The organism is Xanthomonas cannabis pv. cannabis (genome assembly GCF_000802365.1).
Classification (GTDB): Bacteria; Pseudomonadota; Gammaproteobacteria; order Xanthomonadales; family Xanthomonadaceae; genus Xanthomonas; species Xanthomonas cannabis.
On the sequence record NZ_JSZE01000015.1, the window covers coordinates 1 to 41,555 of the forward strand.

The window sequence follows — 41,555 nt, forward strand, 5'->3', positions numbered from 1 at the left end:
GGTCCATCTCGAAATAGCGCTCCTGAGCATGCACGTAGCCGAGTGCGCGCATCGCATCGATCTGGCTGGCCGCATCCAGCGTGACCACGCCGTTCCGGTCGCGCTGGACGCGCACTGGCGCGCGCAGCCCGGCCAGAGCGGTGCCGCCATCCAGCTGTGGCAGGCTGCCGCGCAGCAGCAGATACAGGACCACGCCGGCTGCCAGGGCCAGCACCACGATTGCCAGTGTCAGCCGGCCCAACCATTTGCGCATTTTCATGTCCCTGAGTGTGGATTGCTGACAGGCCGCGATGCGGTGGCGGCGGACTGCGCGGCGCGGGGATCACCGCTCCGCAGGCCGGCCGCACCCGCATCGCGGCATGCACCGTCCATCTGGTCGCCACTGTCGAGTGTGCCTGCGGCGCATGACCGCGATGGGTCTGGCCGCAAGCGCAACTGAAAGTGATTCCGATTAGATCATTGCCCGCCGGCTTAGGGCACCATGCGCGCATTGCGTCACTGGAGCACAGCATGAAAGGCCATCCCGAAGTCGTCGAATACCTCAAACAGCTGCTACGCGGCGAACTGGCGGCACGCGACCAGTATTTCCTGCACTCGCGCCGCTACGAGGATCAGGGCCTGATGGCGCTGTACGAGCGCATCAATCATGAAATGGAAGAGGAAACCGAGCACGCCGATGCGTTGCTGCGGCGCATCCTGTTCCTGGAAGGCGACCCGGACATGCGACCGGCCGAGTTTGCGCCGGGCAAGACGGTGGTGGAAATGCTCGAGCGCGATCTGGTCGTCGAATACGAAGTGCGCGCAGCATTGGCTGCCGGCATGAAGCTGTGCGAAGCGCACGGCGACTATGTCAGCCGCGACGTGCTGCTCAAGCAGCTGCAGGACACCGAAGAAGACCATGCCTGGTGGCTGGAGCAGCAGCTCGGCCTGATCAAGCGGATCGGCCTGGAGTTGTACCAGACCTCGAAGATCGACAAGGGCCCTGTGGCCGGTTGATGGCCACGGCTGCAGGAACGCGCGGTGCAAGGCCGCGCGCAGCAGCCAGCGTGTGATGCGGCCAGGCGTGTGCCTGGCCGGCCGCCATCAGCCGCGTTGCAGGCGATAGACGACGGTGGACAGTGCGGTGACGCTATCGGCGCGAAAGCGCGGCTCCTGATCGAGGATGTCGCGCCGTTCCAGCACTTCCACCTGCCAGTTGGTGTCCAGCAACGCGTGTACCTGCGCGGCGTCCACCGAAAACGGCGGGCCGGCTTTCTCGGCTTGCGGATACTCCAGCGTGATCAGCAGGCCGCGGCAGTCTGCCGGCAGGCGCGCGTACGTCGTATCCAGATAGCGTTGACGTAGGTCCTCCGGTAACGCGACCAGCGCTGCGCGGTCGTACACCGCCCCGCAGTCGGCGAGCAGGCTCGCCTCCAGGGCAAATGCATCGCCACAAATGATTTCGATGGGACCGGCGACGAAATGCTCGCCGGCAGCGCTGATGCGACGCTGCGGTTGCAGGCCGGCTTCGTCGAAAAACTGCATCACTGCCAGTGGCGACAACTCCACGCCCAGCACCCGATGGCCTTGTGCGGCCAGCCAGTGCATGTCCATCGTCTTGCCGCATAGCGGCACCAGCACGCGGGTGTCGGTGGGCACCTGCAGCGCGGGCCAGTGCTTGCGCAGCAAGGGCATGACTTCCTGCTGGTGGAAGCCGATCTGTCCGTGCTGCCAGCGTTGCAACCAGAAGTCTGTGTCCATGGAAACGTCGTGTCCTTGCGCGGCATGCGCAGCGCGCGCCGCTCGATTGATATGTCGATTACAGCGTTGGCACTACAGCTGACGCAGCTCGATCAGCCAACGCGGCGGCGCCGCTCGCACCGCCGCGCAGGCATATGGCGAAGCCGCGTTACTGCACGTCCAACCGCGCCTCGATCGCCTGAGGCGACCGCAGTCCCAGTCGCGCCGCTGCGCGCCGGATGGGTGAACAACCGTTACTGCACTTCCAGCCCATCCACTTTCTGCCACCCACGCGGCAACAACGACCCACGGCTCGCGCGCGCACCCACATACGTGTCCAGATCCCTGAACGACAGGCTCATGGTGCGGGCGCCGCTGCGCACCAGCAGGGTATTGCCCGGAGCGACCGCCACCACCGCCACCACACGCTCGGTGCCGAGCTTGGCCTTGGGGATCTCGATGATCTTGTTGCCCTTGCCCTTGTCCAGCTCGGGCACCTCGGTCGCCGGCACCGCCAGCAGGTTGCCGGCGCTGGTCACCGCGACAATCCGGTCGGTCTGCGGGTCGCTCACCTGCGCCGGCGTCAGCACGTGCGAGCCGGCGGTGAGGTTGAGCATCGCCTTGCCGGCCTTGTTGCGGCCGGTGAGGTTTTCGAAACGGGTGACGAAACCGTAGCCGTGCGAGGACGCCAGCACGAAGCGGGTGGCGTTGTCCGCACTGGCCATGACCTGGAACGCGGCGCCGGAGGCCGGCGAGAAGCGCCCGGTCAGCGGTTCGCCATTGCCACGCGCGGAGGGCAGGGTGTGCACGGCGGTGGAATAGGCGCGGCCGTCGGAATCCAGGAACGCCACCTGGTGGGTGCTGCGGCTGCGCACTGCCGCCCGCAGGCCATCGCCTTCGCGATACGACATGCCGGCCGGATCGACCTCGTGGCCCTTGGCGGCGCGCACCCAGCCCTTTTCCGACAGCACCACGGTCATCGGTTCGCTGGCGACCATCTCGGTTTCGTCGATGGCCTGCGCGGCGCCGCGCTGCACCAGCGGCGAACGGCGCGGATCGCCGAACTTCTTGGCGTCGGCGGTGAGCTCGTCCTTGATCAGCTTCTTCAGCTTGGGCTTGCTGTCCAGGATGGCCATGATCTGCGCGCGTTCCTTGGCGAGGGCTTCCTGCTCGCCGCGGATCTTCATTTCTTCCAGGCGCGCCAGCTGGCGCAGCTTGGTTTCCAGGATGTATTCGGCCTGTTCCTCGCTCAGCGCGAAGCGCGCGATCAGCACCGGCTTGGGTTCGTCTTCGCTGCGGACGATGCGGATCACTTCGTCCAGGTTGAGGAAGGCGATCAACAGGCCTTCCAACAGGTGCAGACGGCGCTCGACCTTTTGCAGGCGATGGTTGAGGCGGCGTGTGACCGTGTCGCTGCGGAAGGTCAGCCATTCGCTCAGCAGGTGCTTGAGGTTCTTGACCTGCGGACGGCCATCCAGGCCGATCACGTTGAGGTTGACGCGGTAGCTGCGTTCCAGGTCGGTGGTGACGAACAGGTGGCCCATCAGCTGCTCGGCATCCACGCGATTGGAGCGCGGCACCAGCACCACCCGCACCGGACTGGTGTGGTCGGATTCGTCGCGGATGTCCTCCAGCCATGGCAGCTTCTTGGCGCGCATCTGCTGGGCGATCTGCTCGATCACCTTGGACGGCGACACCTGGTACGGCAGCGCGTCGATGACGATGTTGGCGTGTTCTTTCTTGTAGGTGGCACGTGCGCGCACGCTGCCGTGGCCGGTCTCGTAGATGTTCCGCAGGTCCGCAGCCGGGGTGATGATCTCGGCGGTGGTCGGGTAGTCCGGGCCCAGCACGTGCTCGCACAAGTCGGCGACCGTGGCATCGGGGTCGTCGAGCAGGCGCAGCAGCGCGCTCACGATCTCGTTGAGGTTGTGCGGCGGCACATCGGTGGCCATGCCGACGGCGATGCCGGTGGTGCCATTGAGCAGCAGGTGCGGCAGGCGGGCCGGCAGCCAGGTGGGTTCTTCCAGGGTGCCGTCGAAGTTGGCTGCCCAATCGGTGGTGCCCTGGCTGATTTCGCCCAGCAGCACCTCGGCGATCGGGGTCAGCTTGGATTCGGTATAGCGCATCGCCGCGAACGACTTGGGGTCGTCGGTCGAGCCGAAGTTGCCCTGGCCTTCGATCAGCGGGTAACGGTACGAGAACGGCTGGGCCATCAGCACCAGTGCCTCATAGCAGGCACTGTCGCCATGCGGGTGGTACTTACCGATCACATCGCCCACGGTGCGCGCGGATTTCTTCGGCTTGGCGGCGGCGTTCAGGCCCAGCTCGCTCATGGCGAAGATGATGCGCCGCTGCACCGGCTTCAGGCCATCGCCGAGGAATGGCAGGGCGCGGTCGAGCACCACGTACATCGAATAGTCGAGATAGGCGCGTTCGGCGTACTCGCGCAGCGGCAGCTGTTCGAAGCCGTGGAAGGTAGGGCGGGTCAGATCGGTCATGTAAAGCCAGGTCCTGCGAAAGAGGAACCCGCACCAGGGCGCGGACTCGAAGAGCGCCGATTATCCGGATGCGGCGGGGGATGCCAAGCCGCGCGCATGGCCGGCGGCCAGATAACGGGTGGGCGGGGCGCCGAAATGGCGGTGGAACACACTGACGAAGGCGCTTGGACTGCTGTAGCCGAGCTGGTCGGCCACCTGCGCCACCGGGCTGCCCTGGCTGAGCCGGCGCAGGCCTTCGGCCAGCCGCGCCTGCTGCCGCCATTGCGCAAAACTCAGCCCGGTCTCGGCACGGAAATGCCGGCTCAAGCTGCGCGGCGATAGCCCGCCCCAGTCGGCCCAGGCTTCGAGCGGGCGCGGATCGGCCGGGGTGTCGAGCAGCTGGCGGGCGATGCGCAGCAGCCGACGGTCGGCCGGCATGGGCAGGTGCAGGTGGTCGATCTGCACCTGGCACAGTTCGTCCAGCAGCACCGCGGCCAGCCGTTGCTGGGCAGCGTCCAGCGGCTGATCCAGCGGCCAGCTGGCGGCACGCATGATCGCTTCGCGTGCCAGCCCGGTCAGGCGGATCACGCCGCCCTGCGCGGGCAGGGCATGGCAGGCATCGGGCCTCACCACCACGCCCCAGCCGCGCATCGGCCCGGCCAGCTCCACAGTGTGCTGCCGGCCGGGCGGCATCCAGCCGGCGCAGCCGGGTGGCAGCGACAGCGTGCCCTGTTCGGTGTGCACGGTGAGCACGCCCTGTTCGACAAACATCAGCTGGCCGCGCACGTGGGAATGCCAGGCGGTTTCCGGCGCCCACACCGCACGCAGGTCGGCCAGGAACGCGATCAGCACCGGCCCGTGTGCCCACTCGAAACTGGCCCGGATGCCGGGCGGCAATGCATCGATCGTGGTTGGCGGGTTTTCGATAGTCATTGGCGCAATTGTATTACCGGGCCAGCAATCGCGGCGCGTATCGTGGCGATCCTTGCGCGCAGTTTAATACCGCATAAGATATTTGCGTTGACAAATATATTTTTCGGAACAAAATATCTGGCATGGACCTACCTCCCACCGCCTCGCCGTCGTTCGGCCTGCTGTTGCGCCAGGTGCGCGACGCGCTGATGCGCCAACTTGACGCCGAGATGAAGGGCGAGCTGCCCGACTTCGGCTTCAGCCACTACGTGGGGCTGAAGGTCCTGGCAGTGCGTTCGCCCTGCACGGCCAACGAGTTGGCGCGGGCCCTGGACCAGACCCCGAGCGCGGTCACCCGCCTGCTCGACAAGCTCGAAGCGCTCGGCGCGGTGCGGCGCGAGCCGCATGCGCAGGACCGCCGCGCGCTGCAGATCGTCATGACCGACCAGGGCCTGGCGCTGTGGGAGCGGCTGCGCGCGCGTGGCGAGCGTGCCATCGAACACGGCCTGCGCGACCTGTCGGCGCCCGAGCGCGAGCAACTCACCTCTCTTCTCATCCGTGTCCGCGATGCACTCAACTCATGAACGCTGCTAGTTCCCTTCTCCAGACGCTGCGCCCGCGCTCGATGCGCCTGGCGCGGCCGCTCGTTCTCACCGCGCTGAGCCTGGCGCTGGCTGCCTGTGCCAGCAGCCGTGGCCTGGCGCCGCAAGGCACCGTGCTGCAGCCCGGCGACGTGCATGCCGAGCGCACCCTGACGCAGGCCGGGCTGAGTCCCGCTGCATGGCCGGCCAGCGACTGGTGGCGTGCGCTGGGCGATGCACAGCTGGATGCGCTGATTGCCGAAGGCCTGCAGCACAGCCCCAGCCTTGCCGCAGCCGATGCGCGGCTGCGGCAGGCGCAGGCGCGCATCGGCTCGGCCCAGGCCGACCGTGGCCCCAGCCTGTCGGTGTCCGGCGGCTATACCGGGTTGCAGCTGCCCGAATCGATGGTCGGCGAGGAACTGGGCGGCAGTTACGGCGGCAGCGCGCAGGTGGTGCTGGATTTCCGTTATGGCGTGGATCTGTGGGGCGGCAAGCGCAGCGCCTGGGAAGCAGCGGTGGACCAGGCACATGCGGCCGAGGTGGATGCGCAGGCGGCGCGGCTGAACCTGTCGGCGGCGATCGCCGAAGGCTATGCGCAACTGGCCTATGCGTGGAGCCTGCACGATGTGGCCAACGATGAGCTGGGCCGCGCGCAGAAGACCCTGGAGCTGACGCAGCAACGCCGCGGTGCCGGCATCGATAGCGAGCTGCAGGTGCGTCAGGCGCAGGCGCGCGTGCCGGCTGCGCAGCAGCAGGTGCAGGCCGCGCAGCAGCAGATCGACGAGGCGCGCACTGCGCTGGCCGCGTTGGTCGGGCAGGGCCCGGATCGCGGGCTGGACATCGCACGGCCTGCCATCGCCGCATCGATCGCCATGCAGCTGCCGAGCAACCTGCCGGCCGATCTGCTGGGCCGTCGCCCGGACGTGGTGGCCGCGCGCTGGCGTGTGGAGGCCGCCGACAAGGACATCGCGGTGGCCAAGACGCGCTTCTATCCCAGCCTCAACCTCACCGCGCTCGGTGGGGCGGTCAATCCGGATATCGGCAAGCTGCTGGAAAGCGGCTCGGTGTTCGGATTGGTGGCGCCGGCATTGAGCCTGCCGATCTTCGACGGCGGCAAGCTGCGCGCCAATCTGGCCGGCAGCGATGCGCAGTACGACCTGGCCGTGGCCGATTACAACCAGAAGGTGATTGCCGCGCTGCGCGAAGTGGCCGACCAGGTCACTGCGGTGCGCTCGCTGCAGCAACGCACGCAGGCGCAGGACGAGGCCGTGCAGACGGTCGACGCCGCGTTCGGGCTGGCGCAGCAGCGTTACCGCGCCGGCATCGGCAGCTATCTGGAAGTGCTCAGCGTGCAGGAGCAGTTGCTCGTCGCACGCCAGCGCATGGCCGGGCTGCAGTCGCAACAACTCCTGGCCTCGGTGAGGTTGCAGCGTGCGCTGGGCGGCGGATTCACGCCGGAGCCCGCACGCGACACCACACGCACCGCGACCACTTCCGCACAACCGAATTCCTGAGACAGCGACGATGAGCCAGAGCACTCCAACTTCTTCCCAACCCGCGCCGGCTGCGCCCAGCAAGCGCCGTGCGGCGCTGCGCATCGTGGCCATTCTGGTGATCGTGGCGATCATCGGTCTGGTGGCGTGGTACTTCCTGGTCGGCCGTTGGCACGAAGACACCGACGACGCCTACGTGCAGGGCAACCAGGTGCAGATCACCCCGATGGTGGGCGGCACCGTGGTCAGCATCGGCGCCGAAGACGGCATGCGCGTGGAGCGCGGCCAGTTGCTGGTGCAGCTGGACCCGGCCGACACCGCCGTGGCACTGCAGCAGGCCGAAGCCAACCTGGCCAAGACCGTGCGCCAGGTGCGCGGTCTGTACCGCAGCGTGGAAGGTGCGCAGGCCGAAGTGTCCGCGCGCGAAGTGACGCTGCGCAGTGCCCGTGCCGACTTTGCCCGCCGCAGGAATCTGGCCGCCAGCGGTGCCATCTCCAACGAAGAACTGGCGCATGCCCGCGAAGAACTGGCGGCTGCCGAGGCTGCGGTGAGCGGTTCGCGCGAGAGCTTCGAGCGTAATCGTGCGCTGGTGGACGACAGCGACCTGGCCAGCCAGCCGGACGTGCAGACCGCCGCCGCGCAGGTGCGCCAGGCCTATCTCAATCACGCACGTACCGGCGTGGTGGCACCGGTGTCCGGTTATGTCGCGCGGCGTTCGGCGCAGGTTGGCCAGCGCGTGCAGCCCGGCAGCGTGCTGATGGCGGTGGTGCCGCTGGAGCAGGTGTGGGTGGAAGCCAACTTCAAGGAAACCCAGCTCAAGCACATGCGCCTGGGCCAGGAAGTGGAGCTGCACTCGGATCTGTACGGCGGTGGCGTGGATTACACCGGCCGCATCGAAAGCCTGGGCCTGGGCACCGGCAGCGCGTTCTCGCTGTTGCCGGCGCAGAACGCTAGCGGCAACTGGATCAAGATCGTGCAGCGCGTGCCGGTGCGCATTGCGGTGGACAGCAAGCAGTTGGCGGGTAATCCATTGCGCATCGGCCTGTCGATGAAGGTCGAGGTCAATCTGCACGACCAGCAGGGCAGCGTGCTGCCGACCAAGCCTGCGACCGGCGCGGTGTTCTCCACCGACGTGTATGCCCAGCAGTTGCAGGCTGCCGACGCCGACATCCATCGCATCATCCAGGACAACCTGCCGTCGCAGGCTGCCACCAAGGCGGGCTGAGCCACCATGTCTTCGCAAGCTCCCACCGCGCCCGGCGGCCCGGCGGCGCCGGCCCCCGCCGCCGGCTTTCGCCCGGCCAGCGTGGCGCTGTGCACCGTGGGCTTGGCCATGGCCTCGTTCATGCAGGTGCTGGACACCACCATCGCCAACGTGTCGCTGCCGACCATCGCCGGCAATCTCGGCGCCAGTTCGCAGCAGGCCACCTGGGTCATCACCTCGTTCGCGGTCAGCACCGCGATCGCCTTGCCGCTCACCGGCTGGCTGAGCCGTCGGTTTGGCGAGACCAAATTGTTCGTGTGGTCCACGCTGGCCTTCACCATTGCCTCGCTGCTGTGCGGCCTGGCGCAGAGCATGGGCATGCTGGTGGTGTCGCGTGCGCTGCAGGGCTTCGTGGCCGGGCCGATGTACCCGATCACCCAGAGCCTGCTGGTGTCGATCTACCCACGCGAAAAACGCGGGCAGGCGCTCGCCTTGCTGGCCATGATCACCGTGGTGGCGCCGATCGCCGGCCCGATCCTGGGCGGCTGGATCACCGACAACTACAGCTGGGAATGGATCTTCCTGATCAACGTGCCGCTGGGCATCATCGCCAGCAGTATCGTGGGCTCGCAGTTGCGCAATCGCCCCGAGCAACTCGAAAAGCCGCGCATGGACTACATCGGCCTGATCCTGCTGGTGGTCGGCGTGGGCGCGCTGCAGCTGGTGCTGGATCTGGGCAATGACGAAGACTGGTTCTCGTCCGACAAGATCGTGGTGCTGGCCTGCGTCGCTGCGGTGGCGCTGGTGGTGTTCGTGATCTGGGAACTCACCGACAAGGACCCCATCGTCGACCTCAAGCTGTTCCGGCATCGCAACTTCCGCGCCGGCACGCTGGCCATGGTGGTGGCGTATGCGGCGTTCTTCAGTGTCAGCCTGCTGATCCCGCAATGGCTGCAACGCGACATGGGCTACACCGCGATCTGGGCCGGCCTGGCGACCGCGCCGATCGGCATCCTGCCGGTATTGATGACGCCGTTCGTGGGCAAGTACGCGCTGCGTTTCGACCTGCGCATGCTCGCCACCACCGCCTTCGTCTTCATGTCGTTCACCAGCTTCTTCCGCTCCAACTTCAACCTGCAGGTGGACTTCGGCCACGTCGCGACCATTCAGCTGGTGATGGGCGTGGGTGTCGCGTTGTTCTTCATGCCGGTGCTGCAGATCCTGCTGTCGGATCTAGATGGGCGCGAGATTGCTGCAGGCTCCGGCCTGGCGACCTTTCTGCGCACGCTGGGCGGCAGCTTTGCCGCATCGTTGACCACCTATCTGTGGGCACGCCGCACTCAGGTGCACCACGCGCACATCACCGAACACATCTCGGTCTACACGCCGGGCATGCAGGAGCAGGTCACCGCAATGGGGCAGGGCGACCTGCAGCGCGGCGCGGCCTCGCTCAACAACATGATCAACCACCAGGCCTCGCAGATGGGCTTCAACGACATCTTCTACCTGCTGGGCTGGACCTTCCTGGCGATCATCTTCTTCCTGTGGCTGGCCAAGCCGCCATTTGGTGCGGGCGCCGGTGGCGCGGCGGCGGCTGGCGGGCATTGAGCGCGGCTGACTAGGTCTGGTCATGCCAAGGACCGCGGTGCGCCTGTCGTACATGCGTAGGGGCAACGATTTGCCTGGGACTCGCATAGACTGACGCTCTCCAAGCGGGAGAAGTTCAATGGCAGCGACGCCTTGCACGACGGGTTTTTCTCAGTCTTCTGCTCCCATGGATGGGGCCAGGCGCGAAGGCCGGTTCGCGAGGTCTCACGGTGACGGGCGTCTGCATGACGTCCAGCGCCGGCGCCAGTTGCGATATCCAGTTCCAGCCATGTGGCGTCTCACGCAGATCGTGCTGTGTCTTGCGCTGTTGTTTCCATTCCTTGCTTCGGCCGATGCATTGGCCGACCGAGTGGCGCAGCAGATACAGCTCAATCGGCAACGCTATGGCATCGTGGGGCAGGCCGTCTATGTCGCCCACAACGGCAAGCTGCTGTTTCGCGGCGCCGATGGGCAGGCCGATCTTGACAGCCGGCAGCCGGTGACACCTGAGCAGATATTTCCTGCGTTTTCGGTGAGCAAGCTGTTGGTGAGTACCCTGATCATGCAGTTGGTCGAAGCCGGGCAGATCGACCTGGACCGACCCGCTCGCGTCTACCTGCCAGATCTGCCACGGCGCTGGAGCAAGATCACGGTGCGGCAGATACTTGATCACACCTCCGGCCTGCCTGAGTACTTCACCGAGGCGCAGGTGAGCGGCTCGCCTGGAGCCAATGCCTCGTTCCCGGAAAATCTGCAGGCGGTTCTCGCTGCGCTGGGCAACCAATCACTGCTGTTTTCGCCGGGCAGCAACACCCGCTATACCAACACCAACTATCTGCTGCTTTCGCAACTGCTGCAGATCCATTACCGCAAACCGTATCCGCAGATCGTGTCCGAGCGGATCACCGCGCCGTTGGCGTTATCGCACACTCTTCTCGGGCGCTCCCGATTGCCGGTAGATGGCGTCGTCAGGGCCTATGTTGGCAAAGAGGGAAAGCTGCAAGATGAGCCGGAAATTGCCTGGCCCGACTACGCGTTCGGGCATGCCGAGCTGTACTCCAGCATCGACGATCTGGCGACCTTCATCGAAGCGATGCGAGGTGGAAAGTTAGTCGGCAAGCCAACCCTGCAACAGATTTGGCAACCGCAGTTACTGCCCAATGGACAGCGCGGCTGGTTTGCCGGCGGCTGGGAGGTGGGCGCAAGTGGTGCCTATCGGTACGTCGGTCATGATGGCGGCGCACGGGTGAGGGTGCGGCTGCTGTACGCCGACGCCCTGGATGGCGATAGCTACACCATCGTTTACCTGACCAACGGCAGCGCGCGTGGTGTGTGGTCCCGGGTGTTGGTCGACAGCCTGATGGCCAGCATCGCGCCACAGACGTTTCCCGCCGAAGCCGTGTCGGAGAAACTCATCGCCTTTGCGCTGCAGTCGCCAGTCGATCACGACATGCAGGTGTTTGCCGCTGCCCTACGTGCCGACAACAGCATTCCCGTAGACCAGCTCGAGGCGGTGGTCAACACGACGGGCTACACCGTTCTGTCCAATCTCGGCGCAGATGCGGCGATTCGTATATTCGCGCTCAACGTGCTGCTATTCCCGGCGTCCAGCAATGCGCTGGACAGTCTTGCCGAGGCGTATGAAGCAAACGGAGATCTCGCCCGTTCACGCGCCATCAGGCAGCGCATCAAGAACATGTCCGCGCCCCCTGGGAAACAATGATCCGACTTGTGGGCGTGATAGCAGCTCGATTGCCCGGTTCGGCGGTGCGTCGCTGTTGTCGCATTCCTGCTTCGCTGCTGATCGGCACGCTCACCAATGTCGATAGGCTATTGTCCAAGACATTGCCCAAACGCAAAAAACCCCGCCGAAGCGAGGTTTTTTACGATCTACCGTGAGTCGTGGTGCCCAGGAGAGGACTCGAACCTCCACGAAGTTGCCCCCGCTAGCACCTGAAGCTAGTGCGTCTACCAATTCCGCCACCTGGGCGACTCAGGGGGCGAATTGTGCAAGCTACGCGCGTGGCTGTCAACGCATCTTTTGCAAAATTTTAGCGTCGCTTGCGATGCGCGTGACCAGGGCGGCGGCGGGCGGCGGATGCGCGCAGCACGCGTCCGCCGCGGGCCGCTCACGGCAACTGGGTGGCCTCCAGGGCGACCTCCACGCTCTGCACCGGTTCGCTCGCCGAGCGCGCCAGTTGCACGCGGTAGGTGCCCGCCGCAATCGTCCAGTGACGTGCCTTGGCATCGAAGTCGGCCAACGTCTTCGGCTCGGCCACCACCTGCACGCGGCGCTTGTGGCCTGGCTTGAGCGTGAGCTTCTGCCAGCCGATCAGCCGCAGCGGGGTGGCGTGGCCGTCGGGCAGAGTGACGTAGAGCTGCGGCACCGCGGCACCTTCACGCTGGCCGATGTTTTCCACCTCGAAGCTGGCGGTGAGCTGGCTGCCGTTGGCGTCCACGCGCAGCCCGCCCATGCGGAACTGGGTGTACGACAGCCCGTGGCCGAACGGGTAGCGCGGGGTGAGCTTGCGCGCGGCAAACCACTTGTAGCCAACATTGGCGCCTTCGATGGCGTAGTCGATGCTGTCTTCGCCCGGCTTGGCCGGCTTGAAGCCCAGGCCCGGAATCGAGGGGCGCGGCAGCTGCGACTCGACCACCGGCCAGGTCACCGGCAGGTGGCCGGACGGGTTCACCGCACCGGTCAGCAGGTTGGCGATCGCTTCGCCGCCACCGATGCCCGGGTACCACGCCTGCAGCACCGCCGGCACGCGCTCGGCCCACGGCATGCGCACCGGCCCGTTGGTTTCCAGCACCACGGTGGTCTTGGGGTTGGCCTTGGCCACCGCTTCGATCAAGGCGTCCTGGTTGTCGGGCAGGCGCATGTCCGGCAGATCCACCGATTCGGCGGCCCACTGGGTGGCGAACACGATCGCCACATCGGCGGCCTTGGCCGCACGTGCGGCCGCTGCACGGTCCTTGCCGTCCACGTAATCGATCTGCGCATTCGGCAATGCGGCGCGCAGCGCCTGCAACGGCGAAGACGGGTGGATGATCACCGGGCCGGGCCAGGTGGTCGGCGTAATGCCCGGTACCGCGTTGCCGCCGTTGATGGTGTAGTCCACGCGCGAGGAGCCGCCGCCGGACATCACGCCCTTGTCGGCGTAGCCGCCGATCACGGCAATGCGGCGCACGTCCCTGGACAGCGGCAAGGTGGCCTGCTCGTTACGCAGCAGTACGCTGCCTTCTTCGGCTACATGCTGCGCAGCCAAGAGACCGGCCTTGCCGTCGATCGGCTGGCGCTGGGTCGGGTGATCGAAGGCGCCATGCGCGAACAGGCTGCGCAACACGCGCTTGACCATGTCGTCGAAGCGCGCACGCGGCACCACGCCGGCCGACACCGCCATGCGCAACGGCGCGTCGAAGAACACCGCCGCGTCGAACACTTCGCCGGCCGATTGCTGATCCAGCCCGGCCAAGGCCGCCTTGGAGCCGCTGTGCACGCCGCCCCAGTCGGACATTACGTAACCGGGGTATTTCCATTCCTGCTTGAGCACCTGGTTGAGCAGGTAATCGTGCTCGCAGCCGTAGATGCCGTTGATCTTGTTGTACGAACACATCACCGAGGCCGGGTCGCCGACCTTCAATGCGATCTCGAAGGCCAGCAGATCCGATTCGTGCATCGCCTGCTCGCCGATGTCGGCGCTGTGGAAGTTGCGCCGCGTCTCCATGTCGTTGAGCGCGTAGTGCTTCATCGTCGACAACACATGTTCGCTCTGCACGCCGCGGATCGACTCGCCGACCATGGTGCCGGCCAGCAACGGATCTTCGCCGGCATATTCGAAATTGCGCCCGTTACGCGGGTCGCGCTGCAGATTGACGCTGCCGGCCAGCAACACGTTGAAGCCCTGCTGCCAGGATTCGCGGCCCATGGTCTTGCCGCCGGCGTACGCCAACTGCGGGTTCCAGCTCGATGCAGTGGACGGGCCCGATGGCATGGCGGTGGCGAAGTCGCCCTTGCGGATACCCCCCGGGTTGGTCACGCCCACGCCTGCATCGGCCAGCTGCTGCGCGGGGATGCCCAGGCGCGGAACGCCAGGCACGTAACCGGCCGAGCCCAGCGCACCTTCAGGCTTGGGGATCTTGTCGGTGCCCAGGCCGAAATAGCTGCGCAGCATCTGGAATTTTTCGTCGTCGGTCATCTGCGCCAGCAGGCGATCTGCGCGCTGGTCCGCCGTCAATGCGGTGTCCATCCACGGCTGCGACGACGGCGCGCCTTGTGCGACAACCAGCGGTGCAGCCAGGGCGATGCCCAGGCCCATGACTACCGCCAGGACCAGGGGGCGCGGGCGGTTCTGGCGGTGTGTAAACGTTTTCATATCGAGGTGTAGCACGGGGTGTCCTTGTAGGGCTGGGTCGTAACGAACTTGTGGGCACCGAAGTGCCCGAATCGGGTGGACGCGGCTATGCCGCGCTGCCGCCTGCCGGAATCGGCGTGGCGGTTAGAAGCCGGTCTGCGCGGTGCGCAGGACCGGGTAAAGCTGATAGCGCTCATCCCACGAAGAATGGCGCTTGGCGAAGAATTCCAGCCGTGCCTGCGGGTCCTTGGCAAAGTCGGGGTCGCTGGCGATGCGCTGTTCGAATTGCGCCTTCAATGCGGCATCGTTGGCGAGCATGTCGCGCGCCACCTCTTCGGCGACATAGGCTTCCATGTATTCCTTGCGCTCGAACGCGGTGTTGAAAAAGCCCCACTGCAGCAGCGAGTCCGGCGCCTGCGGTTCCAGCATCGCCATCACCAGGCGCGCCTTGGGTTGAGCGATCGGCACGAACAGCGAGCCAGCCGGCACATCGCGGCTTTCATCGCGCCATTGCCCAACGATGTCGAGCGCCTGGTGACCTTCATTCGAGCGCGCGGCAAAGCTGGCCTTGTCGGCGCGGAAGGTTTGCACCGGACGCTTGGCCGCACTGCCGATGGTCTGGAAGTCGATGCCGTGCAGGCGCAGTTTTTCGCCCACCAGGACGGCTTGCGCGGCCGGCACCAGATAGCCGCCGCGCGGCGCATCCACCACCACATCAGGCTTGATCTGGTCGCGCAGCGGCACTTTCCAGATGTGCGGTGTGCGCTCGTCGTAGTGCGTCATCAACGCGCCGGAAATCGGCGACGGCGTGCGTGTGTATGCATAGCCGCGAAACGCGACCGTGCGCGCCTGCGGGCCGGCGGCAAAGCTCAACGGCTCGGATGTGCCAGCCAGCTGCATGGCGCGTTGGTCGGCAGCCAGTGCATCGGCGCGCCACTGCGTGCCATTGCGTGCAGTCTGCTGCAGCACCGACACGATGGCATTGCGGGTCACCCGCACGCGTGTGGGGTAGTCCTTCCACGAATGCGTTTCCACCAGCATGCCGAAGCGGTTGCGCAGCAGGAAATACCCGTGCGAGAAGCGTGGCGGCGAGACATCGTCGGCAAAACCGGAGGCAGGGTCGTCCTCGTGTATGAAGGACGGGTAGTAGGGCAGCGGCAGCGAGCCCTGTTTTTTCAGATCCGCCAGTACCGCGTCGCGCCAGCGCGTGCCGTCGCGCTGCAAGGTCGCATCGCCGGCATGCACCGGCTCCACCTGCACCGACACGTCGTGCTCGAACTTGGCGCCATCGGTGACGTGCAGGTCCACATACATCAGCGGGTCCCACTGCTGCACCAGGCGCAGCATGGCCTGCATCTCGGGTGCGTCGGCCTTGACGTAATCGCGGTTGAGGTTGAGGTTCTGTGCGGTGGTGCGCCAGCCCATCTGCTCGGGGCCGCGCTGGTTGGGCCGGTTCCAGGCGCCAAAGCGCTCATGACCATCGACGTTGAACACCGGCACGAATACCCACACCAGTTTGTCGAGCACGCCTTTGCCGGCCTTGCCGTCGAGCAATTCGCGCAATGCCAGGAAGCCCGCGTCCTTGCCATCGATCTCGCCGGCGTGGATACCGCCCTGGATCAACACCACCGGCAGCTTGCGCTGCGCGGCCGACTGCGCGTCGAGCGCGCCACTGGTGGAGACGACCAAGGCCTTCATCGGCCGGCCTTCCGGCGTGGTGCCGAACTCCTCGCAGCGCACCGCCTGCGGGTAGCGCTGCGCGAAGGCATCGCACAGCGCGATGACTTCGTCATAGCGACCGGTCTGCACGAACCCGCTGCGCTCGGCCTGCGTGGTCAGTGGTGTGGCGGCAAGCGCGGCAGGGGGGGAAGTCAGCAGCAACAGGCTCAGGGCCAGGCGGGTGAAGCGGGGCATCCAGCAGTCCAGTGTTCCAGGAAAACGTTTGCAATGTAGCCGAGCCGAGCGGGCAGGCCAATCTGCACTGCGGCATGGGCAGCGGCCAGCAGCGAGCGCGAGCGCCCGGTCGGCGCTGCTTTTCGCTGCGCCTCCATGCGCAATGCACAGGCGTTTGATGGCATCGAACGCACCGGTGCCCTGCGCCTTGGCCGTGCGGTGCGGTGCGCACGGCAGGACCATGGCCGGCGACGTCCTGGCGCCGGTACGATAGCGCCTGTCTACCGCTCGACCGGACCGCCTTTGACCACCTCCACCTTGCCGGGCCCTACCGCCGGTGCGCGCCTGCCGCGCCAGATTCCTTTCATCATCGGCAACGAAGCCTGCGAGCGTTTCAGCTTCTACGGGATGCGCAACATCCTGGTGCAGTTCCTGATCACCTCACTGCTGCTGCAGGAGGTTGGCGCGCCGGGCCGCGAGGCCGAAGCCAAGCAAATCCTGCACAGCTTCATGATCGGGGTGTATTTCTTCCCGCTGCTGGGGGGCTGGCTGGCCGATCGCTTCTTCGGCAAATACAACACCATCCTGTGGTTCAGCCTGGTGTACTGCGCCGGGCATGCCTGTCTTGCGGCGTTCGAAGGCAGCCGCAGCGGGTTCTTTGTCGGGCTGGGCTTGATCGCGCTGGGCGCGGGCGGCATCAAGCCGCTGGTGGCCTCGTTCATGGGCGACCAGTTCGACCAGTCCAACAAGCACCTGGCCAAGGTGGTGTTCGACGCCTTTTACTGGATCATCAATTTCGGCTCGCTGTTCGCCTCGCTGCTGATTCCGTTGGCCTTGAAAAATCTGGGTCCGTCCTGGGCGTTCGGCATCCCCGGCATCCTGATGTTCGTGGCCACGCTGGTGTTCTGGCTGGGTCGCAGCCGCTACGTGCGGGTGCCGCTGCCGCCGAAAGATCCGCACGGGTTCGGTGCGGTGGTGCGGACGGCGTTGCTGGCACGCGCGCCGGGGCAGGGGCGGCCCGGCCTGGTGCTGGCCGTCCTCTCGGTGGTGGCTGCACTGGCCTGCCTGGCGCTGGTGGCGCCGCTGGGCATCGTGATCTGCCTGTGCATGGCGCTGGTGCTGCTGCTGGCCGGCATCGGCGGCGGTACCTGGTGGCAGCTGGAGCGTGCACGCGGTACGCATCCGGACGCGGCCGTGGAAGGTGTGCGTGCCTTGCTGCGCGTGCTGGTGATCTTCGCGCTGGTGACGCCGTTCTTTTCCCTGTTCGACCAGAAGGCGTCCACCTGGGTGCTGCAGGGGCGCGAAATGACCATGCCGGCCTGGTTCACCGCCTCGCAGATGCAGGCGCTCAATCCGTTGCTGGTGATGCTGCTGATTCCCTTCAACAACCTGGTGCTGTACCCGCTGCTGCGCCGTGGCGGCTGGGAGCCGACGCCGTTGCGTCGCATGACCAGCGGCATTGCCTTCAGTGGCGTGGCGTGGATTGCGGTCGGGGCGATCCAGGTGGTCATGGACGGCGGCGAGCCGATGCACATCGCCTGGCAGATCCTGCCCTATGCCTTGCTCACCTTCGGCGAGGTGCTGGTGTCGGCCACCGGCATCGAGTTCGCCTACAGCCAGGCACCGGCATCAATGAAGGGCGTTGTGATGAGTTTCTGGTATCTCACCACCACCGTCGGCAACCTGTGGGTGCTGCTATCGAACGTGGCGGTGCGCAACGCGACGGTGACCTCGCGGATCGCCGATACTGGGCTGAGCGAGGCGGCATTTCTGATGTTCTTCTTCGCGGCGTTTGCGTTTCTGGCGGCGCTGGCCTTCGGCCTGTACGCGCGCCGTTATCGCATGGTCGACAATTACCGTTCTGCCTGAGGTCTGCATGATTACCCTGATCCTGATCGCCATCACCGGCATAGTCTCGTGGATGGCGTTCAACAACCGCAAGCTGGCCGACCGGCTGATCCTGTGGCCGCCGGCGCTGGACAAGAACCGGCAGTACGACCGGCTGGTGACCTACGGTTTCATTCATGCCGACCTGGGCCACCTGGTCTTCAACATGATCACGCTGTTCTTTTTCGGCCGGGTGATCGAGAACGTGATGACACAGCTGACCGGCAGCGTGCTGACCTATCCGCTGTTCTATCTGGCCGCGTTGGTGGTGTCGATCCTGCCCAGCTACCTGAAGAACCAGCACAACCCCAACTATTTGAGTCTGGGTGCGTCCGGTGCGGTGTCGGCGGTGTTGTTCGCCTTCATCCTGCTGCAGCCGTGGACGATCATCCTGGTGCTGTTCATTCCGGCACCGGCGATCATCTATGCGGTGTTCTATGTGGGCTACAGCCTGTGGATGGACCGCCGCGGCGGCGACCGCATCAACCACAGCGCGCACCTGGCCGGCGCGGCGTTCGGGGTGATGTTCATGCTGATCATGGAGCCGCGTGTGTGGCAGGTCTTTCTGGAACAGCTGTCCAATCCGCGCTTTGGCTGAGTGTCCGGCGGCGGCAGCGAGGCGTCCGCCAGGCAGCGGTGGCCACGCACGTTTCAGCGGTGCCAATCGGCGGATCCCGCGGACTGCGCCAGGGCCGGCACGATGGCGTCGCCAGCCCCGGCAGATGCAGCGACGCTGGCCTTTAGGCCGCGTTGCGTTCCTGATCGGTGGTGCTACCGATCGCTGCACCCGAGGTCGCGCCATAGGCCTGCTGCAGGCGCTGGTAGACGGTATCGTTGAGCTGGGCGAAATCGGGGTTATGGGTGTCGCCGGTGATGGCGAACTGGAACAGGCCCTCGAGCAACGAGCTGTCGCTGTCTGCGGTGTGTCCGGCCGAATCGTTGTGCATGCGGTGACTCCTCGTAGGTAAGAGGGAGCTGGCCATGCCGGAGACCGGTTGCAGCGAGCGCCTTCGAGTCAGCTATCGGCGTTGCCTGAGCGAACTTGAGAACAGGTTTGCCAGGCCGCGCGGGCGGTCACAGCGTGGATTCATTTTCACGCAGGCGCGGCGTCGCGCTGGTCACACTGGGCAAACACTTACTGCCAGGCGCAGACCACGATGGAGGCAGCGACAGTGCACGCCGTACACGAACCGGGTCAGCAGCACTTCGTTGTAGACACCGATGGACAACGTGCCGAGCTGATCTATGACCGCGACGGCACGCGCATGACCATTACGCACACGTTGGTCCCGGACGCGATCGCAGGGCGAGGCATTGCCGCCGCGCTGGTCGAGGCCGCTTTGAACTTCGCGCGCGAAGACGGGCTGACGGTGGTGCCGGCTTGCAGCTACGCCGCAGCGTATGTCCGCCGACACCAACAATTTCAGGATCTGCTGGCCTGAGTGCCGGCAGCGGATGGTTAGATCAGGGGAGCAGGTGGGAATGGGGCGGTTGCTTGCAGTAAATGGTGTACGGGGCCTGCTGTTGCTGGCGCTGTTGGCGGGTTGTACCCAGCGCGAACCCGCCACGCCCGAACCCGCCGAACCGGCGGCCGATGCGGCCGCGAGCGCAACGCCCGCGCAGGAGCCTTTGCTGGTGCAGAGCGGCCCGCTGGAAGATGTGATCGAACAAACGCCTGCCTACATGGTGGGCATCAGCTACCCGCGTGGGCTGGATGCGTATCCGGAACTGACCGCACTGATCCGCAACTATGCAAATGCCGCCCGCGGCGAGTTGATGGAGGCGGTGTCCGGCTTGGGTAACGACAAGCCTGCAGCGCCTTACGAGTTGTCGCTGGCTTTCGAAACGCTCGTGCAGACGGCCGATCTGATCGTCGTCTCCGCCGATGGCAGCCGCTACACCGGCGGCGCACATGGCGACCCCTTGGTGGCCCGCTTTGTGTGGTTGGTCAAGGAGCGCAGGCAATTGACGGCGCAGGCCATGGTTCCCGATCCGGCGGGCTGGGAAAAGATCGGCCGCGACGTCGCCGCGCAGCTGCATGCCGCCGCAACCCAGCGCGTGGAAGCCGATCGTGTACCGGTGGAAGAACAGGCCGAGCAGGTGGCCTCTGCCGATCGCATGATTGCCGAGGGCACTGCCGCGCAGGTGGACAACTTCGCGCAGTTCGTGCCGGTGTTGAATGCCACCGGGCAGATCGCTGCAGTGCGCTTCGTGTTTCCGCCGTATCAGGTCGGCCCTTATTCGGATGGCACACAAACGGCCGAGGTGGCTGCATCCACACTCTTGCCGTGGGTCGCGCCGGAATATGCACATCTTTTCGCTCACTGAGCCGTTGCCCTGCAACCGATGTGATTGAATGGCCTGGCCATTCAGTAATGTAATCAAACGGGTGATATGAGCAGTTTCGATCAAACCGCGAACCGCGTGGACCACACCTGCGCGCGCTATCCAGCCTTTCCGCGGGAGCCGGCTGTCCTGGTGAGGTTGATCAAGCATCTCTACAAGCGCCTGCACACGCAGAGTTGCGTGCGGCTCAAGCCCTATGGGATCAGTCCGCCGGAGTACGAGATCCTGATGATGTTGTACGGCACGCCGGAGCAGGCGATCACGCCGACCGAAGTGGCCGAGGCGGCCAGCGAAAAGCCTGCCAACATCACGCGCCTGACCGACCAGCTGTGCGAGAAGGGATTGATCGCGCGCGGCAACAGCCCGGACGATCGACGCAAGATCGTGCTGACCCTGCAGCCGGCAGGCCTGGCCCTGATCGAAAGTCTGCTGCCCGACGCATGTACGTTGTTGCATGCAGAAACCGCAGGCATGAGCGAACCCGAACAGGTACGCCTGGAAAAGCTGTTGAAGAAGTTGCTCGATGGAGTGGACGCAGTCGAGCTCTGATCAGGCAGCGTCGCGTTCGCACCCGACATCGCCAGAAACGACAACGCCGCCCGGATCGCTCCGGGCGGCGTCGTTGCCTATGCAGCGGCCATTACGGCTTGGACTGCGGCGCTTCCGGGGTGGCGCCATCGCCGCCTTGCGCGCTCAGGCCACGCTTTTCGAGCAGCGGCTCGATCTGCGGTGCATGGCCGGCAAAGTTCTGGAACAGCTCCATCGCATCCACGCTGCCGCCGCGCGAGAGCAGGGTCTTGCGGAAGCGATCGCCGTTGGCGCGGCTCAACCCGCCGTGCTGCTTGAACCACTGCTGGGTGTTGGCATCGAGCACTTCCGACCAGATGTAGGCGTAATAGCCCGCCGCATAGCCGCCCATTATGTGGCTGAAATACGGGGTCTTGTAGCGCGGCGGCACCGGCGGATAGGCGATACCGTCCTGCTGCAGTGCCTTGGCCTCGAACGCCATCACGCCGGCGGCGTCCGGCACCTGGTTGGCGCTGACCTGATGCCAGTTCTGGTCCAGCATCGCCGCACCCAGATACTCGGTGGTGGCAAAGCCCTGGTTGAACTTGGACGCGGCGATCACCTTGTCCAGCAGCGCCTGCGGCATCGGCGTGCCGTTCTGATAATGCTTGGCGTAGTTCTTCAGGATCGACGGCTCGTCGGCCCACATCTCGTTGACCTGCGAGGGAAACTCGACGAAGTCACGCGGCACGCTGGTGCCGGAGAAATACGGGTATTTGACGTCGGAGAACATGCCGTGCAGCGCATGCCCGAACTCATGGAACATGGTGGTCACCTCATCCCAGGTCAGAAGGGTCGGCTGGCCGGCTGGCGGCTTGGGAATGTTGAGGTGGTTGGCCACCACCGGCTTGAACCCGGTCAGCTCGGACTGCGACACGTAGGAGTTCATCCAGGCGCCACCACGCTTGGATTCGCGCGCATACATGTCGGCAATGAAGATCGCCAGCTGCTTGCCGTCGGCATCGAATACGTCATAGACGGTGATGTCGTCGCGGTAGGTGGGCAGGTCGGTGCGCTGCTTGAAGGTCAGGCCGTATTCCTGGTTGGCCGCATAGAACACGCCGTTTTCCAGCACGTTCTTCAGCTCGAAATACGGCTTGAGCTGCGACTCGTCAAAGTTGTACTTGGCCTGGCGTACCTTCTCGCTGTAGTAGGCCCAATCCCAGGCTTCCAGTTTGAACGTGGGCTTGCGCGCGGCCTTTTGTTCCTTGTCGATCATCGCCTGCAGATCGGCGGCTTCGCGCTTGGCGTTGGCCACTGCGGCCGGTGCCAGCTTGCCGAGCATCGCGTTGACCGCTTCGGGCGTCTTGGCGGTCTGGTTTTCCAGCGAGTAGGCGGCATAGGTGGGGAAGCCGAGCAGCTTGGCCTTGTCGGCGCGCAGCTTCATGATGCGCGACACCAGCGCGGTGTTGTCGTACTGGCCGCCATGGCTGCCGCGCGACACCGAGGCGTCGTAGATCCTCTTGCGCAGCTCGCGGTTCTTCAACTGGGTCAGCGGTGGCTGGCCGGTCGTGTTGAGCAGGGCGATCACATACTTGCCGTCGAGCTTGCGCGCCTTGGCGGCTTCGGCGGCAGCGGCAATCTGCTCCTCGGACAGCCCGTCGAGCTGCTTGACGTCATCGACGACCACCGCAGCGGCATTCACCTCGGCAAGCACGTTCTGGCTGAAGGTGGTGCCCAGGTTGGCCAGCTCGGCGTTCATCGCCTTGAGCGTGGTCTTGTCCGCGTCCGACAGCTTGGCGCCATCGCGCACGAAATCGCTGTAGTACTTCTCGACCAGGCGCACGCCTTGCGCGTCCAGGCCCAGCTTGGCGCGTTGGTCGTACAGGCTCTGGATGCGTGCGAACAGCTTGCCGTTGAGCGAAATCGCATCGCGGTGCGCAGCGAACTTCGCCGAATAATCGGCCTGCAACTTCTTGCGTGCGTCGTTGGTGTCGGCACCGACCAGGTTGAAGAACACCGTGGTGGCGCGATCCAGCGTGGCGCCGCTCTTTTCCAGCGCGACGATGGTGTTGTCGAAGCTCGGCTTGGCCTTCTGGTTGGCGATCTTGTCCACTTCCTTCAGTTGCTCGGCCATGCCGGCATCGAAGGCGGGGGCGAAGTCGCTGTCGGTGATCTTGTCGAACTGCGGGTAATGCAGCGGCAGCGTGCTGTCGGCAAAGAAGGGGTTGGCCTGGGTGGCGGCCTGCGTGGTGGCGGGGACGGCGATGCTGTAGGAGGGCATGGCAAGTCCCAGGGAAGCGGCCAGGGCAAAGGCGAGACGGGTGGTCAAGAGGATGGCTCCAAAGTGCGAACCGCCGAGGCTACCCCAGCCGGGCAGGACAGGCGTGTGACAAAAGGCATGGCCGGCAGGGCCATTGCGCAGTCACTGACGGACGCGGCCTGGTTGAGCGCGCTGGCCAGTCGACGTGATCGCAGGCTCGGCGCCTGGTTGGCGCTGCCGGACCGCGCTCGCATGGGCGCGGTGCCGGGGCGGCAATCAATATGCACGCGCCGCAACGCGGCGCGGACCTGTACTGGTCGGGCGATGACGTGCTGGAGGCTGTGTTCGCTCGCCGGGCTGTCTGGCGTGGCTGCTCGGGCGCCGATGCGGATCTTCTGAAAGGCCGACACAGGTGGACGGCCCCGCCATCGCGGCGCCGTGCTTCGCACTTGCAAGGGAAGCGCCGAGCCGTCCGTGCCGCTGCCGTGCTGCACAGCCACAGCTGCGCTACGCTGCCGCTTCCCTGCGCATCCGAGCACGCCATGAGCGACCTTGCCACGTTTGAATTCACCGACCTGGACGGTCGCACCCAATCGATGCGCGACTACGTCGGCAGCGTGGTGCTGGTGGTCAATGTTGCGTCCAAATGTGGGTTTACCCCGCAGTACGCGGGCTTGCAGGCGCTGTGGCAGCGGTATCGCGAACGTGGGTTGGTGGTGATCGGCTTTCCGTGCGATCAGTTCGGGCATCAGGAACCTGGCGATGCGGCGCAGATCCGCCAGTTTTGTTCGCTGGATTACGCAGTGGATTTTCCGCTGTCGTCGAAGATCGAGGTCAACGGCAACGGCGCGCATCCGCTGTGGCAATGGCTCAAGCGCGAACAACGCGGCGTGCTCGGGTCCGAGGCGGTCAAGTGGAATTTCACCAAGTTCCTGATCGGCCGCGACGGCCACGTGCTGGAGCGCTATGCGCCAACCACCAAGCCGGAGGCCCTGGCCGCGGACATCGAGCGCGCATTAGTTGAACCGTAGGAGCGCACCTGGGCGCGATGAAGCATTACCGGGAACGCTTCATCGCGCCCGGGTGCGCTCCTACGACAGTGCATGCCGGCGTCGCGGCTGCGTAAACGCCGCATCGCGCTGACGTCTCACGCAGGTTGCATCACTTCTCGACGAACGCGCGCTCGAACACGTAATGCCCTGGCGTGCCGATGCGCGGTGAGGTCTGGAACCCACGGGCGTCCAGCAGGGTGCGCAGATCGGCCAGCATCTGCGGGCTGCCGCAGATCATGAAGCGGTCGTTGGCCGGATCCAGGGTCGGCAGGCCCAGGGTCTGCTGCATGCGGCCATCGGCCATCAGCTCGGTCAGGCGGCCCTGGTTGGCGAAGGTTTCGCGGGTCACCGCCGGGTAGTACAGCAGCTTGTCGCGCAGCAGGTCGCCAAGGAATTCGTGCTGCGGCAGCTCGCGTTCGAAGTAGTCGCGATAGGCCAGATCCTGCACGAAACGCACGCCCTGGGTCAGGATCACCTTGTCGAAACGCTCGTAGGTTTCCGGGTCCTTGATGATCGACAGCCACGGCGCCAGGCCGGTGCCGGTGCCCAGCAGGTACAGGTTGCGGCCGGGATGCAGGTCGCTGATCAGCAGCGTGCCGGTGGGCTTCTTGCCGACCAGCACCTTGTCGCCCGGCTGGATGTGCTGCAGGCGCGAGGTCAACGGGCCGTCCGGCACCTTGATGCTGAAGAACTCCAGATGTTCTTCCCAATTGGCGCTGGCGATCGAGTAGGCCCGCAACAGCGGGCGGGTCTCGGTCTCCAGCCCGATCATCACGAACTGCCCGTTCTCGAAGCGGAAACCGGCATCGCGGGTGGTGGTGAAGCTGAAGTAGGCATCGGTCCAGTGACGGACCTCAAGCACCGTTTCGGCGCCGAAAGCGGAAGACATACCGGTGAGTGTCGTGGGAGGAATACCCGGCAATTCTACCTCAAGCCAGCCAAATGAGATGAACTCTCATTTGGTTGGCCGGGATTCGGGATTGGGGATTCGCTAGAGCAGATCCTGGGTTCTGGAGTCATAGGGGCTTGCGGATGAACCGGCAGCTCTTACCAATCCCCAATCCCGACTCCCAAATCCCCAGCCTCACCGATACCCCGCCGCCTGCAGCTCGAACAGCTCCGCATAACGTCCGCCCTGCGCCATCAGCTCGGCATGGGTGCCGGCCGCTTCGATGCGGCCGGCGGCCAGCACCAGGATGCGGTCGGCCATGCGCACGCTGGAGAAGCGGTGCGAGATCAGCACCGCGGTGCGGTTGTCCGACAGCTCCTTGAAGCGCTGGAACACCTCGAACTCGCTGCGCGCATCCAGTGCGGCGGTGGGTTCGTCCAGGATCATCAGCTGCGCATCACGCATGTAGGCGCGCGCAATCGCGATCTTCTGCCACTGGCCCCCGGACAGGTCCACGCTGTTCTTGAAACGGCGTCCGATCAGCTGCTCGTAGCGCTCGGGCAGGCTGTCGATCAGCTCGCCGGCCATCGCGCGCTGCGCAGCCGCACGGATGCGCGGCGCATCGTCCATTGCCTCGACCTGGCCGACGCCGATGTTCTCGCCCACGCTCAGGTGATATCGCACGAAATCCTGGAAGATCACCCCCAGGTTGGCGCGCACATCGTCCAGATCGTAGTCGCGCAGGTCCTGGCCATCGAGCAGGATGCGGCCCTCGTCGGGGTCGTACAGCCGCGCCAGCAGCTTGACCAGGGTGGTCTTGCCGGCGCCGTTCTCGCCAACCAGGGCCAGCACTTCGCCGGCACGCAATTCGAAATTCAGATGCCGCACCGTCCACTGCTCGGCATCCGGGTAGCGAAAGCCCACGTCCTCGAACACGAAGCCCTGGCGGATCGGGCGCGGCACCGGCAAGGCGTTGGGGCGCGAGCGGATCTCCGGCACGATGTTGAAGAACGAGTAAAGATCGTCCAGATACAAGGCCTGGCCGGCGACCTGCGAAAAGCCGATCAACAATCCTTCCAGCAACTGGCGCAGGCGCAGGAAGCTGCCGGCCAGGAAGGTCAGGTCGCCGATGCTGAAATCGCCGCGCACCGTGCGCCAGGCGATGTAGCCATAGGCCATGTAGTAGCCCAGCGTGCCCAATGCCGCCAGCAGCGCACCCCACAACGCACGCTTGCGCGCCAGTGCGCGGTTGGCCTGGAAGAACTTGTCGGCCAGCCGACGGTAGCGCGCGATCAGGAAGCGGTGCAGGTTGAGGATCTTGACTTCCTTGGCCGTCTCCACGCTGGCGCCGACCTGGCGCAGGTAGTCGAGCTGGCGCCGCTCCGGCGTCCACTGGAAGTTGAGCGAATAGCCCAGCGCATTGAAGTGCGCCTCGCCGATGAAGGCCGGGATCAGCGCCACCGCCAGCAGCACGATCAACCACGGCGCGTACACCACCAGGCCCACCGCCAGGCTGATCACGGTGATGGCGTCCTGCACCTGGCCGAACAACTGGCTCATCAGGTTCATGCGGTTCATGGTCTGGCGCCGCGCGCGATCCAGCTTGTCCTGCCGGTCGGGGTCTTCGAAATCCTCCAGATCCAGCTGCGCGGCGTGCTCCATCAGGCGCACGCTGGCGGCGTTGTTGAACAATTCCGACAGCAGCGCATCGGCGTAGCCGACCAGCCGGCCGAGCAGGTCCGAGCCGACCGCCAGCGCCAGTTCCAGCGCCAGCAGTTCCAGCAGGCGGTTCAGACGGCCGCTGCCCAAGGCCTGGGCGAACGACTCGAATGCCGGCGGCTGGCCGACCAGGTGGATCGCCTCGTCGATGATCAATTTGCCGATATACAGCGAGGCCACCGGCATCAACGCGCGCAGCACGCGCAGGCCGATGCTGCTTGCGCTCAGCCAACGGCTGGTCTGCCAGATCTGGCGCAGGAACGGTGGCAGGTTGCGCAGCGCATCCAGGCGTTCGCGCAGGGTGGGGCCGGTACGGGGAGCGGCGGGCGCAGAGGCGCCGGAACGGGAAGCTGACATCGTATGAGTGTGCAGCGCTTCGCGTCGGCGCGGGGTGTTGGAGTACTCGCCGGGCAGGACCCGCCCTGCCGCTGGCCGATAAGCTGCACGGTCAGCGCAATGCCTCGGCCAGCCGCAACAGCAGCGTCGACACCGCCTGCGGGTCGAGCGGGGCCGCGGCGGCCTGCAGGCGCGTTTCTGCAGTGGCGACGATGCCGGAGGCCTTTTTCAGGGCGGCGCGGCCTTTGGACGTGAGTTCGGTCTTCTGTACGCGGCCGTGCTCAGGATGCGGCATGCGTGCGATGAAATCGGCGCGTTCGAGCGTTACCAAAATCGCCTGCATGGTCTGCGGGGTCACGAACGCGCGCCGGGCGAGGGCAGCGTTCGATGCGCCCGGCTGGCCTTTCAAATAGGTGAGCACCGCATATTGGGGCGTGGTCAGGCCGATGTTGCGCAGGTCGGTATCCATGCGCGTGCGCAGGGCCTGCTGTGCCAGCTTCAACGCATAGCCAATAGTGGCGTATGGGTCGCTCATCTGCGGCTCACTTCCGGGATCTGGCATATCAGGGCCCTTACATAATTGTCAGTGTGCTGATATTTTAGGCCTTCCCAATCGCAGTGCGTCCAGCCATGCCCCATCTAATAGGCCCCGACTTCGTCGGCATTCAAACCCCGGATCTTGACGCAGCACGCAGCTTCTACACCGAGGTGGTCGGGCTCACGCCTGCGGCCCACAGCCCACCGGGCGCGGTGGTGTTCGACACCCGGCCGATCCCGTTTGCCATCCGCACGCCGGTGGCCGAGCTGACCAACACCGACCGGCTGGGCGAGGGCATCGCGCTCTGGTTCGGCTGTGATGATGCCGACGCCTTGCATGCGCATCTTGCCGACCACGGCATAGACATCGCGTTTGCGCCAAAGGACGGGCCATTTGGCCGGTATTTCGCGTTCCGCGATCCGTTCGGCTACACCATCACCGCTCACAATGTGGCGCACGGCTGAGCACGCGCGGTTGGCGCGACCGGAGCATCACTGCGTGTTTTGCAGCGTGTGCCAACCGAGCAGGCGGGCAGAGTTGCGGCCTGGCATGGCGCGCGTGGCAGTACCGCGGTGAGGCGGCCATTGCGGTCCGCACTCCCTGCGTCACCGCGCCATCCCGCTACCCGGCAAGCCGCAACGCATGCTTCGGTCAATCGTTTCCATAGACGCCACATCCGGCTGCGCCCGCGGTTTGCTCTAAAATGCCCGCATTGCCCCCCGCCAGCCGTAGAGCCAGCCGTGACCTCGATCAAGCAGGAAGACCTCATCCAGTCCGTCGCCGATGCGCTGCAGTACATCAGCTACTACCACCCGGTCGACTACATCAAGAATCTGTCCGCTGCCTATGAGCGCGAGGAATCGCCGGCCGCCAAGGACGCCATTGCGCAGATCCTGATCAATTCGCGCATGTGCGCCGAAGGCCACCGCCCGATCTGCCAGGACACCGGCATCGTCACGGTGTTCCTGGACATCGGCATGAACGTACGCTGGGACGACGCCACCATGGGCGTGGAAGACATGGTCAACGAAGGCGTGCGCCGCGCCTACAACCACCCCGACAACAAGCTGCGCGCCAGCGTGCTGGCCGACCCGGCCGGCAAGCGCACCAATACCAAAGACAACACGCCGGCGGTGGTCAACACCAAGATCGTGCCCGGCCACCATGTCGAGGTGATCGTCGCGGCCAAGGGCGGCGGTTCGGAAGCCAAGAGCAAGTTCGCCATGCTCAATCCGTCCGATTCCATCGTCGATTGGGTGCTCAAGACGGTGCCGACCATGGGCGCCGGCTGGTGCCCGCCGGGCATGCTCGGTATCGGCATCGGCGGCACCGCCGAAAAGGCGATGCTGCTGGCCAAGGAGGCGCTGATGGAACCGATCGACATCGTCGACCTGCAGGCGCGTGGTGCCTCCAACCGCGCCGAAGAGCTGCGCCTGGAGTTGTACGAAAAGGTCAACGCGCTCGGCATCGGCGCGCAGGGCCTGGGCGGCCTGACCACCGTGCTGGACATCAAGGTCAAGGATTACCCGACCCATGCCGCCAACCTGCCGGTGGCGCTGATCCCCAACTGCGCGGCCACCCGCCACGCGCATTTCACCCTGGACGGCAGCGGCCCGGTGATGCTGGACCCGCCGTCGCTGGAAGACTGGCCCAAGCTCACCTACAACCCGACCAATGCGCGCCGGGTCAACCTGGACACCATCACCCGCGACGAGGTCGCCAGCTTCAAGCCGGGCGAGGTGATCCTGCTCAACGGCAAGCTGCTGACCGGCCGCGACGCCGCGCACAAGCGCATGATCGACATGCTCAACCGTGGCGAATCGCTGCCGGTGGATTTCACCAATCGCTTCATCTACTACGTCGGCCCGGTCGACCCGGTGCGCGACGAAGTGGTGGGCCCGGCCGGCCCGACCACAGCCACCCGCATGGACAAGTTCACCCGCCAGATGCTCGAACAGACCGGGTTGCTGGGCATGGTCGGCAAGTCCGAGCGCGGTGACGCCGCCATCGATGCGATCCGCGACAATAAGGCCGTCTACCTGATGGCGGTCGGCGGTTCGGCGTATCTGGTATCCAAGGCGATCAAGGCCGCGCGCGTGCTCGCGTTCGAAGACCTCGGCATGGAGGCGATCTACGAGTTCGAGGTCAAGGACATGCCGGTCACCGTCGCGGTGGACTCCAGCGGCGAGTCGGTGCACAAGACTGGCCCGCGGCTGTGGCAGTCGCGGATCGGCAAGATTCCGGTCGTGGTCGAGTAAGCACCGCCAGGAAGCGGTCATGCGCACCGCATTGCCGCTTCCGCCAGCATGCCCCCGCCTGGAGCTGACTGTCGTGGCGAACATGTGTGTGTAATGCTGCGTGCGCATCGATGCGCACGCAGCGGGCATGACGCCGCTTTCGCCATCACCGCAGGCGTACCGCCAAGCCGGAAGCGGCTATGCTCGACCTTCGATTGCCGATGTCCCGGGAGAACAGGAATGCTCCGACGTCTGTGCCTGATCATGGCGATGTGCGCCAGTGTTGACGCAGCCGCGCAGCAAAAGGCCGCGTCCACGGTGCTGTTTCCTTCGGGCAACTACGCGCCGCCGCCCACCGCACCGGTGCCGTTCGCCGAACCCACGCCACTCGAACCGAGTGCGACCTCGACACGCTTCAGCGGGCCGACGGCGGGCGAACGCTGCATCACCCAATGCAACGACAGTGCCAGGCAGTGTCGCGCCAACCGACCAAGCGAGAGCAGCTGCCGCGCGTCGATAGCGCCACGGGGAAAGCGCTGCGACGACGCGCAAAACCCGGCGCAGCGGGCCAACTGCATGGCGCAGGTCTTCGATTGCAGCCAGCAGAGCGACGACAGCCGCTGCGAACCGCGCAAGCTTGCCTGCCTGCGTGCCTGTACCGACAACAGCGGCCAATGAACAACGCAGGCGGCTGTCGTGTGCGCGTGGACGGCGCGCAGGTGGCGCCTTGAATGGACCAATCGCACCGACGGCGGACGCCGGCACCGCCTGCCCGACGATCTCCCCTTCGTTTCGTGACCTCAGCTAACCTCATCTCACCCGGGAATCCGCATGACCACCACGCTGTACCACACCCCCAGCACCGCCGCCCTGGTCGTGCATTGGCTGCTGATCGAACTGGATGTTGCCCACGTGCTGCATCCACTGGATTTCGAGCGCGGCGAGCATAAACAAGCCGATTACCTGGCACTCAATCCCGCCGGCGTGGTGCCGACCCTGGTGCTGGATGGACAGGTCCTGACCGAGGCGGCAGCGATCGTGCTGCACCTGGCCGACCTTTATCCGCAGGCCGGGCTGGCACCGCCGGTGGGCACCCCGGAGCGTGCGGCCTATTACAAGTGGATGTTCTTCTGCGCCAATACCCTGCAGCCGGCCTACCGCGCCTGGTTCTACCCGCACGAACCGGCCGGCGCAGTCCATGCCGACAGCGCGCAGGCGCAGGCACGCGAGAAGGTGGAAACGGCCTGGGCCCAGGTCGATGCGCATCTGCAGGCGGGCGGGCCCTACCTGCTCGGGAACACGCTGTCGGCTGCCGATTTCATGCTGACCATGATGATGCGCTGGTCGCGCAACATGCCGCGGCCGAGCGATACCTGGCCGGCCCTCAAAGCGCATGCGCAGCGTATGAAAGCGCGCCCCGCGTTTCAGGAAACCTATCGGCGCGAGGGCCTGGCGGACTGGACCTGAACCGGCGGCGCGCGGCTGCGAATTCCTGTGCGCATAAGCCCGGCCGGAGCGGTTTTGTCGCGCCTGCCACATAGTACGATCGCGACACCAACCAGAGAGCAGGGGCTCGTCCATGTCGCATTCCGCATCCCGTCGAAAATTGCTGCAGGGCGCCTGTTGCGCACCGATCGCCGCCGCTGCCGGCTCGCTCCCGTTCGCGGTGCGCGCGGCGCCCTCGAAAAAGACCGACCTGACCGCCGAGCAGGCACTGCAGGTCCTGCGCGACGGCAATGCCGCCTTCGTCGAGAACCGCCCCAAGAAGGTGATCTCCGACAGCAAGCGCCGGCTGGAGCTGGCCTTGGGCCAGACCCCGTTCGTGATCCTGGTGTCGTGCTCGGACTCGCGGGTTCCGCCGGAGCTGCTGTTCGGCCGTGGGCTCGGTGAAATGTTCATCGTCCGCAACGCCGGTAACACCGTGGACACCACCGCGCTGGGCTCGATCGAATATGCAGTGAGCCAGCTGGGCGTACCGCTGGTGGTGGTGATGGGGCACGAGAGCTGCGGCGCCGTGGCAGCAGCGGTATCGGTGGTGGAGCAGAACGCATTCTTCCCGGGTGCCATCGGCGCCATGATCGAGCCCATCGTCCCGGCGGTGCTGACCGCCAAGAGCAAGGGTGGCGATGATCTGCTGGGCGCGTCGGTGAAGGCCAACGTCAAGCGCACCGTCGATCGCCTGCGCGCTGCCTCCGAACCTGCGTTGCTCGAACCCCTGCGCGCCGGTGCCTGCAAGGTCGTGGGTGCCTATTACACGCTGAAAGACGGCAAGGTGGATTTCTTCGACGTCTGATCCGCCGGCCTGCGGCACGCGATGCAGGCTGCGAGGCTGTGCCGCCTGCATCGTGTAAGCCGCTGTCATCGGCAATGCATGACTGCGCCATGCAGACGCAAAAAAAAAGCCGGCAGCAATGCCGGCTTTTCGCGTTGCGTTTCGCGCGTGCGACAGGGCTGCAGCCGCGCGGCCCTGCATTCAATCGTGTGCGGTGCGCCGCCCGGGCGCACCGCCAGGACTCAGAACCACTCCAGCAACGACACGCCCAGGCCGATGTAGGTGGCCTTGTGGTTGTAGTCGATCAGGCTTTCGCCGTAGCCGTCGAACACCTGCACATGGCCACGCAGCAGGTTGGTGATTGGAAAGCCGTAATCCAGCTGCACCGAACCGTGCGAACGGTCGCCGCCGCGCAGCGAATGGCGTGCGATCAAGGCGAATTCGTGGCCGTCCTTGTTGTAGACCAGGGTGGCATCGCCACGGCCCATGTAATCCTCGATATCGGGATTATTGTCGTCGGCGCGGTCTTCCTTGATGCGGAACCACGGACGCAGGCTGAGTGCCCAATTTTCGCGATCCAGCCCGAAATTGAGGATCACCCGGTTCCAGGAGCGCGACAGCGGATCGGCGCGGCCGTTGGACATGTGATTGAGGCTGATGCCGCTCATGCGGCCTTTCCAGCCGAAGATGCTGTAGTTGTTGCGGAACACCAGCATCGCTTCGGGTTCGTAGTTGGTTTCACGGAACGGGCGCGAGGCATCGGAGTTGTACGCCTGCCAGCGCGAACTCTGGGTGTACCCCATCCAGATGTCCCCATTGTCGCCAAACAGGTCTTCGGCCACCTTGGTCTTGAAGCTGAGCTGGAACTTCAGCTCCGCGCTGTCCAGCTGTTGCGGCGTATTGACCGAGTTGGCCGGGTTGGGCGACTGCGGGGTGCGGTTGCTGTCGCTGGTCCAGAACGCCGGCAGCAGGTAGACCGGCTTGTAGCCGCGCAATTGAAACGTGCCCAGCTTGGAATCCTTGGCCAGCTCCCAGCGGCTGTCCAGCAGCGAGCCACGCCCGGCATTGGCAACGGCTTCTTCCTTCGACGGGTCCTGGCCGTCGGCACGGAAGAAATCGCCCACCCGGCTGAGCTTGCGGGCGTCATCCGGCTTGTCGGCCTGCTTGGCCAGCTGCGCTGCGGCATCTGCCTCCTGCACGGCCTGCGGGGTATGGCCCAGGGCCTGGTCGTAGCAGGCCAGGCGCGCCGCGTCCGAGGTCACCGAGGTGCAGGCCTGCGGTGAAGCCGGTTGCGGGGCGATTTCCTGCGCCTGCGCCATCGGCGCAGCGGCCAGGGCAATCAGCATCAAGGGGCGGGTGCGGTGCTTGGACATGGTCAGTCGGGCCGAGGTGTTGCGCCGGGCAGGCGCAGAGGTGTGTAGCTTAATGGTCGCGTCTGCATACGCGATGTGTACACGGCCATAACATTCGTCGGTGCGGTGTGGGCATTGCACGCGGTGTTGCGTCTTGCCAGGATGCCTGGGCACGCCGCCACGGTCGGATGGACGCCGGCAGTGGGCAGCGCGGCTGCCAGCACGGCGCTTGCCAGGCATGTCATCGCCGCAGCCGGTCAGGCGTGGCGAGTAGATGTTTGCCAAACCGCTGCAGCGATCGCCAGGCGCTAAAAGAACCAGGCGATCGCAAACACGCCGAGCATGCACAGCCCCAGTGCCAGCTTGGTCGCCGCGCCGAGCATGATGCCCAGCCAGGTACCGACGCCGACCTTGGTGGCCTGGCCGCTCTTGCGGGTCTGGTAGTACTCGCCAAGCCAGGCCCCGGCAAACGGCCCGACGAACAACCCGATCGGCATGAAGAAGATGCCGGCGATGGCGCCGATCACCGAGCCCCACAGCGCCGTCTTGCTGGCGCCCACGCGCTGGGCACCGTAGGCGGTCGCCAGAAAATCGATCAGGAAGGAGCCGGCCGTGATCAAGCCCAGGATCACCAGCGCAATCCACCCCACATGGGTGAAGCCATCGGCCCAGGCGGCGACCAGCAGCCCGGCAAATACCAGCGGCAGGCCGGGCAGGGCAGGCAGGATCACCCCGGCCAGGCCGATCAGCACGAGCGCTCCGGCCAACACGTAATAAACGACGGTGGTGTCCATGATGGTTTAGAAATGTCCTATTTCAGGCTTGACAAAAATGCGCAAGGGGTGCTTGAAAATTCGTTTTGCGCGGGTTAAGTTGCAGCCGCTGCTGTTTGCAAAGGTCACCGTGAATCGTGGCCTGATGCGGTAGATCGTTCGATCCGCTACATCCATGTACCTCGCTTCCTCCTTGCAATCACAGCCACCACCGCCAGTCCATCACAGTGTCGTAGGGAGTCAGTCGAGATGTCCAACATCGAACGCGAGAATGGTGTCGTGAAGTGGTTCAACGATGCCAAGGGCTTTGGGTTCATCAGCCGCGAAAATGGCGAGGACGTGTTCGTCCATTTCCGCGCGATCCAGATCCAGGGCTTCAAGAGTCTCAAGGAGGGGCAGAAGGTCAGCTTTACCGTCGTGCAGGGCCAGAAAGGTCTGCAAGCAGACGCGGTGCAGGTGGTCTAAGCGCCGCAGCGTGCCAGCACGTTGCACGGACAGCAGAAAGGCCCGTCACCGGGCCTTTCTGCTATCTGCCGCCTGGAGACCTGCGCCGGTCAGCGCAGCACCACGCGGCCGTTGACCACGCGCACGTAGGCGTTTTCGCGGACACCCGCCAGATCGCGCTGGTTCACTACGATCACCCGGCCATCGTCCATGCGCACCTGCACGTCGAAGCTATCGCTGGTGACGTTGTTCTGGATGGCGTTGCCGGCAAGCGCGCCGGCGGCGGCACCGGCCACGGCCGACACGTTCTTGTTGCCCTTGCTGCCGCCGGTTTCCTTGGAAATCTGGCGGCCGGCGACGGCACCGACAATGCCGCCAAGCACGGCACCGGTGCCGGTCGGCGCGGTGCGGGTCGGGCCCACCGCGTCGATGCGGGTGACGATGCCGCAATCAACGCAGCGCGGCGCCGGCTGCGAATAGCCCTGATCGTAACCGCGGTCGCCGCGATAGCTGCCGTACTGGGGCTGGGAGGTGGCGCAACCGACCAGGGTTGCGGTTGCAGCCAGGCCGATAACGAGCAGTCGGGTCTTCATGAGGTGTCTCCGGATGGTTCTGAAGGCGGTCGGGGCCGCGGCGATGTCATCCTGGGATGGTCCAGGTGAACAGTCTGCCAACTGCATCACTCCAGGCTTAACGAAACCCGAGCGCCCTATTCATCGAAAGTCACGGTGACAGGCCTCGCAGGCGTCGGCGATTTGCATTCCCGATTCGGCAACTGCCGCGCAGTCGGTGGCCGGCGCGGGTTGCGCGCGGTCCAGCGTCGCGCGCAGCGCGTCGGCATGTTCGACGAAGCGGCGGTCCTCGCCGAGGTTTCCGAATGCGGGCTCCAGTTCGTCGGCGAGCAGGCGGAGCGAGCGCAACCGCGCGCGTTGCTGCGCCAGGGTGCAGGTTGCAGTGGGCGGCGCTTGCAGGGCGCGCAGTTGGTAGGCCATGACCTGCATCAGGCTGTCCGGGACTGGGTCGCGTCTGGCCTGCAGCACACGCGCCACCATCACCGTGGCCACCAGTCCGATCAATCCCCCCAGGACCAGCATGAAGGCGTAACGCGCCGTGCGCGATTGATTGGGAGGGGAGTCGGTCATGACGCGTGCTCCGGCAGCGAGGTCTGGCGTTAGGCGGACGCGCGGTGGATGGCACGCGTAAAATAGGGTGATGAAAGCACAATGGCGTGAACGCTTTGCCGGTATCGACCGGCTATACGGGGTCGGCACGGTAGAGCGCCTGGCCGCCTGTCGCGTGGCGGTGGTCGGCATGGGCGGGGTGGGATCGTGGGTGGTGGAAGCGCTGGCGCGTACCGGCGTCGGCCACATCCGCCTGATCGATGCCGACGACCTGTGCGTGTCCAACACCAACCGGCAATTGCCGGCGCTGGCCGGGCAGTACGGACGCAACAAGGCGCGCGCGATGGCCGAGCGTTGCATGGCGATCAACCCGGAGATCGAGGCCGATGCGGTGGAGGCGTTTCTCACTGCCGGCAATATCGAAACGCTGCTGGGCGATGGGTTCGATCTGGTGATCGATGCCTGCGACAGTTTCCGGGTCAAGGTGGAAACCATCGCCTGGTGCCGCCGGCGCAAGCTGCCGTTGCTGACCGTCGGCGCCGCCGGCGGGCGTACCGATCCCACCCTGGTGCGCGTGCGCGATGTCTCGCGGACAGAACACGATGCGATGCTGGCGCTCATCCGCAAGAAGCTGCGCAGCGAGTTCAATTTCCCCAAGAATGCGCAGCGCTACTTCGGCGTGCCGGCAGTGTACTCGCTGGAAAACGTCAAGTACCCGCAAGCCGATGGCAGTGTGTGCGGGATTCGCCCCCAGCTCGATGCCGACGCCACCCTCAAGCTGGACTGCGGCGCCGGGCTGGGGGCAGCTACCCACATCACCGGCACCTTCGCATTCGTGGCAGTGGGCAAGGCGTTGGAGATGTTGCTCAAACCCAGGACCACCGCGTCCAAGCCGGTGGCCGAGGCTGCGGCGGCGCCGTGAGCATCACCCGCGCTGCGGCAGTGCGCTGCGCGGACCAGGCCAGGCCGGCAAGCCGAACAGGCGGCACGCGTTGGCCGTGGTCTGCTCGGCAATGACGGCGGCATCTTCGCCCCGCAGCTGCGCGATGCAGTCCAGCACCGTACGCAGCAATGCCGGCTCGTTGCGCTGGCCGCGGATGCTGGCGTCGGGCTGATCCGGTGCGTCGGTTTCCAGCAGCAGCTGTTGCAGCGGCATGCGTGCGGCAAGGCCGCGCAGGCGATTGGCGCGCGGGTAGGTGACCGGGCCGCCCAGGCCGATCAGGAAATCCAGTTTCCATAACTGCTGCGCCTGCTCGGGGCTGCCGGCAAAGCTATGCACCACGCCACGTAGGCCGCCGACTGCCCTGATGCGGGCGATGACTTCTTCGGTGGCCCGGCGTGCATGCACGATCACCGGCAGGTCGAAGCGCTTGGCCAGGCGCAATTGCCCATCGAAATAGTCGCGCTGCGCGCCTGCGTCCAGGCCGTCCAGATAGAAATCCAGACCGCACTCGCCGATGGCGCAGGGGCGCTCGCGCGTGATCCACTCGGCCAGCAGCTCCAGATGGCCGGGCTGGTGCTGGTCCAGAAAGATCGGGTGCAGGCCGTAGGCCGGATGCAGTCCTGGCGCCTGGGAACAGACCTCGCGCAGGCCCGGCCAGCTGGCGGCAGTGATCGCCGGCACCACCTGCTGCAGGATGCCGGCCGCGCGTGCGCGCGCAATCACCTCGGCGCGGTCGTGATCGAATTCGCTCGCGTCCAGATGGCAGTGGCTGTCGATCAACTGCATCAGTCGCGGCGCACCGATGCCGGCAGCGGCGCCTTCCGGGTTTTCCAGTTCGCCAGCAGCAGCGTGGTCAGCCCGAACAGCAGTTCGTCCACAAATGGCACGACATCCGGCACCAGCACATCCACCACAAACAGCGTAGCTGCCAGCTTGAACAATGTGGGGTACCGCAGCCTGGCCGCCCATTCCAGGGCACGTGCAGTGAAAGGATTTCGCATGCGAGAGCTCCGCCTGTTAGATGTGCATGAAGTAACCGCTAGCTGAACTTAACCGAGTCGTTCATGAGCGAGGGCGTTTTCGTTCAGGGTTCACATGCTGGAATCACGCCGTCAACAACGCGGTGCGTCCGCAGGGAGCTGGTTATGAAGAGCAATACGACAACTATACTGGTCGCTGCTGGTGCCTTGCTGGTTGGAGGCGTGGCTACGGCCGCCTTCATGAATAATCGTCCGTCATCGGGCGACTTCGTTGCAAACGGCCAGCCGGCGCCGCGCGGCCTGGAATACGCCGACGTGGTTCGGGTGGCTCCGATCACCCAGCGCGAACCGCAGTACGCCCAGGTCATCAACAGCAACGCCATCCGTGAAACCACCACCAGCTCTTCGCCGCGCGAAGTGTGCCGCGACGTCGTGGTGCAGGAGCGCCTGCCCGAGCGCGATGGCAATGTCGGCGGCACCGTGGCCGGCGCGGTCATCGGTGGCCTGCTCGGTAACCAGGTCGGTGGCGGCAACGGCCGCAAGCTGGCCACGGCCGCAGGTGCGGTGGGCGGCGGCTTCATCGGCAACCGCGTGGACCGCAACCATGTCGGCGGCCGCGTGGTGGATCGCACCGAGCGCCAGTGCCACACCGAAAATGCCAACTCCTCGTCTTCGCGCGTGGTTGGGTATGACGTGACCTACCGCAATGCCGATGGCACCACCGGCACCATGCGGATGGACAACAAGCCGGGCGAGCGCATTTCGCTGGGCGATGCCGACAACGTGGTGGCCTACGACGTGACGTATCGCTACGACGGGTTCGAAAAGACCGTGCGCATGAACGACAAGCCGGCGAGCGATCGCCTCGCGGTCGTCGATGGTCAGTTGGTGACCCAGACCGCCTCGACCGCGGGAGACGCGGGCATCCGTCAGGACGGCATGAGCAGCCGCCAGTGATGGGCTGAGCCCCCTGTGTCAACGAGAGCCGGCATCGCCGGCTCTTTTTTTGCCCGCGCCCCTGCGCAACGAGGCCGCGTACGCCCGGCAACTGACGGATACTTGCCACAACTCCCTGCTTGGAAGCGGCGATGCCGGTGCGTGCCGATGATCTGTTCGATGTGCGTGGGCTGCTCACCGACGACGAGCGGGCGGTGCAGGATGCGGTGGCGCGCTTCACCGACAGCCGCGTGCTGCCTGCCATCGGCGATGCCTTCGACGCGGCGCGGTTTCCACGTGAATGGGTGCCGGAATTGGCGGGGCTGGGCGTGCTGGGCGCAAGCCTTCCGGTGGACGATGGGGGTGCGGGCCTGGGCGCGGTGGCGTATGGGCTGATCTGCCAGGAACTGGAGCGTGGCGACAGCGGGGTGCGCAGTTTTGTCAGCGTGCAGTCCTCGCTGTGCATGTATCCGATCCATGCCTATGGCAGCGAGACGCAACGTCGGCGCTGGCTGCCGGAGATGGCTGCCGGCCGGGTGATCGGCTGCTTCGGGCTGAGCGAGGCGCAAGGGGGTTCGGACCCGGCCGCCATGACCACGCGCGCGGTGCGCGAGGGCGACGGCTGGCGCTTGAACGGTGCCAAGCTGTGGATCACCAACGGCAGCATTGCCGGCCTGGCCGTCATCTGGGCGCAGACCGATGATGGTGTATGCGGGTTTCTGGTGGAGACCGACAGCCCCGGTTTTGGCGCGCAAGACATCTCGCACAAGATGAGCCTGCGTGCGTCGGTCACGTCGGCGTTGTTTCTGGACAACGTATTCGTGCCGGAACCCATGCGGCTACCGAACGCGGCCGGGCTGAAGGCGCCGCTGGGCTGCCTCAACCAGGCCCGCTACGGCATCGCCTGGGGCGCGATCGGCGCGGCGGTAGCCTGTCTGCGCGAGGCGCTGGCCTACAGCGGCGAGCGCATCCTGTTCGGCCGGCCCCTGGCGGCCACCCAGAGCGCACAGATCAAGCTGGCCGACATGGCGCGGCGCATTGCCACCGCCCAGTTGCTGGCGCTGCAGTTGGGGCGGCTGAAGGACGCCGGCACCGTGCGACCGGAGCAGATCTCGCTGGCAAAGTGGAATAATTGCCGCATGGCGCTCGACGTGGCGCGCGAATGCCGCGAGCTGCTGGGCGCGGCGGGCATCACCACCGAGCATGCGGCGATCCGGCATGCACTGAACCTGGAATCGGTGATCACCTACGAGGGCACCGAAACCGTGCATCAGCTGGTGGTGGGGCGTGCGTTGACGGGGCTCAATGCGTTTTGACGAGGAGCGGGTGTTGATCGGCAAGGATGGGGTGGGACGCCTGCGTGGCGTGGTCTGGATGGTGTGGGTGTGGTGTGCGATCAGCGCCGTGGTGGTCGTACCGGCGCAGGCCAGCGAGGCGCCCACGATGGCGCCGGTGCCGGCATGGGTGGTGGCCGATGCGGTGCCCGACCATGTGCCGGGCGCGAGCGGGCTGCGCTATGAGCTGGTGTCCGACCAGGTCGATCTCACCGGACGCGCGCCGCGCGCCTACCGGCGATTGAGCTACACGGTGCAACATGCCAAGAGCCTGGACGAGGCCGGCCAGATTTCCGTCGACTATCAGCCGCAGTACCAGACGCTGGAGCTCAACAGCCTGGACGTGTGGCGCGACGGCAAGCGCATCGACATGCGCGGCCGGGCCCACTACGCGCGCCTGCGCCGCGAAAGCGGGCTGGAAGATGGCCTGATCGATGGCGCGTTGACCCTGTCGATCACCCTCCCGGATCTGCGCGTGGGCGACCGGGTCGATTATGGCGTGACCGTCACCGGCAGCAATCCGGTCTTCGGCAAGGGCTATCACGACGTGTTCGATGCACGCTATGGGGTGCCGCTGGGCGAACGTCGGGTCCGCGTGCGTTACCCCGCCGCGATGGCGTTGCAGTGGCGCATCAGCGCGCCAGGCTTCAGCCGAAACGTCAGCACCGTGGACGGGGTCACGCTGTTGAACATCGGCGCACGCACGATCGCCGCCGTGCAGCCGGAAAAGGACGCTCCCGACGATGTCGACCCATACGGGTTGATCGAGATCTCCACCGCCGGCAACTGGGCGGCGGTCGCGGCGTGGGCGGCGCAGCTGTATCCGGATGCATTCAAGGACGCGCAGGTGGCCGCCGGCATGGCGCAGAGCCTGCGGCTGCGCAGCGACGATCCACAGGGCGCGTTGCTGCGCGCGGTGGCGTTCGTGCAGGGCGAGATCCGTTACGTCGGGCTGGACATGGGCGAGAACTCGCACGCCCCGCATGCGCCGGAAGTGACCCTGCGCAACCGCTATGGCGATTGCAAGGACAAGGCGACCTTGTTGATTGCGCTGCTGCAGCTGGCCGGCATCCGCGCCGAGCCGGTGCTGGTCAGCAGCGACAAGGGCGGCACGCTGGATCAGCGCCTGCCCAGTCCGTACGCGTTCAACCATGTGGTGGTGCGTGCGCATCTGCCCCAGGGCGAGATCTGGGTGGATGCCACGCGCGACCGCGAGGACGGTGCGCTTGCGCAGCGCCAGCCACTGCCGTTCGTGCGCGGATTGCCGGTGCTGGCCGGGCAGGACGCCCTGGTGGCGGTGCCGGCGCCGATGCCGACGTTGCCGCAGGTCGAGGTGGTCGAGGACGTGGTCGTGTCGCTGCGCAAGCCGCAGCGCGTGGCGCGCTTTGCGGTGGACACCATCTAC

39 protein-coding genes and 1 tRNA gene are annotated in these 41,555 nt (G+C 65.7%); 21 read left to right on the forward strand and 19 right to left on the reverse strand.

The genetic code is table 11. The annotated features are described in order from the left end of the window. Positions 1 to 253, reverse strand: a 253-nt coding sequence (locus tag OZ10_RS03550) for a penicillin acylase family protein (protein WP_202902979.1), incomplete at its 3' end; no start/stop codon positions are given. Between the two features lie 257 nt (positions 254 to 510). Between OZ10_RS03550 and bfr the strand changes: the two genes are divergently transcribed. After that, positions 511 to 996 (forward strand): bacterioferritin, encoded by a 486-nt coding sequence (gene bfr, locus OZ10_RS03555; RefSeq protein ID WP_068835680.1) that lies wholly within the window; start codon positions 511 to 513, stop codon positions 994 to 996. A gap of 87 nt (positions 997 to 1,083) precedes the next feature. Here the strand turns inward: bfr and OZ10_RS03560 are convergent, their stop codons facing one another. From OZ10_RS03560 to OZ10_RS03570, 3 genes are all read right to left on the reverse strand, one after another. Next, positions 1,084 to 1,740 carry a thiopurine S-methyltransferase gene (locus OZ10_RS03560; protein WP_039563971.1) on the reverse strand — a complete coding sequence of 219 codons (657 nt, stop codon included), beginning with the start codon at positions 1,738 to 1,740 and terminating at the stop codon, positions 1,084 to 1,086. A gap of 233 nt (positions 1,741 to 1,973) precedes the next feature. Next, the gene (parC, locus tag OZ10_RS03565) at positions 1,974 to 4,217 is read right to left on the reverse strand and encodes a DNA topoisomerase IV subunit A (protein WP_039410313.1); all 2,244 of its coding nucleotides are present in this window, start codon (positions 4,215 to 4,217) and stop codon (positions 1,974 to 1,976) included. Between the two features lie 60 nt (positions 4,218 to 4,277). Beyond that, entirely contained in the window at positions 4,278 to 5,129 is an 852-nt protein-coding gene (locus OZ10_RS03570) for an AraC family transcriptional regulator (RefSeq protein ID WP_039563972.1), read from the reverse strand. Positions 5,130 to 5,251: 122 nt separating this feature from the next. Here OZ10_RS03570 and OZ10_RS03575 point away from each other — a divergent pair, with 122 nt between their 5' ends. From OZ10_RS03575 to OZ10_RS20525, 5 genes are all read left to right on the forward strand, one after another. Then, positions 5,252 to 5,692, forward strand: a complete 441-nt coding sequence (locus OZ10_RS03575; protein ID WP_039563975.1) for a MarR family winged helix-turn-helix transcriptional regulator — start codon at positions 5,252 to 5,254, stop codon at positions 5,690 to 5,692. Next, positions 5,689 to 7,203 (forward strand): AdeC/AdeK/OprM family multidrug efflux complex outer membrane factor, encoded by a 1,515-nt coding sequence (locus OZ10_RS03580; RefSeq protein WP_039410304.1) that lies wholly within the window; start codon positions 5,689 to 5,691, stop codon positions 7,201 to 7,203. Before OZ10_RS03575 ends, OZ10_RS03580 begins: the two co-directional genes overlap by 4 nt. 10 nt (positions 7,204 to 7,213) lie before the next feature. Further along, positions 7,214 to 8,407 (forward strand): HlyD/EmrA/EmrK family protein, encoded by a 1,194-nt coding sequence (locus OZ10_RS03585; protein WP_039410301.1) that lies wholly within the window; start codon positions 7,214 to 7,216, stop codon positions 8,405 to 8,407. 6 nt (positions 8,408 to 8,413) lie between these two features. Beyond that, complete coding sequence (locus tag OZ10_RS03590; RefSeq protein WP_039410298.1) at positions 8,414 to 9,994, forward strand: DHA2 family efflux MFS transporter permease subunit; 1,581 nt, start codon at positions 8,414 to 8,416, stop codon at positions 9,992 to 9,994. Positions 9,995 to 10,262: 268 nt separating this feature from the next. Further along, positions 10,263 to 11,696, forward strand: a complete 1,434-nt coding sequence (locus tag OZ10_RS20525) for a serine hydrolase domain-containing protein (protein ID WP_039410296.1) — start codon at positions 10,263 to 10,265, stop codon at positions 11,694 to 11,696. 180 nt (positions 11,697 to 11,876) lie between these two features. On the opposite strand, the gene OZ10_RS03600 is transcribed toward OZ10_RS20525, so the two are convergent. The 3 genes from OZ10_RS03600 to OZ10_RS03610 form a co-directional block, all read right to left on the reverse strand. Beyond that, a tRNA-Leu gene (locus tag OZ10_RS03600) sits at positions 11,877 to 11,963 on the reverse strand. A 139-nt stretch (positions 11,964 to 12,102) separates the two neighbouring features. Further along, complete coding sequence (locus OZ10_RS03605; RefSeq protein ID WP_039414455.1) at positions 12,103 to 14,292, reverse strand: beta-glucosidase family protein; 2,190 nt, start codon at positions 14,290 to 14,292, stop codon at positions 12,103 to 12,105. A 180-nt stretch (positions 14,293 to 14,472) separates the two neighbouring features. Beyond that, entirely contained in the window at positions 14,473 to 16,242 is a 1,770-nt protein-coding gene (locus tag OZ10_RS03610; RefSeq protein WP_039414458.1) for a M14 family metallopeptidase, read from the reverse strand. 282 nt (positions 16,243 to 16,524) lie between these two features. On the opposite strand from OZ10_RS03610, the gene OZ10_RS03615 reads away from it, so the two are divergent. Beyond that, positions 16,525 to 18,090, forward strand: a complete 1,566-nt coding sequence (locus tag OZ10_RS03615) for a POT-type proton-dependent oligopeptide transporter (RefSeq protein ID WP_039414485.1) — start codon at positions 16,525 to 16,527, stop codon at positions 18,088 to 18,090. Between the two features lie 7 nt (positions 18,091 to 18,097). Then, on the forward strand, positions 18,098 to 18,706 hold the full coding sequence (locus OZ10_RS03620; RefSeq protein WP_039414461.1) for a rhomboid family intramembrane serine protease: 609 nt from the start codon (positions 18,098 to 18,100) through the stop codon (positions 18,704 to 18,706). 142 nt (positions 18,707 to 18,848) lie between these two features. On the opposite strand, the gene OZ10_RS03625 is transcribed toward OZ10_RS03620, so the two are convergent. Beyond that, positions 18,849 to 19,055 carry a hypothetical protein gene (locus OZ10_RS03625; protein ID WP_039414464.1) on the reverse strand — a complete coding sequence of 69 codons (207 nt, stop codon included), beginning with the start codon at positions 19,053 to 19,055 and terminating at the stop codon, positions 18,849 to 18,851. A 210-nt stretch (positions 19,056 to 19,265) separates the two neighbouring features. On the opposite strand from OZ10_RS03625, the gene OZ10_RS03630 reads away from it, so the two are divergent. The 3 genes from OZ10_RS03630 to OZ10_RS03640 all read left to right on the forward strand — a co-directional run bounded on the left by OZ10_RS03630 (position 19,266) and on the right by OZ10_RS03640 (position 21,003). Beyond that, a complete protein-coding gene (locus OZ10_RS03630) occupies positions 19,266 to 19,550 on the forward strand; it encodes a GNAT family N-acetyltransferase (protein ID WP_039414467.1) in 285 nt (94 codons plus the stop codon). 40 nt (positions 19,551 to 19,590) lie between these two features. Beyond that, positions 19,591 to 20,436 (forward strand): DUF3298 and DUF4163 domain-containing protein, encoded by an 846-nt coding sequence (locus OZ10_RS03635; protein ID WP_039414470.1) that lies wholly within the window; start codon positions 19,591 to 19,593, stop codon positions 20,434 to 20,436. Positions 20,437 to 20,502: 66 nt separating this feature from the next. Then, on the forward strand, positions 20,503 to 21,003 hold the full coding sequence (locus OZ10_RS03640) for a MarR family winged helix-turn-helix transcriptional regulator (protein ID WP_039414474.1): 501 nt from the start codon (positions 20,503 to 20,505) through the stop codon (positions 21,001 to 21,003). 91 nt (positions 21,004 to 21,094) lie between these two features. Here the strand turns inward: OZ10_RS03640 and OZ10_RS03645 are convergent, their stop codons facing one another. Then, positions 21,095 to 23,293 carry a M3 family metallopeptidase gene (locus OZ10_RS03645; protein ID WP_039414477.1) on the reverse strand — a complete coding sequence of 733 codons (2,199 nt, stop codon included), beginning with the start codon at positions 23,291 to 23,293 and terminating at the stop codon, positions 21,095 to 21,097. 473 nt (positions 23,294 to 23,766) lie between these two features. Between OZ10_RS03645 and OZ10_RS03650 the strand changes: the two genes are divergently transcribed. Next, positions 23,767 to 24,255 carry a glutathione peroxidase gene (locus tag OZ10_RS03650; protein WP_039414480.1) on the forward strand — a complete coding sequence of 163 codons (489 nt, stop codon included), beginning with the start codon at positions 23,767 to 23,769 and terminating at the stop codon, positions 24,253 to 24,255. A gap of 130 nt (positions 24,256 to 24,385) precedes the next feature. On the opposite strand, the gene OZ10_RS03655 is transcribed toward OZ10_RS03650, so the two are convergent. The 3 genes from OZ10_RS03655 to OZ10_RS03665 all read right to left on the reverse strand — a co-directional run bounded on the left by OZ10_RS03655 (position 24,386) and on the right by OZ10_RS03665 (position 27,689). Continuing rightward, a complete protein-coding gene (locus OZ10_RS03655) occupies positions 24,386 to 25,165 on the reverse strand; it encodes a ferredoxin--NADP reductase (RefSeq protein WP_039414483.1) in 780 nt (259 codons plus the stop codon). A 195-nt stretch (positions 25,166 to 25,360) separates the two neighbouring features. Continuing rightward, positions 25,361 to 27,241 carry an ABC transporter ATP-binding protein gene (locus OZ10_RS03660; protein WP_039563978.1) on the reverse strand — a complete coding sequence of 627 codons (1,881 nt, stop codon included), beginning with the start codon at positions 27,239 to 27,241 and terminating at the stop codon, positions 25,361 to 25,363. Positions 27,242 to 27,332: 91 nt separating this feature from the next. Continuing rightward, on the reverse strand, positions 27,333 to 27,689 hold the full coding sequence (locus tag OZ10_RS03665; RefSeq protein ID WP_236726945.1) for a MarR family winged helix-turn-helix transcriptional regulator: 357 nt from the start codon (positions 27,687 to 27,689) through the stop codon (positions 27,333 to 27,335). Between the two features lie 161 nt (positions 27,690 to 27,850). Here OZ10_RS03665 and OZ10_RS03670 point away from each other — a divergent pair, with 161 nt between their 5' ends. Beyond that, positions 27,851 to 28,222 (forward strand): VOC family protein, encoded by a 372-nt coding sequence (locus OZ10_RS03670; RefSeq protein ID WP_039403456.1) that lies wholly within the window; start codon positions 27,851 to 27,853, stop codon positions 28,220 to 28,222. Positions 28,223 to 28,498: 276 nt separating this feature from the next. After that, a complete protein-coding gene (locus OZ10_RS03675) occupies positions 28,499 to 30,016 on the forward strand; it encodes a fumarate hydratase (protein ID WP_039403453.1) in 1,518 nt (505 codons plus the stop codon). Between the two features lie 317 nt (positions 30,017 to 30,333). Here the strand turns inward: OZ10_RS03675 and OZ10_RS22795 are convergent, their stop codons facing one another. Beyond that, on the reverse strand, positions 30,334 to 30,630 hold the full coding sequence (locus OZ10_RS22795) for a hypothetical protein (protein WP_162183168.1): 297 nt from the start codon (positions 30,628 to 30,630) through the stop codon (positions 30,334 to 30,336). Positions 30,631 to 30,826: 196 nt separating this feature from the next. Here OZ10_RS22795 and OZ10_RS03685 point away from each other — a divergent pair, with 196 nt between their 5' ends. Both OZ10_RS03685 and OZ10_RS03690 read left to right on the forward strand, forming a co-directional pair. Then, positions 30,827 to 31,462: a glutathione S-transferase family protein gene (locus OZ10_RS03685; protein ID WP_039403446.1), complete on the forward strand. Its 636-nt coding sequence runs from the start codon at positions 30,827 to 30,829 to the stop codon at positions 31,460 to 31,462. 112 nt (positions 31,463 to 31,574) lie between these two features. Further along, the gene (locus OZ10_RS03690; protein ID WP_039403438.1) at positions 31,575 to 32,288 is read left to right on the forward strand and encodes a carbonic anhydrase; all 714 of its coding nucleotides are present in this window, start codon (positions 31,575 to 31,577) and stop codon (positions 32,286 to 32,288) included. A 221-nt stretch (positions 32,289 to 32,509) separates the two neighbouring features. On the opposite strand, the gene OZ10_RS03695 is transcribed toward OZ10_RS03690, so the two are convergent. Next, complete coding sequence (locus OZ10_RS03695) at positions 32,510 to 33,640, reverse strand: phospholipase A (protein ID WP_039403436.1); 1,131 nt, start codon at positions 33,638 to 33,640, stop codon at positions 32,510 to 32,512. A gap of 287 nt (positions 33,641 to 33,927) precedes the next feature. After that, positions 33,928 to 34,413: a DUF456 domain-containing protein gene (locus OZ10_RS03700; protein ID WP_039403432.1), complete on the reverse strand. Its 486-nt coding sequence runs from the start codon at positions 34,411 to 34,413 to the stop codon at positions 33,928 to 33,930. Positions 34,414 to 34,641: 228 nt separating this feature from the next. Between OZ10_RS03700 and OZ10_RS03705 the strand changes: the two genes are divergently transcribed. Continuing rightward, entirely contained in the window at positions 34,642 to 34,857 is a 216-nt protein-coding gene (locus OZ10_RS03705) for a cold-shock protein (protein ID WP_003483561.1), read from the forward strand. Positions 34,858 to 34,946: 89 nt separating this feature from the next. Here the strand turns inward: OZ10_RS03705 and OZ10_RS03710 are convergent, their stop codons facing one another. Together OZ10_RS03710 and OZ10_RS03715 are read right to left on the reverse strand one after the other, a co-directional pair. Next, positions 34,947 to 35,429 (reverse strand): glycine zipper 2TM domain-containing protein, encoded by a 483-nt coding sequence (locus OZ10_RS03710; RefSeq protein WP_039403373.1) that lies wholly within the window; start codon positions 35,427 to 35,429, stop codon positions 34,947 to 34,949. Between the two features lie 120 nt (positions 35,430 to 35,549). After that, on the reverse strand, positions 35,550 to 35,978 hold the full coding sequence (locus tag OZ10_RS03715; RefSeq protein ID WP_039403370.1) for a hypothetical protein: 429 nt from the start codon (positions 35,976 to 35,978) through the stop codon (positions 35,550 to 35,552). Between the two features lie 70 nt (positions 35,979 to 36,048). Here OZ10_RS03715 and OZ10_RS03720 point away from each other — a divergent pair, with 70 nt between their 5' ends. Beyond that, complete coding sequence (locus tag OZ10_RS03720; protein ID WP_039563980.1) at positions 36,049 to 36,879, forward strand: tRNA threonylcarbamoyladenosine dehydratase; 831 nt, start codon at positions 36,049 to 36,051, stop codon at positions 36,877 to 36,879. Positions 36,880 to 36,882: 3 nt separating this feature from the next. Here OZ10_RS03720 and OZ10_RS03725 read toward each other — a convergent pair whose 3' ends face one another. Together OZ10_RS03725 and OZ10_RS03730 are read right to left on the reverse strand one after the other, a co-directional pair. Next, positions 36,883 to 37,686: a TatD family hydrolase gene (locus OZ10_RS03725; RefSeq protein WP_039563982.1), complete on the reverse strand. Its 804-nt coding sequence runs from the start codon at positions 37,684 to 37,686 to the stop codon at positions 36,883 to 36,885. Then, positions 37,686 to 37,901, reverse strand: coding sequence for a DUF6116 family protein (locus tag OZ10_RS03730; RefSeq protein WP_039403360.1), 216 nt, complete (start codon positions 37,899 to 37,901; stop codon positions 37,686 to 37,688). Before OZ10_RS03730 ends, OZ10_RS03725 begins: the two co-directional genes overlap by 1 nt. A gap of 144 nt (positions 37,902 to 38,045) precedes the next feature. Between OZ10_RS03730 and OZ10_RS03735 the strand changes: the two genes are divergently transcribed. The 3 genes from OZ10_RS03735 to OZ10_RS03745 all read left to right on the forward strand — a co-directional run. After that, positions 38,046 to 38,837, forward strand: coding sequence for a glycine zipper 2TM domain-containing protein (locus OZ10_RS03735; RefSeq protein WP_039403357.1), 792 nt, complete (start codon positions 38,046 to 38,048; stop codon positions 38,835 to 38,837). 119 nt (positions 38,838 to 38,956) lie between these two features. Then, entirely contained in the window at positions 38,957 to 40,132 is a 1,176-nt protein-coding gene (locus OZ10_RS03740; protein ID WP_162183124.1) for an acyl-CoA dehydrogenase family protein, read from the forward strand. A 58-nt stretch (positions 40,133 to 40,190) separates the two neighbouring features. After that, the coding region (locus OZ10_RS03745) for a DUF3857 domain-containing transglutaminase family protein (protein ID WP_425598923.1) at positions 40,191 to 41,555 on the forward strand (1,365 nt) is incomplete at its 3' end.

Excerpts from the sequence above, each read along its gene's own strand:
- OZ10_RS03690 (WP_039403438.1), top strand. The coding sequence starts at position 31,575 with ATGTCGCATTCCGCATCCCGTCGAAAATTGCTGCAGGGCGCCTGTTGC.
- OZ10_RS03715 (WP_039403370.1), bottom strand. The coding sequence starts at position 35,978 with ATGACCGACTCCCCTCCCAATCAATCGCGCACGGCGCGTTACGCCTTC.
- OZ10_RS03720 (WP_039563980.1), top strand. The coding sequence starts at position 36,049 with ATGAAAGCACAATGGCGTGAACGCTTTGCCGGTATCGACCGGCTATAC.
- OZ10_RS03575 (WP_039563975.1), top strand. The coding sequence starts at position 5,252 with ATGGACCTACCTCCCACCGCCTCGCCGTCGTTCGGCCTGCTGTTGCGC.
- OZ10_RS03735 (WP_039403357.1), top strand. The coding sequence starts at position 38,046 with ATGAAGAGCAATACGACAACTATACTGGTCGCTGCTGGTGCCTTGCTG.
- OZ10_RS03700 (WP_039403432.1), bottom strand. The coding sequence starts at position 34,413 with ATGGACACCACCGTCGTTTATTACGTGTTGGCCGGAGCGCTCGTGCTG.
- OZ10_RS03670 (WP_039403456.1), top strand. The coding sequence starts at position 27,851 with ATGCCCCATCTAATAGGCCCCGACTTCGTCGGCATTCAAACCCCGGAT.
- OZ10_RS03655 (WP_039414483.1), bottom strand. The coding sequence starts at position 25,165 with ATGTCTTCCGCTTTCGGCGCCGAAACGGTGCTTGAGGTCCGTCACTGG.
- OZ10_RS03685 (WP_039403446.1), top strand. The coding sequence starts at position 30,827 with ATGACCACCACGCTGTACCACACCCCCAGCACCGCCGCCCTGGTCGTG.
- OZ10_RS03580 (WP_039410304.1), top strand. The coding sequence starts at position 5,689 with ATGAACGCTGCTAGTTCCCTTCTCCAGACGCTGCGCCCGCGCTCGATG.
- OZ10_RS03640 (WP_039414474.1), top strand. The coding sequence starts at position 20,503 with ATGAGCAGTTTCGATCAAACCGCGAACCGCGTGGACCACACCTGCGCG.
- OZ10_RS03730 (WP_039403360.1), bottom strand. The coding sequence starts at position 37,901 with ATGCGAAATCCTTTCACTGCACGTGCCCTGGAATGGGCGGCCAGGCTG.
- OZ10_RS03585 (WP_039410301.1), top strand. The coding sequence starts at position 7,214 with ATGAGCCAGAGCACTCCAACTTCTTCCCAACCCGCGCCGGCTGCGCCC.
- OZ10_RS03625 (WP_039414464.1), bottom strand. The coding sequence starts at position 19,055 with ATGCACAACGATTCGGCCGGACACACCGCAGACAGCGACAGCTCGTTG.
- OZ10_RS20525 (WP_039410296.1), top strand. The coding sequence starts at position 10,263 with ATGTGGCGTCTCACGCAGATCGTGCTGTGTCTTGCGCTGTTGTTTCCA.
- OZ10_RS03560 (WP_039563971.1), bottom strand. The coding sequence starts at position 1,740 with ATGGACACAGACTTCTGGTTGCAACGCTGGCAGCACGGACAGATCGGC.
- OZ10_RS03650 (WP_039414480.1), top strand. The coding sequence starts at position 23,767 with ATGAGCGACCTTGCCACGTTTGAATTCACCGACCTGGACGGTCGCACC.
- OZ10_RS03710 (WP_039403373.1), bottom strand. The coding sequence starts at position 35,429 with ATGAAGACCCGACTGCTCGTTATCGGCCTGGCTGCAACCGCAACCCTG.
- OZ10_RS03665 (WP_236726945.1), bottom strand. The coding sequence starts at position 27,689 with ATGGATACCGACCTGCGCAACATCGGCCTGACCACGCCCCAATATGCG.
- OZ10_RS03660 (WP_039563978.1), bottom strand. The coding sequence starts at position 27,241 with ATGTCAGCTTCCCGTTCCGGCGCCTCTGCGCCCGCCGCTCCCCGTACC.
- OZ10_RS03725 (WP_039563982.1), bottom strand. The coding sequence starts at position 37,686 with ATGCAGTTGATCGACAGCCACTGCCATCTGGACGCGAGCGAATTCGAT.
- OZ10_RS03695 (WP_039403436.1), bottom strand. The coding sequence starts at position 33,640 with ATGTCCAAGCACCGCACCCGCCCCTTGATGCTGATTGCCCTGGCCGCT.
- OZ10_RS03635 (WP_039414470.1), top strand. The coding sequence starts at position 19,591 with ATGGGGCGGTTGCTTGCAGTAAATGGTGTACGGGGCCTGCTGTTGCTG.
- OZ10_RS03610 (WP_039414458.1), bottom strand. The coding sequence starts at position 16,242 with ATGCCCCGCTTCACCCGCCTGGCCCTGAGCCTGTTGCTGCTGACTTCC.
- OZ10_RS03570 (WP_039563972.1), bottom strand. The coding sequence starts at position 5,129 with ATGACTATCGAAAACCCGCCAACCACGATCGATGCATTGCCGCCCGGC.
- OZ10_RS03590 (WP_039410298.1), top strand. The coding sequence starts at position 8,414 with ATGTCTTCGCAAGCTCCCACCGCGCCCGGCGGCCCGGCGGCGCCGGCC.
- OZ10_RS03620 (WP_039414461.1), top strand. The coding sequence starts at position 18,098 with ATGATTACCCTGATCCTGATCGCCATCACCGGCATAGTCTCGTGGATG.
- OZ10_RS03605 (WP_039414455.1), bottom strand. The coding sequence starts at position 14,292 with ATGGGCCTGGGCATCGCCCTGGCTGCACCGCTGGTTGTCGCACAAGGC.
- OZ10_RS03630 (WP_039414467.1), top strand. The coding sequence starts at position 19,266 with ATGGAGGCAGCGACAGTGCACGCCGTACACGAACCGGGTCAGCAGCAC.
- parC (WP_039410313.1), bottom strand. The coding sequence starts at position 4,217 with ATGACCGATCTGACCCGCCCTACCTTCCACGGCTTCGAACAGCTGCCG.
- bfr (WP_068835680.1), top strand. The coding sequence starts at position 511 with ATGAAAGGCCATCCCGAAGTCGTCGAATACCTCAAACAGCTGCTACGC.
- OZ10_RS03705 (WP_003483561.1), top strand. The coding sequence starts at position 34,642 with ATGTCCAACATCGAACGCGAGAATGGTGTCGTGAAGTGGTTCAACGAT.